The 57671-nt window shown below is 61.7% G+C and carries 40 protein-coding genes, 2 pseudogenes and 1 riboswitch (2 of these 43 only partly in view); of the genes and pseudogenes, 17 read left to right on the top strand and 25 right to left on the bottom strand.

The features are described 5' to 3' along the window. From GLL_RS05190 to GLL_RS05175, 4 genes are all read right to left on the bottom strand, one after another. Positions 1-876 carry the 5' portion of an acetate kinase gene (locus tag GLL_RS05190; protein ID WP_011141002.1) on the bottom strand. The gene continues 342 nt to the left of window position 1, outside the view, so the window shows 876 of its 1218 coding nt (coding positions 1-876); the start codon lies at positions 874-876; the stop codon falls past the left edge of the window. Between the two features lie 10 nt (positions 877-886). Beyond that, positions 887-1525, bottom strand: coding sequence for a histidine phosphatase family protein (locus tag GLL_RS05185; protein WP_011141001.1), 639 nt, complete (start codon positions 1523-1525; stop codon positions 887-889). 11 nt (positions 1526-1536) lie between these two features. Next, complete coding sequence (locus tag GLL_RS05180; protein WP_011141000.1) at positions 1537-4107, bottom strand: glycogen/starch/alpha-glucan phosphorylase; 2571 nt, start codon at positions 4105-4107, stop codon at positions 1537-1539. Positions 4108-4201: 94 nt separating this feature from the next. Then, complete coding sequence (locus GLL_RS05175) at positions 4202-6583, bottom strand: phosphoketolase family protein (RefSeq protein ID WP_011140999.1); 2382 nt, start codon at positions 6581-6583, stop codon at positions 4202-4204. A gap of 163 nt (positions 6584-6746) precedes the next feature. Between GLL_RS05175 and GLL_RS05170 the strand changes: the two genes are divergently transcribed. From GLL_RS05170 to GLL_RS05145, 6 genes are all read left to right on the top strand, one after another. After that, on the top strand, positions 6747-7160 hold the full coding sequence (locus GLL_RS05170) for a hypothetical protein (RefSeq protein WP_011140998.1): 414 nt from the start codon (positions 6747-6749) through the stop codon (positions 7158-7160). Between the two features lie 111 nt (positions 7161-7271). Further along, positions 7272-10238: an FG-GAP repeat domain-containing protein gene (locus tag GLL_RS05165; RefSeq protein ID WP_231848400.1), complete on the top strand. Its 2967-nt coding sequence runs from the start codon at positions 7272-7274 to the stop codon at positions 10236-10238. Between the two features lie 170 nt (positions 10239-10408). Further along, a complete protein-coding gene (locus GLL_RS05160; protein ID WP_231848398.1) occupies positions 10409-13279 on the top strand; it encodes an FG-GAP repeat domain-containing protein in 2871 nt (956 codons plus the stop codon). A gap of 241 nt (positions 13280-13520) precedes the next feature. Next, positions 13521-14126 (top strand): tyrosine-type recombinase/integrase, encoded by a 606-nt coding sequence (locus tag GLL_RS05155; protein WP_164928651.1) that lies wholly within the window; start codon positions 13521-13523, stop codon positions 14124-14126. Positions 14127-14429: 303 nt separating this feature from the next. Continuing rightward, positions 14430-15041 carry a histidine phosphatase family protein gene (locus GLL_RS05150; RefSeq protein WP_164928650.1) on the top strand — a complete coding sequence of 204 codons (612 nt, stop codon included), beginning with the start codon at positions 14430-14432 and terminating at the stop codon, positions 15039-15041. 118 nt (positions 15042-15159) lie between these two features. After that, entirely contained in the window at positions 15160-16014 is an 855-nt protein-coding gene (locus tag GLL_RS05145; RefSeq protein WP_164928649.1) for a flavin monoamine oxidase family protein, read from the top strand. A gap of 162 nt (positions 16015-16176) precedes the next feature. On the opposite strand, the gene GLL_RS05140 is transcribed toward GLL_RS05145, so the two are convergent. The 8 genes and pseudogenes from GLL_RS05140 to GLL_RS05100 all read right to left on the bottom strand — a co-directional run bounded on the left by GLL_RS05140 (position 16177) and on the right by GLL_RS05100 (position 28307). Beyond that, positions 16177-16863 (bottom strand): cyclin-dependent kinase inhibitor 3 family protein, encoded by a 687-nt coding sequence (locus GLL_RS05140; protein WP_164928648.1) that lies wholly within the window; start codon positions 16861-16863, stop codon positions 16177-16179. 624 nt (positions 16864-17487) lie between these two features. After that, positions 17488-19206 (bottom strand): bifunctional 3,4-dihydroxy-2-butanone-4-phosphate synthase/GTP cyclohydrolase II, encoded by a 1719-nt coding sequence (gene ribBA / locus GLL_RS05135; protein WP_011140990.1) that lies wholly within the window; start codon positions 19204-19206, stop codon positions 17488-17490. A gap of 103 nt (positions 19207-19309) precedes the next feature. Continuing rightward, positions 19310-20272, bottom strand: a complete 963-nt coding sequence (locus GLL_RS05130) for a 30S ribosomal protein S1 (RefSeq protein WP_011140989.1) — start codon at positions 20270-20272, stop codon at positions 19310-19312. A gap of 134 nt (positions 20273-20406) precedes the next feature. Further along, entirely contained in the window at positions 20407-21096 is a 690-nt protein-coding gene (locus tag GLL_RS05125; protein WP_011140988.1) for an esterase/lipase family protein, read from the bottom strand. A 162-nt stretch (positions 21097-21258) separates the two neighbouring features. Beyond that, positions 21259-21882 (bottom strand): annotated as a pseudogene (locus tag GLL_RS23130) (transposase). A gap of 131 nt (positions 21883-22013) precedes the next feature. After that, positions 22014-23606 (bottom strand): FG-GAP-like repeat-containing protein, encoded by a 1593-nt coding sequence (locus GLL_RS05110; RefSeq protein ID WP_164928646.1) that lies wholly within the window; start codon positions 23604-23606, stop codon positions 22014-22016. Positions 23607-23771: 165 nt separating this feature from the next. After that, positions 23772-24926, bottom strand: coding sequence for a substrate-binding domain-containing protein (locus tag GLL_RS05105; protein WP_011140985.1), 1155 nt, complete (start codon positions 24924-24926; stop codon positions 23772-23774). 12 nt (positions 24927-24938) lie between these two features. Beyond that, positions 24939-28307: a tubulin-like doman-containing protein gene (locus GLL_RS05100; protein WP_197530124.1), complete on the bottom strand. Its 3369-nt coding sequence runs from the start codon at positions 28305-28307 to the stop codon at positions 24939-24941. Positions 28308-28431: 124 nt separating this feature from the next. On the opposite strand from GLL_RS05100, the gene GLL_RS05095 reads away from it, so the two are divergent. Continuing rightward, positions 28432-29133, top strand: coding sequence for a HEAT repeat domain-containing protein (locus GLL_RS05095; RefSeq protein WP_011140983.1), 702 nt, complete (start codon positions 28432-28434; stop codon positions 29131-29133). Between the two features lie 452 nt (positions 29134-29585). Next, complete coding sequence (locus GLL_RS05090; RefSeq protein WP_011140982.1) at positions 29586-32000, top strand: glycosyltransferase; 2415 nt, start codon at positions 29586-29588, stop codon at positions 31998-32000. An 86-nt stretch (positions 32001-32086) separates the two neighbouring features. Here the strand turns inward: GLL_RS05090 and GLL_RS05085 are convergent, their stop codons facing one another. The 5 genes from GLL_RS05085 to GLL_RS05065 all read right to left on the bottom strand — a co-directional run bounded on the left by GLL_RS05085 (position 32087) and on the right by GLL_RS05065 (position 37026). After that, positions 32087-33037 carry a transglutaminase domain-containing protein gene (locus GLL_RS05085; protein WP_164928645.1) on the bottom strand — a complete coding sequence of 317 codons (951 nt, stop codon included), beginning with the start codon at positions 33035-33037 and terminating at the stop codon, positions 32087-32089. A gap of 543 nt (positions 33038-33580) precedes the next feature. After that, on the bottom strand, positions 33581-33961 hold the full coding sequence (locus GLL_RS05080) for a HEPN domain-containing protein (protein WP_011140980.1): 381 nt from the start codon (positions 33959-33961) through the stop codon (positions 33581-33583). Continuing rightward, a complete protein-coding gene (locus GLL_RS05075; protein ID WP_011140979.1) occupies positions 33958-34305 on the bottom strand; it encodes a nucleotidyltransferase family protein in 348 nt (115 codons plus the stop codon). The genes GLL_RS05080 and GLL_RS05075 overlap by 4 nt, the downstream gene beginning before the upstream one ends. A 466-nt stretch (positions 34306-34771) precedes the next feature. Beyond that, the gene (locus GLL_RS05070) at positions 34772-35338 is read right to left on the bottom strand and encodes a hypothetical protein (RefSeq protein ID WP_011140978.1); all 567 of its coding nucleotides are present in this window, start codon (positions 35336-35338) and stop codon (positions 34772-34774) included. Between the two features lie 41 nt (positions 35339-35379). Then, the gene (locus tag GLL_RS05065) at positions 35380-37026 is read right to left on the bottom strand and encodes a sensor histidine kinase (RefSeq protein ID WP_011140977.1); all 1647 of its coding nucleotides are present in this window, start codon (positions 37024-37026) and stop codon (positions 35380-35382) included. A gap of 67 nt (positions 37027-37093) precedes the next feature. Between GLL_RS05065 and GLL_RS05060 the strand changes: the two genes are divergently transcribed. Then, positions 37094-37981: a hypothetical protein gene (locus GLL_RS05060; RefSeq protein ID WP_011140976.1), complete on the top strand. Its 888-nt coding sequence runs from the start codon at positions 37094-37096 to the stop codon at positions 37979-37981. On the opposite strand, the gene GLL_RS05055 is transcribed toward GLL_RS05060, so the two are convergent. The 4 genes from GLL_RS05055 to pdxA are packed head-to-tail and all read right to left on the bottom strand — an operon-like array spanning position 37978 to position 41569. Next, positions 37978-38709 carry a peptidylprolyl isomerase gene (locus GLL_RS05055; protein WP_011140975.1) on the bottom strand — a complete coding sequence of 244 codons (732 nt, stop codon included), beginning with the start codon at positions 38707-38709 and terminating at the stop codon, positions 37978-37980. The genes GLL_RS05060 and GLL_RS05055 overlap by 4 nt on opposite strands. Positions 38710-38760: 51 nt before the next feature. Further along, the gene (locus tag GLL_RS05050) at positions 38761-39126 is read right to left on the bottom strand and encodes a YkgJ family cysteine cluster protein (RefSeq protein ID WP_011140974.1); all 366 of its coding nucleotides are present in this window, start codon (positions 39124-39126) and stop codon (positions 38761-38763) included. Between the two features lie 22 nt (positions 39127-39148). Continuing rightward, a complete protein-coding gene (locus GLL_RS22935) occupies positions 39149-40516 on the bottom strand; it encodes a L,D-transpeptidase family protein (RefSeq protein WP_197530123.1) in 1368 nt (455 codons plus the stop codon). A gap of 9 nt (positions 40517-40525) precedes the next feature. Then, positions 40526-41569, bottom strand: a complete 1044-nt coding sequence (pdxA, locus tag GLL_RS05040) for a 4-hydroxythreonine-4-phosphate dehydrogenase PdxA (RefSeq protein WP_011140972.1) — start codon at positions 41567-41569, stop codon at positions 40526-40528. Positions 41570-41707: 138 nt separating this feature from the next. Between pdxA and GLL_RS05035 the strand changes: the two genes are divergently transcribed. After that, entirely contained in the window at positions 41708-43078 is a 1371-nt protein-coding gene (locus GLL_RS05035; RefSeq protein WP_011140971.1) for a UDP-glucose dehydrogenase family protein, read from the top strand. Between the two features lie 33 nt (positions 43079-43111). Here GLL_RS05035 and GLL_RS23625 read toward each other — a convergent pair. The 3 genes and pseudogenes from GLL_RS23625 to GLL_RS05020 form a co-directional block, all read right to left on the bottom strand. Next, positions 43112-43216 (bottom strand): annotated as a pseudogene (locus GLL_RS23625) (hypothetical protein); the annotation flags it as partial. Positions 43217-44197: 981 nt separating this feature from the next. Beyond that, entirely contained in the window at positions 44198-44812 is a 615-nt protein-coding gene (locus tag GLL_RS05025) for a lipocalin family protein (protein ID WP_011140968.1), read from the bottom strand. 433 nt (positions 44813-45245) lie between these two features. Then, positions 45246-46979 (bottom strand): N-acetylmuramoyl-L-alanine amidase, encoded by a 1734-nt coding sequence (locus GLL_RS05020; RefSeq protein WP_011140967.1) that lies wholly within the window; start codon positions 46977-46979, stop codon positions 45246-45248. A 241-nt stretch (positions 46980-47220) separates the two neighbouring features. Between GLL_RS05020 and GLL_RS05015 the strand changes: the two genes are divergently transcribed. From GLL_RS05015 to GLL_RS05005, 3 genes are all read left to right on the top strand, one after another. Then, on the top strand, positions 47221-47475 hold the full coding sequence (locus GLL_RS05015; RefSeq protein WP_011140966.1) for an Asr1405/Asl0597 family protein: 255 nt from the start codon (positions 47221-47223) through the stop codon (positions 47473-47475). A gap of 220 nt (positions 47476-47695) precedes the next feature. After that, positions 47696-49318 (top strand): iron uptake porin, encoded by a 1623-nt coding sequence (locus tag GLL_RS05010; RefSeq protein WP_164928644.1) that lies wholly within the window; start codon positions 47696-47698, stop codon positions 49316-49318. A gap of 269 nt (positions 49319-49587) precedes the next feature. Beyond that, positions 49588-49875: a hypothetical protein gene (locus GLL_RS05005; RefSeq protein WP_011140964.1), complete on the top strand. Its 288-nt coding sequence runs from the start codon at positions 49588-49590 to the stop codon at positions 49873-49875. Here GLL_RS05005 and atzF read toward each other — a convergent pair. Next, complete coding sequence (gene atzF, locus GLL_RS05000) at positions 49852-51678, bottom strand: allophanate hydrolase (RefSeq protein WP_011140963.1); 1827 nt, start codon at positions 51676-51678, stop codon at positions 49852-49854. The two genes, GLL_RS05005 and atzF, sit on opposite strands and share 24 nt — an antisense overlap. A gap of 109 nt (positions 51679-51787) precedes the next feature. After that, positions 51788-51900, top strand: a riboswitch (guanidine-I (ykkC/yxkD leader). 63 nt (positions 51901-51963) lie between these two features. Between atzF and GLL_RS04995 the strand changes: the two genes are divergently transcribed. The 4 genes in view from GLL_RS04995 to GLL_RS04980 are tightly spaced (at most 57 nt apart) and all read left to right on the top strand, a layout consistent with a single transcriptional unit that may run on beyond the window. Next, a complete protein-coding gene (locus tag GLL_RS04995) occupies positions 51964-52680 on the top strand; it encodes an urea amidolyase associated protein UAAP1 (RefSeq protein WP_011140962.1) in 717 nt (238 codons plus the stop codon). A gap of 12 nt (positions 52681-52692) precedes the next feature. Further along, positions 52693-53352, top strand: a complete 660-nt coding sequence (locus tag GLL_RS04990; RefSeq protein WP_011140961.1) for an urea amidolyase associated protein UAAP2 — start codon at positions 52693-52695, stop codon at positions 53350-53352. A gap of 27 nt (positions 53353-53379) precedes the next feature. Continuing rightward, complete coding sequence (uca, locus tag GLL_RS04985) at positions 53380-56988, top strand: urea carboxylase (protein WP_011140960.1); 3609 nt, start codon at positions 53380-53382, stop codon at positions 56986-56988. A gap of 57 nt (positions 56989-57045) precedes the next feature. Then, on the top strand, positions 57046-57671 hold the 5' portion of the coding sequence (locus GLL_RS04980) for an aromatic ring-hydroxylating oxygenase subunit alpha (protein WP_011140959.1). The gene runs 448 nt beyond the window's last position; 626 of the gene's 1074 nt are visible here — the first part of the coding sequence; the start codon lies at positions 57046-57048; its stop codon lies beyond the right edge, outside the window.

Below are 57671 nucleotides of genomic sequence, written 5' to 3'. Positions count from 1 at the left end.
GCGCAGGTCGTTGGAAATCCCGGAGACGCCTTCCAACCCCGAAGCCTGGTTGAGGATGTGATCGAGCTTGTCCACGGTGTAGTCGGCCTGGCGCATCAGATGAATCAAAATGCCGGGGTCGACGGAGCCTGAGCGGCTGCCCATCATCAGTCCTTCCAGGGGCGTAAATCCCATGGTGGTATCGATGCTGAAGCCGCCCTGCACGGCGGCGAGCGAACAGCCGTTGCCCAGATGACAGGTGATCAGGCGCAACTGCGCCAGGTCGCGCCCGAGGATCTGGGCGGCGCGCTCGGCGCAGTAGCGGTGGCTGATGCCGTGGAAGCCGTAGCGACGGATGCCCTGATCGAGCCACTCGTAAGGACCGGGGTAGACGTAGGCAGCAGCGGGCAGGCGGCTGTGGAAGGCGGTGTCGAAAACGGCGATTTGGGGCACCTGCGGGCCGAGGAGCGCTTCGAGCGCTTCGATACCGGCGAGGTTGGCCGGGTTATGCACCGGCGCAAAGCGTGCGAGCTGATCGATGGCTGCCTTCACCTCGGGGGTGATCCGGGTGCTCTCGCGGTACGCTTCACCGCCGTGGACGACCCGATGTCCGACCATCTCGATTTCGCTTGGATCTGCGATCACCCGGGTCTCGCCGCTGTAGAGAGTTTCGAGCATCCGGGCGCTGTCTTCGGAGCGCGACCCGCCTTGCAGGGTTTTTTCGTGTCGATGGTGGACGGTTTTGATCTTCAGCTTTGCGCCATCTCCGCCGTGGGGCCAGTCGATCTGTGCTTCCCACAGCGGCTGCGGCGGCTCCTGGGGCAGCTGGGTGTGCGGCAGGTCGTACAGGCAGCTTTTCTGGCTGCTCGAACCGGCGTTGAGAACGAGTACTTTCACCTCACAGCCCTCAAGTTCCCGGTAGGGTGCGCAACTCCTGACCGAGGTGGGCGCGGTCGTTGAGCGATTCTAAAAGCGGTCCGTGCACGTCGAATTTGACCGTACTCAGCGAGGCCGCCAGGATGTTGATGCGGTCGCGGTAGCGGCCGAGGTCGATGCCCAACAGCGAGCAGAGCATAATGCGAATGGTCGCCTTGTGCGAAACCACAAGCACGTTGCCGTCCGCATACTTCGATTCGATCTCGGCGATCACCGGCATGGCGCGGCTGGCGATCGCCACTGAGGTCTCGCCGCCGGTGGGCGGGTTCCAGGCGGGTTCGGTCAGCCAGCGCCCGTAATCGTCGGCGTAGTGCGCTTTGACATCGTCGCTGGTCTTGCCTTCCCATGCGCCGTAGCGGATCTCTTTGAGGCCGTCGCGCAACTGCATCTCCAATCCCAGGGCTTCGCACAGGGGCCTGGCCGTCGCCACGGTGCGCCGCATCGGACTGACGTAGAGTGCATCCCAGGGGGTGGAGCGGTGGGCGGCGGCAAACGCCGCCGCCATCATCTCGCCCTCAGCGGTCAACTCGGGGTCGAGTTCGCCACAGTAGCCCCCCGTGCGGCTGTAGATCGTCTCACCGTGGCGCAGAAAATGGACCCGCAGGCTCATGCCCCTCTCCTTTAGGTGGCCGCCACCGGCTGCGGTTTGACCGCGAGACCGGCGGTCGCCTGGACGTACTCCTCCAGCACCACATCCACCGCAACCGCCCCCCAGATGTCCTCGCAGTACTCGCGAATCGCCCGGTCCGAGGAGAATTTGCCCATGCGGGCGGAGTTGAGAATCGACATGCGCGTCCAGTGCTCCTGATCCCGGTAGGCTTCGCCCACCCGGTCCTGGCATTCGACGTAGGACTGGTAATCGGCGAGCAACAGGTACTCGTCGCGGTTGAGCAGGTGGTCCACCAACGGCGCGAACAGGTGCGTTTCGCCCGAAGAGAGAACCCCCGATGCGAGCTGATCGATCACCTGGCGCAGGGCGGGATTGCCGTTGTAGTAATCCCGGGGGTTGTAGCCGCGCGCTTTGAGGGCGTAGACCTCCTCGGTGGTGAGGCCGAACAGGAAGAAGTTTTCTTCCCCGGCTTCCTCGCGAATCTCGACATTGGCGCCATCCAGGGTGCCGATGGTGAGCGCACCGTTCATGGAGAACTTCATGTTGCCCGTACCGGAGGCTTCTTTGCCGGCGGTGGAGATTTGCTCGGAAAGTTCAGCGGCCGGGTAGACCCGCTGGCCGAAAGTGACGTTGTAGTCGGGCAAAAACACGACTTTGAGCCGGCCGCCCACATCGGGGTCGTTGTTGACAACATCTGCCACCGAGTTGATCAATTTGATGATCAGTTTGGCCATGAAATAGCCCGGCGCCGCCTTGCCGCCGAAGATGAACGTGCGGGGGGTGATCTCAAGCTCGGGATTCTGCTTGAGGCGATTGTACAGAGTGATGATGTACAGCACGTTCAGGTGTTGGCGCTTGTACTCGTGGATGCGCTTGACCTGGATATCGAACAGCGAATGGGGATCGACCACCAGTCCCGTGCGTTTGCGGATGTATTCGGCGAGGTTCGTTTTGTTGTTGAGCTTGATTTGCCGCCAGCGCGATTGAAACTCTTTGTCGTTGGCAAAGCGCTCCAGTTCGCGCAGCTCACCCAGATTTTTGATCCAGCCGTCGCCGATGCTCTCGCTGATCAAGAAGGCCAGCTCCGGATTGCTCAGCATGATCCAGCGGCGCGGCGTGACGCCGTTGGTTTTGTTGGAAAATTTTTCGGGCGACAGTTCATAAAAATCGCGCAGCACGTCGCGCTTGAGTAACTCGCTGTGCAGGGCGGCCACGCCGTTGATGGCATGGCTGCCGGCGCTCGCCAGATGCGCCATGCGCACGAATTTTTCCGGTCCCTCCTGGATGAGCGACAGGCGCGCAAGGCGGCCGGTATCGCCCGGGAACTTCGCGCTCACCTCCTGAAGAAATCGCCGGTTGATCTCGAAGATAATTTCCAGGTGGCGGGGCAGCAGGCTGCCGAATAAACTCAACGGCCAGCGCTCCAGCGCCTCCGGCAGCAAGGTGTGGTTGGTGTAGGCGAACGTGTTTTGGGTAATCTGCCAGGCCGTATCCCAGTCGATGTTGTGCTCGTCGACCAATAGCCGCATCAACTCGGCGATACCGATCGACGGGTGGGTGTCGTTGAGCTGAATGGCGGCACTGTTGTGCAGATCTTCGAGTTTGCCGCCCACGTAGAGGTGTCGGCGAATAATGTCCTGCAGCGAGCAGGAGACAAAGAAAAACTGCTGCTCCAGACGCAATTCCCGCCCCTGTAGCGGCTCGTCGTTGGGGTAGAGCACCTTGGAGATGTTTTCGGAGTACATCTTGGCGTTGACCGCACCGTAGTAGTCGCCGAGGTTGAACGCCTGAAAATCGAAAGATTCGGGCGCTTCCGCCTTCCAGAGGCGCAGAGTGTTGGCGGCGTTGTTCTTGAATCCGAGGACGGGTGTATCGTAGGGGACGCCCACGATGGTCCGCTCCGGAATCCAGCGCACCCGGTAGCGGCCGGCTCCGTCCACAAAAGCCTCGGTGTGGCCACCGAGCTTGACTTCGACGGTGGCCTCCGGCCGGGCGATCTCCCAGGGATTGCCGTAGCGCAGCCACTTGTCGGTGATTTCTACCTGCCAGCCGTCTCGAATTTCTTGATCGAAAATGCCGAATTCATAGCGCAAACCGTAGCCGACAGCCGGAATCTCAAGGGCCGCCAGCGAGTCGAGATAGCAAGCCGCAAGCCGCCCGAGGCCGCCGTTACCCAGCCCCGGTTCTTCTTCTTGGGCAATCAGTTCCTCAAGATTGAGACCCGATTCCTGGATAGCCTGACGCACCTGGTCATAGATGCCGAGGCTGACCAGATTGTTGCCCAGGTGCGGTCCCATCAAAAATTCCGCCGACAAATAATAGACAACTTTGACTTCGGGTTTGAGCTGGGCTTTGATCGTGCTCAGCCACCGTTGCAACAACCGGTCGCGCACGGTGTAGGCGAGAGCCATATAGTAATCGTTCAGTGTCGCGATGTCGGCGTTTTTGCCCTGGATATAAAACAAATTATCGGCAAAGGCGCGCTTGAGCGTCTCGACGCTCAAACCGGTGCGATCGTCCTCGATCTGGACTGGCGCTGCCGCTGCAGCCGCGGTCTTTTTGTCCGACTTATCTTTTGCCATCGTGGGTTCTCGACGCAGTGGGTGTTCGGAGCAGTCAAAGATTCAGTCGTTGAAGCGGGGCATCTCCTGTCGATGCCCCGCTTCAACACTCGGGCTAGTACGGCCAGCACCAGTCGCGGATCTCGGGCATGTCGTCGCCATGCTCGTGGATGTACTGCTTGTGCTCGATGAGCTTGTCGTGGAGCATCTGCTTGACGTGGGCGGCGGTGTAGCGCAGCCGGGGCACCCGGTCGATCACGTCGTCCGCCAGGTTGAAGCGGTCGAGGTCGTTCATTACCACCATGTCGAAGGGCGTGGTGGTGGTGCCTTCTTCTTTGTAGCCGCGCACGTGGATGTTGTTGTGGTTGTTGCGCCGGTAGGTGAGCCGGTGGATGAGCCAGGGATAACCGTGGAAGGCAAACACCACCGGTTTGTCGGGGGTAAAGATCGAATCGAAATCTTTGTCCGACAGGCCGTGGGGGTGCTCGCTTTCCGGCTGCAGCTTCATCAAGTTGACGACGTTGATCACTCGGATCTTCAGATCGGGGAAGTTCTGACGCAGGATGTCCACTGCCGCGAGCGTCTCCAGGGTGGGGATGTCCCCGCAGCAGGCCATCACCACGTCCGGCTCCACGCCCTGGTCGTTGCTCGCCCAGTCCCAGATGCCGATGCCCTTGGTGCAGTGCTTGATGGCCGCGTCCATGTCGAGGTACTGCAAGGCGGGCTGTTTGCCCGCCACGACCACGTTCACGTAGTGGCGGCTTCTCAGGCAATGATCTGTGACAGACAAAAGTGTGTTGGCATCCGGCGGCAAGTACACCCGGATGACCTCCGCTCTTTTGTTGACCACGTGGTCGATAAAGCCCGGATCCTGGTGCGAAAAACCGTTGTGATCCTGTCGCCAGACGTGGGAGGTGAGCAGGTAGTTGAGCGAAGCGATCGGGCGGCGCCAGGGGATGTGCCGGGTGGTCTTCAGCCATTTGGCGTGCTGGTTGAACATCGAATCGACCAAGTGAATAAACGCTTCGTAGCACGAGAAAAATCCGTGCCGACCGGTGAGCAGGTACCCCTCCAGCCAGCCCTGGCAGGTGTGCTCGCTGAGGATTTCCATCACCCGGCCGTCCTGCGAGAGATGATCGTCGTAGGGGTGGATTGCGTCCATCCAGGTGCGGTTGGTGATCTCAAAAAGCGGTCCCCAACGGTTGGAAGCCGTTTCGTCGGGGCCGACGATCCGAAAGTTGCGCTGATCGAGGTTCGCCTTCATCACGTCGCGCAAGAAGATGCCCATCACCTTGGTCGCTTCTGCGAAGGTGGTGCCGGGTTTGGCCACATCCACCGCATAGGAGCGAAAATCGGGCATCTTCAGATCTTTGAGCAGGATGCCGCCGTTGGCGTGGGGATTGTCTCCCATGCGCCGGTGCCCCTTGGGGGCCAGGGCCTTGAGCTCGCCCAAAAAGGTACCGTTCTCGTCGAACAGCTCCTCCGGCTGGTAGCTGCGCATCCAGGTCTCGAGCAACTGCACGTGCTCGGGCTTGCCCGCCATCTCCGAAAAAGGCACCTGGTGCGAGCGCCAAAAATCCTCGGTCTTTTTGCCGTCCACTTCCTTGGGGCCGGTCCAGCCCTTGGGGGTGCGCAGGACGATCATCGGCCACCGGGGACGGGCGGTCGCGCCGCCGGTACGCGCCTCGTGCTGGATGGCCTTGATCTCGGCGATGCAGGTATCGAGTGTCGCTGCCATCAACTGGTGGGTCGGTTCGTACTCGGAGCCTTCGACGAAATAAGGCTTGTAGCCGTAGCCTTCAAAGAGCTTCTCCAGTTCCTCGTGGCTGATGCGCGCGAGCACCGTCGGGTTGGCAATCTTATAACCGTTGAGGTGCAAAATCGGCAATACCGCCCCGTCGCGCACGGGATTGAGAAACTTGTTGGAGTGCCAGGAGGTGGCGAGCGGACCGGTCTCGGCTTCGCCGTCGCCTACCACGCAGGCGACGATCAGATCGGGATTGTCGAAGACGGCGCCGTAGGCGTGGGAGACCGCGTAGCCCAACTCGCCCCCTTCGTGGATCGAGCCGGGGGTCTCCGGGGCGACGTGGCTCGGGATGCCGCCGGGAAAGGAGAACTGCTTGAAGAGGCGCTTCATCCCCTCGGCGTCCTCGGAGATGTTCGGGTAGTACTCGCTGTAGGTGCCTTCGAGATAAGTGTTTGCCACCAAACCGGGTCCGCCGTGCCCCGGTCCGGCGATGTAGATCATGTCGAGATCCTCGTCTTGGATCACGCGGTTGAGGTGGACATAAATGAAATTCAGCCCTGGGGTGGTGCCCCAGTGCCCCAAAAGCCGCGGCTTGACATGCTCGAGTTTAAGCGGCTCGCGCAACAGGGGATTGTCCATTAGATAAATCTGGCCCACCGACAGATAGTTGGCCGCCCGCCAGTAGGCGTGCATCTTTTGCAACTGCTCTGTGCTCAAGGTGCCGGTTTTTTCAATCTTGGCTACTACCATGGATCTCGCCTCGAATCCTGGATGGGGACGTGGGCTCATCGTCTCAAAACCCAGTTAAAGGATAGTTAAGGTATATGGACGCGACAAGGAAAAGAGTATTAAGCAATTGAAACAGGCCGGAATCCTCGACTTTGCACATAATGGCATAACTGCGTAATCAATCATGGTTGCAGGTTCCACCGACACCGGCGGCGTCTTGTTGCGCACGCTGTATGTACTGCGTCCCGGCTTGGCCCGCTTCGGCTGGGTGCATGCCCAGTGGGCTTGCGAAGGGCTGACCAGCGAGGCGGCCCGCCGCCACCACAACTACTGGCATATCCCCTGGACGCCGCGCGAGGGCGCCCAGAGTTTTATGGACACTCAAAACCGGCAGCTTGCCAGTTATCCGACGCTGCGCTTCGGCTGCGAGCGCTATTTGCTGCGTCTGGAGGCGCGTTGCCCGCAGGCATGGGCAGCGGAGTCGATCGAACAGTTTGTTGCGGGTCTGGTGGGCTGGGAGGCGGACCATTCGGATTATCGAGCGTTGGCGGCGCGGTTCGAGGCCGCCTGGCCGGACCGGGGGTGGTCTGAGCCCTGAGCCGGTTTTCAACAAAGCTTTTTGGCTTTGGGCTTAAGTTTTTTTTGCGCGCCGTCCATATAAACATGGGAGCCCTGTCTGCTGGTTGACGGGGAGGTGGGGAAAATGTCGATGTTGTACAAGTGTCAGCTGACAAATCGAGAATTATTGAGACTGAAGCGGCGGGGGGGGTGGCTCGCTCTGGCCGCTTCGATGCTGCTGGCCGTCCCGGTGGCCGCCCAGGTGGAGCTGGCCGCTCCGCGCACTTTTCTGGCCGAAGCGCCTTCGTTGGCGGTGGCGGTGGGGGATATCGACAAAGACGGGGATCTGGACGTGGTGACGGCCAACTTCACCTCCGACAGCGTCTCGGTGCTCAAAAACGACGGCAGCGGGAATTTTGGCGCGCCTGCCAACTTCCGGGCCGGTGAATCGGTCGAGGCGTTGGCTCTGGGGGACGTCGACGGCGACGGCGACCTCGACATCGTGACCAACAATACGTTTACCTCCTTCGCCGTCTCGGTGCTCAAGAACAACGGCAGCGGCGGTTTTGGAGCCCCGGTCACTGTTGCGGTCGGAGATGAACCGGAATCGGTGGCCCTGGGCGATCTGGATAAAGACGGGGATCTCGACATTGTCACCGCCAACAATTTCGATGACAGCGTCTCGGTGCTCATCAACAACGGCAGCGGCGGCTTTGGTTCGCGCGTCGACCTGACGGTGGGCAACAACCCTTACGTGGTGGCCCTGGGCGACGTCGATAACGACGGCGATCTAGACATCGTCACCGCCAACTCCATTCCCGGGAATGTCTCGGTGCTCAAAAACAACAGCAACGGTACTTTTGCCGTTGCCCTCAGCTTTGTCGCCTCCATTGCTGGAAACGACCCTTACGCTTTGGCGCTTGGCGATGTGGACGGCGACGGGGATCTCGACATTGTCACCGGCAACTTTATCAATTTTTTTGGGGTGCCCGACGATCCGCAGGTGCTGGTGCTCAAGAATACCGGCGGCGGCAATTTTGCCGCCCCGAGCGCCACGCTGACCAATGAAATCACTCCAGGCTCGCTGGCGCTCGGGGATGTGGACAAAGACGGCGACCTGGATGTGGTCGCGACAAGCTACGGCGATCGCGCCGTGGTGCTCAAGAACACCGGTAGCGGTGTGTTTGCGGCTCCGGTCATTTTACCGGCCGCGGATGGTCCGCGCTCGGTGGCTTTGGCGGATCTGGACAAAGACGGCGATCTCGACATCGTCACGGCCAACTCGGACTTCGTGGACGATTTTGACGGCAGCAATGTCTCAGTGATCAAGAACACCGGACCCGGAACGTTTGTCACTTTCGCGAACTTTGCCACGGACTACGGTCCACGTTCGGTGGCGGCAGGCGATCTTGACGGCGACGGCGACCGAGACTTGATCGTGGCCCATATCAACAACGACACCGTGACGGTGCTCAAGAATGCTGGAACTGGTACCTTTGTCGCCGCCGGCACTTTTGATGTCGGCACTGACCCCGAATCGGTGGCCCTGGGGGATGTGGACGGCGACGGCGATCTCGATGCGGTGACCGCCAACAGTACCTCCTACGACGTCTCGGTGCTCAAAAACGATGGCACAGGAGCTTTCGCGACCGCAGCCAACATCCTGGCAGGCGACGAGGCGCGCGGGGTGGCCCTGGGGGATATGGACAAAGACGGCGACCTCGACATTGTGGCTGCCAACCGCGACGAGGACAACATATCGCTGCTCGTCAACACCGGCGGCAATTTTACCCGGGCGGCCAATTTTCTCACCGGCCAGGGTCCGCTCTCGGTGGCCGTAGGAGATGTCGACAAAGACGGCGATCTCGATGTCGTCACCTCGAACTACGACAATGTCTCGGTGCTCAAAAATAGCGGTGCGGGCAGTTTCGCTGCTCCCGTCAACTTCGGGGCCGGGGCCGATTTCGTAGCCCTGGGCGATGTCGACAAAGACGGCGATCTCGATATTGTCACCGCCAGCGAATTTTACGGCGATGTCTCGGTCTTCAAAAACAACGGCAGTGGTGGATTTACGGCCTTTGGCTACTTCGGGGTCAGGGACTTTCCATATTCGCTGGCTTTGGGGGATATGGACAGGGACGGGGATCTCGACATCGTTACCGGCAACGACTATTCCGACAGCGTCTCGGTGCTCACCAACAATGGCACCGGTGGTTTCAGCACCCCCATCAACTTTGCCACTGGAGATGACCCCCGCTCGGTTGCGCTCGCAGACCTCGACGGCGACGGCGACCTGGATGTTGCCACCGCCAACCGCGACACTGACGACGCTTCGGTGCTGTTCAACATTACCAACCGGGCAGGAGACTTTACCGGCGACGCCCAATCGGATATCTTGTGGCGCAACACTGCAACTGGCCAAAATTCCATCTGGCAGATGAGCAGTACAACCTTCGTGCGTTCGCTGGCCGTCAACCCGGTCTCCGACCCCAACTGGCTGATCGGTGGCGCCAGCGATTTTACCGGCGACGGCAAAGTGGACATCCTCTGGCGCAACAAAGCCACCGGAGCCAACTCCATCTGGCAGATGAACGGCGCTGCTTTTGTAACTTCGACTACTCTGCCCGTGGTGGGAGATTTGAACTGGCAAATCGGCGGTACGGGCGACTTCAATGGCGACAATAAACCAGACATTTTATGGCGCAACGGTACCACCAGCCAAAACACCGTCTGGCAAATGAACGGTGCAACGTACGTCGCTTCTTTGCCGATTAGCCCGGTGGGTGACCGCAACTGGCAAATTGTTGGAGCGGGCGATTTTAGTCAAGACGGAAAAGTCGATATTCTCTGGCGTAACACGGCGGGTGGGCAAAATAGCGTTTGGCGGATGAACGGTACGGCTTTTATTTCCTCGGTCGCTCTGCCGTTGGTCAGCGACCTGAATTGGCAAGTAGGCGGCGTCGGGGACTACAACGGCGACGGCAAAGTGGACATTCTCTGGCGCAACGGTGCGACGGGCCAAAACATCGTGTGGATCATGAATGGGACGACTTTTGTGAGTTCGCTGTCGCTGACTTCCGTCAGTGATCTCAACTGGAAAATCAGCGGACCGCGCTAGGGAACATTCAAATAGTCGAGGTAAGCGAGATGATGACGCTCCGTCCGGTGTGTGGAATCGTCCAAAAAGACTGTGGGCAAACCCATGGTTCGCCAGCTAGAGTACTGCGCCAGCGGTGGCTTACCCTGGCTTTATCTGTGTGGCTGACGGCAGTCCCGGCAGCTGCACAGGTGGAACTGGCTGCTCCGCGTTCTTTTCTGGCCCAAGCGCCGACAGTGGCAGCAGCGGTGGGCGATATCGACAAGGACGGCGATCTCGATGTGGTCACAGCCAACTCCGTTGCCGACAGTATTTCGGTACTCAAAAACAACGGCACCGGAACTTTTGGTGCCCCGAGCAATTTTCCCGCCGGGGAAATCGTCGATGCGATTGCCCTGGGAGATATAGACAGTGACGGCGACCTCGATGCTGTGGTCACCAACACATTTGACTCCCCGCAAATTTCGGTGCTCAAAAACAACGGCAGCGGTGGATTCGGCTCTCCTACCGCCTTTTTGGTGGGAGATGAGCCTGTATCGGTAGACCTAGGAGATCTTGACAAAGACGGGGATCTCGATGTGGTCACTGCCAGTAGCTACGAAGATAAGGTCACGGTGCTCAAGAACAACGGCAGCGGCGGCTTTGGTTCGCGCGTCGATCTGGCTGTGGGCAGCAACCCCGAAGTGGTCAAGATTGGCGATATTGACAACGACGGCGACCTCGATATTGTCTGCGCCAATGAGGAGTCCGAAAATCTCTCTTTACTCAAAAACGATGGTCTCGCCGGCTTTGCTGCTGCGGTCAATGTGACTGCGGGGGTTGCCGGTAGTAATGCTCCCTACGCATTGGCGCTGGGAGATGTGGACGGGGACGGCGATCTCGATATCGTCACGGGCAATTTTATTGATTTATTCAGTGTCGATGACGACCCGCAGGTACTGGTGCTCAAGAACACCGGCGGCGGCAATTTCGCAGTTCCGGTCTCCATTCTTACCAATAACATTGCTCCTAATGCAGTCGGATTGGGAGATGTGGATCGCGACGGTGACCTCGATATTGTGACGGCAAGTTCCACGTTTGACAACATCGGTGTACTCGTCAACACCGGCGGTGGTAATTTCGCTGCGCCCCGCTTTCAACCGGCCGGCAGCGGGCCGAATTCGCTCGTCATGGCAGACATGGACCGCGACAGCGATCTCGACATTGTCACGGCCAATTACGATGACGTTTTCACCGAATTAGACGGCAGCAACGTCACAGTGGTCCACAACACCGGCAGCGGAACGTTTGTGTCCTTCTCGGCCTTTGCCGCAGGCGACGGTGCACGCTCGGTTGCGGCTGCGGACATCGACGGCGACGGCGATCGGGACTTGATCGTGTCCAATCTGGTCGGTGACACCGTTTCGGTGCTGAAAAATGTTGGTGGCGGCAGTTTTGCGGCGCCGGTTGATTTTGCTGTTGCCGAGGCCCCCATCGGTGTGGCAGTGGGAGACGTAAACGGCGACGGCAATCTCGATATTGTGACTGCAAGCAGCCTCTCCCAGGAAAATATCTCGGTGCTCATCAACACCGGCGGCGGCAATTTTGCAGCGGCCGTCTCGGTCACTGCCGCGACCGATGGCGCGCGAGGACTTGCCCTGGGCGATCTCGACAAGGACGGCGATCTCGATGTGGCGGTTGTCGATCAATTGAATGACATCGTCACGATCTTTATCAACAATGGCGGCAATTTTACCTTTGCGGGCGGTTTTGCTACCGGTGACAGTCCGGTTTCCCTTGCCCTGGGTGATGTTGATAAAGATGGCGACCTTGATGTCGTCACCGTCAATGATGAGAATGCAACATTGCTCAAAAACAACGGCACCGGCAGCTTCGCCGCTCCTGTCAATTTTGGCGGCGGAGCCGATTTTGTCGCCCTGGGCGATGTCGATCAAGACGGCGATCTCGATGCTGTCTTTGCCAGCGTCTTTTACAGCGACCTTTCGGTTTTCAAAAATAACGGCAGCGGCACCTTGGCCACCCCGGTTTATATTCCAGTTCCAGACTTTCCCTATGCCCTGTCACTTGGGGACATGGACAAAGATGGCGATCTCGATGTTGTTACTGCCAATTACGATTCTGCAAGCGTCTCGGTGCTTACGGGCAACGGCAGCGGCGGCTTCGGTGCTCCGGTGAATTTCGCCACCGGAGCCGACCCCAAGTCGGTTACTGTTGCGGACCTGGATGGGGACGGCAGACTCGATGTAGCTACAACCAACTTCTTTTCCGATAACGCCTCGGTGATTCTGAATATCACTAACCGGGCGGGAGACTTCACCGGCGACGGCCAATCGGACATCTTGTGGCGCAACTTCGCCACCGGCCAAAACACCGTCTGGCAGATGAGCAGCACCACTTTCCTCCGCTCGCTGGCCGTCAACCCCGTCTCCGACCCCAACTGGCAAATCGGCGGGGCCAGCGATTTTACCGGCGACGGCAGAGTCGATATTCTCTGGCGCAACAAGGCCACCGGTGCCAACTCCATCTGGCAGATGAACGGGGCGGCCTTCGTTTCTTCGCTCACCCTGCCTGCGGTGGGGGATGCGGCCTGGCAAATCGGCGGCACGGGCGATTTTAACGGCGACAGCAAACCGGACATCCTGTGGCGCAACGGCACCACCGGCCAAAACACCGTTTGGCAAATGAACGGTACGAGCTACGTTGCTTCTTTGCTGATTAGCCCGGTGTCGGACCGCAACTGGCAGATCGTCGCGGTGGCAGACTTCAGCAGAGACGGCAAAGTCGATATTCTCTGGCGCAATACGGCGGGCGGTCAAAACAGCCTCTGGCGGATGAACGGCACGGCTTTTATCGCTTCGGTGGCCCTGCCGTTGGTGGGCGACCTGAATTGGCAGGTGGGCGGAGTCGGGGACTACAACGGCGACGGCAAAGCGGACATCCTCTGGCGCAACGGGACAACCGGTCAAAACAGTGTGTGGATCATGAATGGGACGAGTTTTGTCGGTTCGATGTCGCTCACCTCGGTCGGTGACCCCAACTGGAAACTCAGTGGACCGCGCTGAGCCTTAGTGCAGGTTTCAGGTGTCTGGGGGAACCTGTGCTTCGTAATGCTCCTGGGTACCTCAAAGATAGACATCTAAATCGGCTAAGATCTATATCCTGAGCATCTTATAGCGTTTTGTAAGCTTCCGGAAATTACACATTCGGGAAATGAAGGCTGCGATCGGCTCAGGGCAAGGGTTTTACGAAGCGGCGCCAGATCTGATATCCTGAAATCGTCGATTTTGATAAAAAGAGGAAAGCTTGAAAATTAACCGCCACGGCCAAGCCCGGGTGCTCTCCGAAAAGGAAGTGCAGGCCGTCCTCAAAAAAGGTTTCATCGACGCCAAATACCAAGCCCTTTTTCAGGCGATGCTCTATACCGGCTGCCGGGTCAGTGAAGCCTGTTCGCTGCGCACCGCCGATGTCTACGAACTCGATGAAACCGGGTCGGTGCGCACCGTCGGCAAAAAAAGCCGCCCGCGCTACGTCGTGCAGGAGGTGATTACCTTTCGCCGCGCGAGCACCAAAGGCGGCATCTCGACGCGCTCGATTCCGGTGCATCCCGCTCTGCGCGCCTGTTTGGAGAGTTTTGCCCCCGGGGGGGTCTACGTTTTTGAGAGCACCTCCCCGGGTACTGCGATGCTGCGCCGCACGGTCGATTATGCCTTTCGCGCCGCCTTCAAGGCTTGCCGCATCCAGGGAGCGAGCACCCACAGCCTCAGGCGCACCGCCATCACCCGCCTGCACACGAGCGGCGTGGGCCTACGCACAATCCAACGCATTTCAGGCCACCGCTCCCTCGCCGCCCTGCAGCGCTATATCGAAGTAAGCGACGAGCAGGTCTCGGCGGCCATTCAGCTATTGTAGACGCGGTTTTCACATAATGTTTATACTGCTGCACTGCAGCCTCCCAGGTTTTTGAGGCCGAGGGCGGGTACCTGTTTCAGGTCGCCAGGGCAAATGGATAGGTTAAGAGCCATGGCTTGATCAAAGTGGCGGAGCGAGGCACGATAGAGCCGGAAACGACGGGCGTACGCGGCATTCCCAAGCTTGAATCGCTCCCACGGCGGAAGCGTCTTGTTTAGTCTCTACCTTCTGCCCGTCGCTCCGGTCAATTTCACATGCATCACAGGATTTGCCATGAAAGCCCCAAGAAGGCGTGCAGTGGCTATGCTCGGCAGTCTGCTGACCGCGGCTCTCCTTGCGCGCACCGGCGACGCGCAGACGACCGTGCCGCCAAAGGATAAAGCCATCGTTCTCTCGCTGCAAAAAGGCGGATACGTTCTATTCTGGCGCCATCCGAAGACCGATCCTGCCCAGGCCGATACCGACACCTTGAATCTGGATAACATCAAAGCCCAACGTCAATTGACCGCAGAGGGCCGCTCCCAGGCCAAGGCGACCGGCGAATCGATGCGGGCGCTGTCGATTCCGATTGGAAAAGTGATTTCCAGTAAATACAGCCGCGCCACAGAAGCGGCCCAACTGGCCGGTTTTGCCAATGCGGAGCTGTCACTGGACGTCTCGGAGCCTCAAAATGTACCACCCTTGGAAGCCCGCCGCCGGGCAGCTGAACTGCGCAAACTGCTTGCGACCAAGCCCGCCGCGGGCACCAACACGCTGATTGTTGGGCACCGTCCCAACCTGCAGGATGTTGCCGGTAAAGAATTTGCCGATGTGGCAGAAGGCGAGATCGTCGTGTTCGAACCCGCCGGCGGACAAGACTTCAAGCCCGTCGCCCGCATCCCGTTCGAATCCTGGGCGCAGTGGAGTGCGAAATAACCTGGGCAGGATGCAGAGAGATGATGCACATAATAATTTAACTGTGTGGCTTTTGTTGGCCGCGGCGATCCTTTTTGGGTGATTAGCAAGAGTCAGAAAATCTCCAGTTTGTGGTGCGTTGCTGGCATACTCGTGCGTGGGCGAATTTGGGCTTGAACCGGAGCGGCTGAGTGCCTTGAACGTGCTTTCGCTCTTTGGGATGGCAGACGAGGAAGAGGATGAGCGTTACCGCATCGCCCAGGGAAGCGACAGTGTGCCGCGGACCATCGCCGCGCGCCTGCGCAGGCCCATTACCTTCGGGTGCACCCTTGAGGCCCTCCGCGCCCACACCGACGGCAGCTACCGTCTGGTCGTTCACCAAAACGGGGGTGTACAGGAAATACAGGCAGACCGGGTGGTGCTGGCGTTGCCCTTCACAATGCTGCGCAGAGTCGAGCTGCAGGTGGAATTGCCCCCCCGCAAGCGCCGAGCGATCGCCGAACTGGGCTACGGCACCAACGTCAAGCTCATCGCCGGTTTTCAGCGGCGCCTGTGGCGCAAGCAAAAACACACCGGCCTGACGCTGGGCGACAGCTATTTGCTCAGTTGGGAAGCGAGCACCGGCCAGCCGGGCAGTGCGGGACTGCTGACCAACTACCTGGGGGGAGAAGCGGGCGCGGCATTGCTGGCAAAACCCCTCACTGTTCGGGCCGAGACGTTCGTAGAACATCTCGATCAGATCTTTGTCGGCCTGGCCGCGCAGTACACCGGCAAAGCCGCCCGCTACGGCTGGCCCCAGGCCCCGTTCATCCAGGCAAGCTACAGCTGTTACCTCCCAGGCCAGTACACCGAAATTGCCGGTTGCGAGGCGGAGGCGGTAGGCGGTATCCACTTCGCCGGGGAGCACACCAGCCTCAGCTCCCAAGGCTACATGAACGGCGCCTGTGAATCCGGCGAACGGGCTGCCCGCGAAGTGCTCACTGCGATACGGTAAGTCGGGAGTGCAATTCGTCGGATTTTGCACATAATTATTAATCCACGAAATCAATGGACCCAGGGCTTTTACAAAATGGGTATGGGTAAAGGAATTTTTCCCCGAACGCTAACTGGGCTCGCAGTTATTGCCCATTCGGTTTTATCAACGCGGAGACCGCCGTCAACCGGGTGCTGAGCGCCCGTAGCGTGGGCTGCTCACCCACTCACCGCGCGCGTCCGCGGCGTGGTGAAAGGGGGGGTGCAGGTGGGGCAACGCGCCGAAACCCATCAGCTCGGTGTAGGCGCGTGCAAACTTGTGCGCGAAGGCTTCTTGCTCGGCGGTCTCGATGCTGCCCGGGCGCGAGCGCCGAATGATCTCAAAGGCTTCGCTGTGGCTGTAACCGCGCGCCACCAAGCAGCAGGCGGCCACCAGTCCTGTGCGCCCCAGACCGCCTTTGCAGTGGATGACCACGGTTTTACCCTGGCCGTTAGCTATCAGGATGTCTTCGACGAGCATCAATGTGCTCGCAATCGAAGTCGGAATGCCGTAGTCGCGCACCGGAAACCAACGGCTGGTAAGTCCCCAGGCCCGCGCCCGCTCCAGCAAATCAGGAATCTTCAACTCGACCAGTTCGTGCGCCTGTACCAGCGTTACCAGCCAGTTGGAGCCGTAATGTCTGCGCAGGCGGTCGAGGTCCTTTTCAAGATCCCGCCGCCAGAGGGCGAACTTGCCCAGGCAGTGCTTACCGGGAGCAAAACACATCCCGGTGCGGCCGGCAAGCCCAAGGGCGCCCTCCGGCAAAAAATCGACGCGGATCGGGTCGGTATCGGAAGTGCGTGCCGGAGGATCAAGCTCTAAATCGACCATACCTTTGCCAGTTCTGCAACGCATTTTAAACCTGCCCCAAGAAGAAGGACCGTTGTTAACCCTGGGACGGATTCGCAGCAACTACAACTACAAGAAAGTAGTTGGCGTTTGCACCGAACATGAGTATGGAAGGCATTCTTTGCAGGCACGGCGCCCAGCTTCAAAACTGAAGCGCAAAGAAGCAGCACGCACATAATGATGATGATACGAATGCCCCGCTGGGCTCTGGAGATCTCCCATCCGGTAGAGGTACGCCCAGTTTCCGGGCAGGAGCATGGAGATTGTCTTATCGAGAAGAAGCCATGGCCAGTCACCTGCAGAAGTTGCAACTCGCGACTTTGTGCCCGCACTGCGGTCGTTCGACGGAGTGGCACTGTACCTTGACTTTGTTATGGGAATCTTGCCCAACGGACGGCTTGATTGAACTATTCGCCCTGCCGCTCGCCAAAACCGTCGCACCCGAGTCGGTAGGTGAACCCCGGCCGCAACGGCTGATGGGCTTTGCCGAATGCCCGGAGACTGCACGTCTCGCTTGAATAGTAGCTATTTTTTGTGATTGAGGCTGAGATTCAGCTATTCGTCATCGGTGTCCTACGGCGCATCTCAGGAAGATGGCCCGGCTGCTCAGGAGGTGGGTGGTTGGGTGGCGTCGGCTTTGAAGATGTAGACAGTCTCGGGGGAGAGCGGTCCTTTGATGGCATCCGGCAGGGATGCTAGATCTTCTTCGCGATGCTGAAGGCGTTCGCTGAGGTGATTGAGCGGATCAGCTCCGGAGCTGACCAAAAATTGCAGCACTTGCGGTGGGTTGTTCTGCACAAGTTCCTCCAAAGCGGCCAAGATCGCCCGGCGGCAAGCACTCGTCGGGTCGGTATACCAAGCGTTGGGGCTCTTGTTGCCCGCAGAAGGGAGCCCGATGTGCACCACGACGGCGTCCGGCCCAAAGACGGCGCTCGCCACCGGGCGGCGCTCCTCCTGGATGAGCAGATCCTGCTGACCAAACAGTTCGCGCAGCAGTTCGACTTGATTGGAGCGCTCCGGGTCGTAGGGCTGCATAGTCGCCCGACGCCAGAGCACCCCCAGCGTCAAAAGCCGCACCCCCGGCAGCAGGTGCCCGAGCTTCTGGGCTTTGGTGTTGAGGTAGGTGGAGTTGTAGTCGGTCTCTTCGATGATGAGGGGCACGCGGTCCACCACTTCGAGGTTATAGCCGCTCAGGCCCGCGATCTTGCGCGGATTGTTGGTGATCAATTTCATGCGGTGCACCCCCAGGTCGTTGAGGATCTGGGCGCCGACGCCATAGCTGCGCAGATCGGCGGCAAACCCCAGCCGCTCGTTCGCTTCGACCGTGTCGAGGCCCATATCTTGTAAGGCGTAAGCTTTGAGCTTGTTGATCAGCCCGATGCCGCGGCCCTCCTGGCGCAGATAGACGACCACACCCTGGCCGTGGTGGTCGATCATCTTGAGGGCAGCCTGCAACTGCTGGCGGCAGTCGCAGCGCAGCGAGCCGAAGGTGTCGCCGGTCAGGCATTCGGAGTGGACGCGCACCAGTACCGGCTCCTCGCTGCCGGCAAAAGGCGGCGCCCCGTCAAAAAGGCCCGAGCCCGCGGGTGGACGGCGCACCAGGGCGACGTGTTCCTTGCCGTCGAGGGTGTCGCGGTAGGCAAAAATCTCGAATTTGCCGAAGGCGGTAGGCAGCATCGCCACCGTCTCGCGCTTGATGAAGCGTTCGTTCTGCAGCCGGTAGGCGATAATTTCGGCGATGGTGACAATCTTGAGGTTGAAGGTGCGGGCGTACTGGAGCAGTTCCGGCAGGCGCGACATCGAACCGTCGGGGTTCTGGATTTCGCAGATCACCCCGGCCGGATACAGCCCCGCCATGCGCGCCAGATCGACCGCCGCCTCGGTGTGACCGGCGCGCTTCAGCACGCCTCCCTCGCGGGCGCGGATCGGAAAGATGTGGCCGGGGCGGGTCAGGTCGCCTGCACGGGTGCGCGAATCGATGGCCGCCTGGATGGTCTTGGCCCGGTCGGCGGCGGAGATGCCGGTGCTCACCCCCAGGTGGGGGCCGGCGTCGATGCTCACGGTAAAAGCCGTCTGGTTGCGGTCGGTGTTTTCGCTCACCATCAGCGGCAACTGCAACTGGTCGAGCCGCTCGGCGGTCATCGCCAGGCAAATGAGGCCCCGGGCGTGGGTGGCCATGAAGTTGATCATTTCGGGGGAGGCGAACTGGGCGGCACAGATGAGATCGCCTTCGTTCTCGCGGTTCTCGTCGTCGACGACCACCACCGCCCGGCCGGCGCGCAATTCGTCCAGGATCTCGGGAACGGAGTGAAAACCAGTGGCCACGCTCTTCTCTCCTAGTAGATCACTTCATTGATACCAAAAACGCTCCCGCGAACGGGAGCGTTGGGACGAACATGGCGCGTTCCGGCCGACAGAAGCGCACGGATCAGTCGATGGCGGCGACCACCGCTTCGTCAAACTCCTCGACTGGTTCGCTGCCGGCCGCCTCCGCCGCCATGCGGGCGCGGTATTTTTCGGCCATCACTTCGGCATTGTCGAAGACCGCCTGCTTGTCCTGGGTCATGGCTCCAGGGGTTTCCTCCAGCTGCTTGGTCGAAAGCGAAATGCGACCGCGCTCGGCGTCGAGGTCGATCACCATCACCTTCACCTCGTCCCCGACGTTGAACACCGAGTGCGGCGTCTCGATGTGGTCGTGGGAAATCTCGCTGATGTGCAACAGACCCGACACCCCGCCGATGTCGATGAAGGCGCCGTAGGGCTTGATCCCCCGCACCCGACCGATCACCACCTGACCTGCTTCCAGCTTGTTCATGCGGCGTTCCACCAGAGCCCGGCGGTGCGAGAGCACCAGGCGGTTGCGCTCCTCGTCCACTTCGAGGAACTTCAAAGGCAGCTCTTCGCCGATCAGCTCTTCTTTCGGTTCGCGCGTGGACAAGTGCGAACCCGGGATGAACCCGCGCAGGCCCTCGATGCGCACCAACGCCCCGCCGCGGTTGACCGCGAAGATCTTCGCACGCACGGTCTGGTCTTCGGTCTGGAGCTTGCGCACCCGCTCCCAGGCCTTCATGTACTCGATGCGGCGGATGGAGAGGGTAAGCTGGCCCTCTTCGTTCTCGTCGGAGAGGATGAAAAAGTCGAGGGTGTCCCCTTCTCCCAGCACCTCGGTCGGGTCGTCGACGCGGTTGATGGACATCTCCTGCAAAGGCAGGTAAGCGGCGGTCTTGGCGCCGATGTCGATGAGCGCCCCCCGGGGCTCCAGACTGAACACCGTGCCTTTGACGATGTCGCCGGGATTAAAGCGGTAGTCGTACTGGGAGAGCAACCGTTCGAAGTCTTCGCGGGTAAAGCCGATGTCCGTTGCAGTGGGGGCTGGGGTGCCAAGTTCCATCAAAATCGACGTTCCTCCGGGATCTGTAAGATGCGCAGCGACAAAGAAAAAGCCGGTTTGTCAAAACCGACAATACCTACCCAGTGTAGACAACCGGACGCCACAAAGCAAGCGGGCTTTTGATCCGCCCGGCTTCAGATAAGATACGGCATCCAGGCGCGCAGCGGCTCCGCCGATCCGTACCAGTAGCGCCCGCCCCTTGGAGAGTGAAAGACCCCCTCCAGGGTCAAATTGGTGGCCCCTTCGAGGTGAGCGGCCTCCACCGGGGTAATCCCGTCGCCCCAGCAATCGCCCCGACCGATGGTCAGTTCGTAGCTTTGGTAGGTGAAATTCTGCCAGAACGAGCCGCGCTCGCCGTAGACGGCTTTGCCCGCCACGCACACGTAGCGCACCGCGTCGCCGTAGAACGCCCCCGGGTAGGTGGAATTGACAAAACCCATATTCTTGACGGTGTATTTTTCTTTGCTCAAGTGGGGTGTGCCCAGGGTGATCAGGCTTGCCACCCGGTCTCGATAGTTCCAGGTGCGCCGCCCGTACTCCTTGTCACCCAACAGCAGCCGGGCGATCCAGCCTCCCGCCGAGTGGCCCACCAGATTGACCCGGCCGGCGGCATGGCGTTCCAGAGCCCGGTCGATACTTTCTTTGAGCAGCTTCAGCACCGGCGTCATCGGCCGATCCCCGAGGGTGGGGAGCCACCCGTACCACTGAATGGGCACCACCGAAGCCGGAAAACCCGCCTTCTCGATGTCGCGGGCCAGTTGGGCGTACTCCCCGGCGGAACCGAAATAGCCGGGCAAAATGATTGTCGGGAGATTGGTTTCCATCGCTTGCGGCGCACTTCTTAATCATTATGGAACGCAGACGGCCGGTGCTCACCCCTGCCAAAATACCCCGGGCGGTTGGGTATTGTTCATGCTCAGCATCTTGTCGATGTGGCGCAGTTGGTGTTTGTGGGCGACGATCTGCTGGAGGGGGCTCTCCTGAGTTTAAGGTGAGGCGCAACCTTTCTTGGCAAAGCAAGCGAGCAACCGTAATCGCAGATTCCTGAAATTCGTGAAGCCGTAGCCCTGACGCTTAATTAGCTTAATACGGTTGTTGATCCCCTCCATCACTCCGCTACTTGAACGGCTTAAGAAGTAGTTGCATATCCCCTCGAAGTGCTCCGTTATTGTTTGCACTACCCGCCCATATACCTTCCAAACTTTTAACAGCCACACTTCCAATCGCTGCTGACCTTCCTCCATCGTTCGGCTTGTCTCTTAAATCGAACGGAACTCTTCTTTGTATGCATAGGCTTTGCGCAGCCGCCAGCTGCTCTTCAGGCGTGTTTCTAACTCCTCCTGCTCTTCGATACTTAAATCCACCCCGTTTTTGAGTAGGCAGGCTTGCTCTTTGCACTTTCTAAAGCCGCACTGTTTAGCAATCTTCTTCACCGCCTCGACCACCATCCGCGTCCCATGGAAACGGTCGTAGACGATCACGGCTTTGGAAAATACTTGCTGCACCACTTTTGTGAAGCCGCCCCACATATCAATGCTGACTTCCCTCACGGCTTGACGAACCTCAAAAGGCTTAGGTACTGTCGCAAAAACGGCACGCTCGACCTGTATCTTGAACCCGGGTCGAGAATCCTCGGCCTACAGGCCCATTCTCCTCACACCTGGCACCTGCTCTAACTGAGAGGGTTGTTCATGGCGGCAATTCATGGACAAACGCACTCCTATCCGTCAACTTTCCCTATTCAAGGGAGTTGCCCGGCGGCTTCCAAGTCCGCCAGTTCGACCGGTTGGCTGTTGCGCTTGCCAAACACGACGTAGCTGCGGCCGGCTGCGTACCGTCCGTCCGGGGAGGCACTGGAAACCCCGACAATCACATCATCCAGGCCGTCGCCGTTGACGTCCTCTGCCCCGCTGAAAGAGTTGTTGCTACCGTTGATGACAAAGCCGTCGCGGCCGGTGCCACTTTCCAGTGTGGACAATTCAACCGGTTGGGTACTGCGCTTACCAAAGACCACATAGCTGCGACCGTACGGGTAGGCAAAGGGAGCATAGACGAGCACATCGTCCAATCCGTCGCCGTTGACGTCCCCCGCTCCGCCCACAGATCGGCCGGCGCTATCGTAGTCATTGCTGCCGTTGATGACAAAGCCGTCCCGACCGGTGCCTCTTCCGATGTCTGTCAGTTCGACCGGTTGGCTGTTGCGCTTGCCGAACACTACGTAGCTTTGGCCAGAAAAGTAGCCATCAGGCGGGGTGGCAACGGGAGCCCCGACGATCACATCGTCCAATCCGTCGCCGTTGACGTCCCCCGCTCCGCCCACAGATTCGCCGGATTCAGCAAAGTAAATGCCATTGATGACAAAGCCCGTCCGGCTGTTGCCGCTTTCGAGCGCCGACAACTCCACAGGTCTGCCGTTGCGCTTGCCGAACACCACGTAGCTGTGTTCGGTATTGTACCGACCGTCCGGGTCGGTCCCGACGATCAGGTCATCGAGTCCGTCGCCGTTGACGTCCCCCGCCCCGCTGACAGCAACGCCGGAGAGAAAGTTTTCAATGCTGCCGTTAATCACAAAGCCGTTGCGACTCGTGCCGCTTTCGAGGGTGGCCAACTCGACCGGTTGGCCGCCCCGCTTGCCGAAGACCACGTAGCTGCGGCCAGCTGCGTACCGACTGTCCGGGTCGGCACCGGGAGCCCCGACAATCACATCATCCAGCCCGTCGCCGTTGACGTCCCCCACTCCGCTGACAGCAATGCCGGCGCTATCGTAGTCATTGCTGCCGTTAATCACAAAGCCGTTGCGACTCGTGCCGCTTTCGAGGGTGGCCAACTCGACCGGTTGGCCGCCCCGCTTGCCGAAGACCACGTAGCTGCGGCCAGCTGCGTACCGACTGTCCGGGTCGGCACCGGGAGCCCCGACAATCACATCATCCAGCCCGTCGCCGTTGACGTCTCCCGCCCCGTCGACAGAATACCCGGAGCCATCGTAGTTATTGCTGCCGTTGATGACAAAGCCGTCCCGGCTCGTGCCATTTTCAAGGGTGGACAATTCGGCTGGTTGGCCGCCCCGCTTGCCGAAGACCACGTAGCTGCGACCGGCTGCGTACCGTCCGTCCGGGGAGGCACTGGAAGCCCCGACAATCACATCATCCAGCCCGTCGCCGTTGACGTCCCCCGCCCCGCTGACAGAAGTGCCGGAGCGATCGTAGTTGTTGCTGCCGTTGATGACAAAACCCAGGCCCCCACCCACCGGGGTCTCCACCGCCCTCAGCAGTGCCTGCGCCCCTACTGGCGCCAGGGAAACCACGCACCACCACACCCCCAACGAGAAGCTCAACCACCCCCGCCAACGGCGCGGCGCACACCGGGGAACCTTTCGATCACGAGTCCACAGCGACAGTACCGTTGTTTCCATTTCTTATTTCTCGCTTTCGTTGGCAAGGTCACGCCTTACAGTAGCCGACGCCAGGAGAAAAAGCAGTATTTCGAAGATCGATCAGCTCTAACGGATAGCCACGAATCCGGACTTCTCCACCAATTGCTGGCCCTCGCCGGAAAGCAGCAGGTTGGCGTAGGCAGCCCCGGCCTGCTCATCGAGCCTGCCGTCGCGGCGGATGACCACGAATAAGCGCCGGGTGACCGGGTAGGTGCCGTCGCGAAAGGCGGTGCGGTTGACCTGGCTGTCTTCGGCGAAAGGCGCCACGTACTCGCGGGAGTTGGAGCGCGCCAGGGGAACGGGCCGCACCGAGCGCTGGCCGATCACTTCAGAAGCGGTGGCGTAGCCGACGCCGCCGGGGGTGGCGGCGACTTTGCGCAGTGCGTCGGTGGTGTCGCGCGTCTCGCGCACGACTTTGCCGAGCCCGGCGCCGCCCAGCACTTCTTCGTTGAAATAGTCGACTGTGCCCCCCGCCTGCAAATTGCGGCTAAAGGGAACCACCGGCCGGTCCGGTCCGCCCACCTGCTTCCAGTTGGTGATCTTGCCGGTAAAAAGGCCCACGATCTGATCGACCGAGAGCCCAGCTACCGAGTTGGCCGGATTGACGAAAAAGGCGAGCCCGTCGATAGCCACCGGTACCTGCTCCAGGGCAATGCCCCGCTCTTTGGCCGCGGCGTACTCTTTGGATTTGACCGCCCGCGAGGACTGGGCAAAGCTCATCTCGCCCGCGATCAGCATGGCGATGCCGGTGCCGGAGCCGGGTTTGCCGCTCACGGGCTCCGCGTAGCGCAATTTGAAATTGGGATGAGCCTGGGCAATTGCACCCAGGACCGTGCGGGAGCGCAAGGGGGCAAAAGTGGTCGAGCCGCCGTAGTTGAACAGCCCGCTCGGGACATTCTCGACTTCGGCCATCGTGGCGAAAAGCTTCACAAAAGGCGATTTGACCTGCTCCAGGCCGGGGGTGGTGGCCGGTTGGGCGGGCGCAGTGGAAGCGGGCGGCGCCGGGGTGGAAGCCACCGGGGCCGGGGCCTCGCCGGGGCGATTTTGCCAGAAGTAGTACCCGGCCCCGCCCAACAGCAGCACCGCCAGGGCGATCCAGGCGATGGGGGGGATGCCGCCGCCTTTGAGGCGCTGGCCGCAAATTTCGCAGTTGGTGGCGGTGTTGGGGTTGCGGTCGTGGCCGCACTTGGGGCAGGTGACGTAGGTGAGGTCGCGAACCATGGCAGGAGCCTCCTAGCTTTGACCCAGCTCTTCTTTGACGTTGGCTTCGATGATGTGGACCTGATCGTTGGTGAGCCCCAATTCTTCTTGCAATTCCAACAGTTGCGCCTGCTCCTCCGGGTCGATGGCCGCGTCGTTTTCGAGAAACGCCCGGAACATCAGGCCGTATTCGAGCACCGCTCCTTTATTTTGGGGTTTGGGCGTCAGCAGCTCGATCAGTTGCTGCGACTGCTCGGGGCTGACACTGTAGCGCACCCGGAAGCGCTCCAGCAGCGTCTTCTCAGTGGCGCTCAGCTCGCCGTCCTTGACGCAGCTCTCGACCAGCTTGCGGTATTTGTCGAGGTTGCTCTCGCGGGCGGGATCGCCCGGCTGTAGGATCGCCGCCGGGGGCGGGGCGGGGGTGGCTCTGGCGGGGCCGTTTGCCGCCGCGCCGGGGCGGGGCGTGCCCTCGATGTAGAGATTGTGGGTCTTGATAAAGTCTTCGATCGCCTCGGCGGCCTCCCGGTAGGCGGGGTTGTCCTCGCCCCCTTCAATCTCGGCGCGGTGAACCGCCAGCCACTGCATCAGGCGGGTATAAAATTCCTGCTTGGCCGGGCGGGTGGTGGGCGAGCCGCCCTGGCGGGCCAGCTCGTCGGCCAGGATGTCCTTGAGGCGGCGGTTGGCGTCGTTGAGCAGAAATTCGGTCGCACTTTGCCAGTCGTTGCCAAGCACCTCGGTTTTTTCGAGCCCCGACTGACGGTCAAAAAAGCGCAGACGGGCTTCCTGGTAACCGGTGAGCTTGTTTTCGACCAAATCGATCAGGTCCAGGGCGCGGCCGAGGATGGCGTTGCGGCGCACCTGCACTTCGTCCTCGGTCGAAGGCATCAAATCGCCGAAGCGGTCCTCGTCGCTGTCGGTATGCAGCGGGTTGCGCTCGACGGCTTTGACCGCCCGGTAGACGCTGCGCATGCGGGCCATGCCCTCGATGAGCCTAAGCGGAAAGGCCCCCGCCTCCTGCACAAAGAAGATCCGGTGCGACTCGCCCAAAGGCCGGATGTCCTTGTCGGTGATCGTGCTCGTTTTGCGGATGAAGGGCAAAAGCGTCGCCGCCGCCGGATCGTCGGGTTTGTTGCCCCCCTGGATGCCCACCAGGGTCTGGCGCTTCTCGGGTTTGTCGTCCCAGCCGAGGCGGGCCTGCTCCTGGGAAAAGCGCAAAAAGGGCTCCGATTTTTCGAAGGTCGTCTTGATCTGCGCCTCCTGCTGCTCGACGGTCGGGTAAGTTTCCAGAAACTTGCGCGCGGCGGAGACGCGGGCGCGCGAGCGGCCCACGAATTCATCCAGGCTCGCATCGAGTAGACGGCTGAACAGATCCCGGGCACGGAAGGTGTCGAAGGTGTGCAGGTCAAACAGCATCGCGTCGCTCGCGGTGAGCACCTTCTCGGAGATCAGCCCGCAGACGGCCTGCTCGCGTTCTCCCAGGGTGTTCTGGTAAATCATGCCGACGTCTTTTTCGTCGTAGAGCAGGATGCCGTTGACCGTGAGCGTGCGCGTCTCGCGCAGATAAGTATTCTCTTTGTCTGCAAACTGCGCTTCGAGGCTCTCCATCAACCGGTCGAAGCGGGTGAGATCGCTCAATAGCCGCTCAGTCTCTTCCCGGAGCGCCTCGACGAGCTGCACCCCGAGGGTGCGGCTTTTGACTTCGATCTTGGAGACGTAGACCGTCTCCAGGGCAAGCATGATCGCGTTGAAGGTCTCGTCGATGCGGCGCTTGCGATCGAGCAGCAGAAACTGGCGGGCCTGGTCGTCGATCTGCTTGGTGAGTGTCTGCAGGGCGTTGGCGGCGGAGCGCTCCTGGGGGATCGAGTTCTTCTGGCGATCCTGGTCGAAGCGGCTTTTGTAATCGGCCAAGACTTCCAGCAGCACCTCCAGAAACTGGCGGGCGAACTTCGGTCCCCGAAAGCGGTCTTCGATCATCTTGGCGACCGTGGCGCGTAGCTCGGTGCACTTCTGGACACTCAGCCGCTCCAGGTTGTCGAACATTTTTTGGTAGAAGTCGCTCCAGCGGCGCGGGTCGGTGTCGCCGTCGCTAAAGTGCACAGCGTACTTCTCCTGCTCGACCAAGACAAAGCGCTGCAGATTTTCAAAGGGAATTTGCAGGTCGTTGCGGCGCTTGCGCAGGCTTGCCGCCCAGTCGGCCACTTCTTTGGTGTAGGGCTTGGCGTTGTCGCCCATGGCGATCGAATCGAGCAATTGGTGCTGGTTGTCCGATTCGGCGAGCACCAGGCCGGGCAGAATCTCGGTGCGAATCAAGTCGCGCATGGCGGTGGGCGACGGGGTCGGATTCATCCACCAGCGCACCACCCGGCCTGCCAATCGCGAGGCGCAGGCGTTGATCACCCGCTCGATCGGAAACTGGATGCTCGACAGTCCAAAGGTAATAAAGCTCTGGGGATGACCGAGCGGGTCGGGGCCGGCCCAGTGCTTGCGGATATTGTCGCGCACGAGCTTTTTGAACTGGCTGAAACCCGAGGAGAAATCGAGAAAAATATTTTGCGACACCATCTCCAGCACCGCCTCCAGACTGGCGAAGGTGACTTTGTTGTTGGAGTTGCCCACCAGATAGCAAAAGTTAAAGGGCACGTCGCGGCCCGATTGATCGCTGATGCGGTCGGAGGCGGCGGTGCTGTACTGGGCTTCAAAGCGCGTGTCGGTACGGCTGTAGTAATCGAGTTCCATCAACGCCGCGTAGGCATTGGCGATCACCCGGTCGCCCAGGCCGGAGAAAGCCCCCGGCAACACCAGATAGGCCGACGACTGGGGCAGATCCGAGGGCGGCACCCAGTCGCGCAGGTTGTAGGCCAGATCCAGGAGCATTCCCGAGCCGGTCCCCCCCGAGAGCGAGCCCACCACGAAGATGTTGATGCCCTGGTCGAGTTGCACCTTCCAGGTATCGAGCATAAATTTTTCGTGTCCGCGCAGGCGACCGCGCGCCGCCGCGAAAGCACCTTTGACCTGCTGGTAGTTGACTGCAAAGGCAAAGCGGCCCAAGGCGCGAATCTGACCCGCTCCGGCCAGAATCGAATCGGTGCCTTTGAGCTGGCTTGGGAACCATTCCGCCAGGTACGGGTAGGAGCCGATGCGGCTGAGGATCGCCTTGGCATCTTCGACCTTCGTCCAAACCTGCTCCACCGGCCGCAGGGAGATATCCTGTTTGAGCACCGTCTGCGGCTCGGAGACTTTAGCGTTCTGCTCGGTGTCGAGGTGCAAAAACGACACGATCGGCAGCGCGTCGAGGGTGCCGTAGGACTCGACGATCATCCGCCGAATTTTAATCAGAATCTCTTTGCCTGTGCCCCCGAGACCGACCACCACCGTCGGAGTCATGCCGGTGTATTCAGCCATCGCCATCCCCGTAACCTTCCTTCAAAACTAGCTGATCGGCCGACGCTTCTGCAGTAGGAGAGATTGCCCCCTGGGTTCGGCACTGCTAGATTAAGAGATGTAACATATTGGGGCCTTTGCGGCGATGACATCCTCTCTAGAAGAAGTAAAAGCCCAAATGGCCAGTGCCGACCCCGGCAAGCGCATGGCCGCCCTGGTTGCCCTGCGTTTTTTCTCGGACGAAGAAGCGGTGCCGCTGCTGTTCCAGGCGGCTCTCGACCCGATTCCGCTGGTGCGCGTCTACGCCGCCATCGGTTTGGGTAAGAAGAAGGGCGAAGGCAACTTCGACTTGCTCATCGACTTGCTCAACAACGACAAAGACGCCTCGGTACGGGCGGAGGCGGCGGGCTCCCTGGGCTCGCTCGGGGACATACGGGCGGTGGAATACCTGTTGCGGGCTTATTACGAAGACATCGACTGGATCGTCCGTTACAGCGCGGTGGTCTCGCTGGGGCAGTTGCGCGACGAGCGAGGCTACCCGGTACTGCGCGACGCGATCGCAAGCGACACCGACATGATCCGCGATGCCGCCATCAGTGCACTGGGCGAACTGGGCAACGCCCGCGCCCTCGACGTGCTGTTGCCATTGGTGCCCAATCCGGACCCCGAAGTGCGCCGCCGCATTGCTCAGGCGCTGGGTCTGATTGCCCTGCAGGCACGCGAGACCAATATCCAGGAGCCGAGCCGCGCACCTCTCGCCTATCTGGCCAAAGACGACGACGAGAAAGTCGCCGAGTTCGCCCGTTACTATCTTGAACAACTGGACGGTAATACCCCCCACGAGTAGAAAACCAGGGCCGCCGGTCACAACCGCTGCGATTGACTGGTGCCATCTACACGCCATTTTTTAGCCCTCTACCGGAGCTGTAAACAAGGGGAATTCTGTGCGGCTCCCATTTCTTTTTGCTAGCCAATTGATTTGTTCGGGGACTCGGACGGGTGTGGCGGTGTATGCTGTAGTGCAAAAGGCAAGTTCCGGCGTTGGGGTGTCCCCTTGCTCGAGTTTCAGGCACTGCGGCGTTAACTGTTCCCGTTTGACGGAATACATCTTTCGGTAGACTGATAGGAAGTGTCGATCCTTCACACGAAGGTCTCCCCTGCGCAAGGGGGATAAGCCATATCCCTTGTGTAGATGAATTTATTTAACAGGTTTTTAACAACTTCCCTATGATCATAACTGGGGGCAGTGCTCTTCCTGCCGTGCGATTTTTATAACCGACAATAGGGGAATGGCAATCGATGTCATCTAGCCTCTTCGATGTTCTTACTACTGGAGTGATCTACTTCTCGTCGGCCTTCCTCCTGGCCGCACTGCTGACGGTCTACGAGAAGGTATTTGCCGCCAAAGGCGGACTGAGAGGAGCGGTTGCTTTGGCCCTGGGCAACGGCCCAGCGGCGCTGGTGGCCGGGTATCTTTCTCCCCACGGTTGGGAAGTCCTGGTGCCGCTGGGGGTAGCCGCCACCGGCCAGCTTCTGGTTCACCGCTGGATGACCCACTTCAGCGCTTCCGGCCGTCTGTTGCTGGTTAACAATTTCTTGCTTGCCCTCACGGTTCTCGCGTGGGGTGTGAACTTCATTGTCAATCTCGAAATCAGCCTCCTCACCAGGATGCTGATGCTGGCGGGCTATCCGCTGCTTGTCTTGATGCTGCCCATCGGCGTCATCGCTTCGCTGGAGCAGTGGGAGGTACTGACCCGCAAGCGCTGGCTCAGGCCGCGCACCGTCAAGCCGATCGGCGAGCGGGAGCACTATCCGAAGGTGTGTCTCCAGGTGCCCTGCTACGCCGAACCGCCGGAGGTGGTGACGGCCACCCTCGACCGGCTCGCCGCCTTGCGCTACCCCAACTTCGAAGTGATGGTGATCGACAACAACACCAAAGATCCAAACCTCTGGAAGCCCGTGGAAGCTTACTGTGAGCAGCTTGGGGAGCGCTTTCGCTTCTTCCACGTCGATCCGCTTGCCGGGGCGAAGGCAGGGGCGCTCAACTGGGCCATGGAGCGGGTCGCAGGCGATGTCGAAATCATCGGCGTTATCGACGCCGACTACCACGCGGAGCCCGATTTTCTCAGTTCGCTGCTCGCTCACTTCGACGAGCCGCGCATGGGCTTTGTGCAGACGCCCCACGACTACCGCGGCTGGGAAAATAGCCTTTACCAGCGCATGTGCTATTGGGAGTACAAGACGTTTTTTGCAACGACGATGCCCAGCCTCAACGAAAAAGATGCCGGGCTCACCGTCGGGACGATGTGTCTGATTCGCCGCCGGGCGCTCGATGAGGCGGGCGGTTGGTCGGAATGGTGCCAGACCGAAGATTCGGAGCTGGCCATTCGCATCCATGCCTTGGGCTACACCTCGGTATTCGTACCCCAAACCTTTGGCCGCGGGCTGATTCCCGAGACGTTTGCCGGTTACAAGAAGCAGCGCTTCCGCTGGACCTTCGGGCCGGTGCAGGAGTTCAAGCAGCATCTGCGGCTCTTTTTGCCCAAGCCCTGGGCTGCGCCCTCCGAGTTGCGGCCTATCCAGAAGCTGCACCACATGAACCACGGCCTCGGTCCCTTCACCACCGGCCTGTCGTTTTTGATGATGCCCGTCAACCTGGCGGTGCTCGTCTCGATGCTGGTGCAAGGGGAGAGTGTCGCCGCACCCCGCAGCCTCTGGATTGCCGCCGTTTGCGCGACGGTCGCAGGCTGGCTGCTCACCTGGCTCATTCACCGCGTCGAGATGGGTTGTTCGCTGCGCGACACGATCGGCGCCATCCTCGCCAAGCAGGCGCTCTACCATACGATGATCACCGCAAGCGTCATGGGGCTGTTCGTGGGCCGCATTGCGTGGCGCCGCACCGACAAGTTCAAGTCGCTGCCCAGCGGCCTGGTCGCCCTCGCCTCCGCCCGCACCGAATTGCTCTTGGGGATTGTCTGTCTGGGCCTGGGGCTCGCCATCTGCGTGGCCCAGCCGCCCTCGAGCCTGCTGCTGCTTCTGGGAATCGGGCTGTTGTTCCAGAGCCTGAACTATCTGCCCGCGCCGCTGCTGGCGTTGCGCGCCGAGTACGAATTGCAGGCGGCCCAAAGCGATAAGCTGCCCTCCCCCCAGGCTGCCATCCGCAAGCTGCCTGTTCCGGCCCGCCAGGCGGCGGTCGGTGCCGCCCTCGCCGGTGGCGTCGCGGTGATCGCCGGCGCCTGGCTTGCGCAGCCGCAACCCGGTGCTCCGCCGGTCGGGGCCAAGTCTGCCGCCCCCGCCGGTCGCCCCATGGTGGTCAAAACCTCGCCCGCGAAATTCGACGACGAGCGCGTTCCTGGCAAGCAGCCGACCGTGACCACCCGCCAGGCATACTTAGAGGTCTCCTCGGGTGCGGTGAGCGCCGCAACGGTGCCGAGCGCCGCGGCGAGCGAGTCGCCTGCGAACGGGCGAACCGATCGGCGCCTCTCCTTGCCCACTTCCGCCTCGCGCGCAACGGCCATGGTGGGCAATCCCCCCACCCCCAACGAGCCGACCGACCTCGATTTCCATTACGCTCTCGCCCCAAGCGGGACCGAAGCGGGCATTATAGAACCAACCTCGATCCAGTTGCTGGCCGTCAGCACTCCGATCATTCCCGACTGCTACGAACGGGAGTCCAAGAAGCGCGATTATCGCTGCCGCAATCGCAAAAACTAAGTAGGTCCGGCGGAGCCAATCGAACGCCAGGCCAGGAAGGAAGACAACAAAACCTGGGCCTGAAACTCGGCGGCAGCACCTTGTGTTCATTCAATTTCACCAACTTGGGTGTCAGGTGCATTCCTGGCACCCTCGCTTTTTTGGTGGGGCAGAGCGATGTCGATCTGACCTACCCACAGATAGGTACCCTCTCGGCGGTCGCTTGAAAACAGCTGCAGCCTGTGCCGACCGGGGCTACTCAGATCGCAACGGATCTCAAGCACTGTGCCGGTGGGGCTGGTGCACCCCCCGACTGTCGGAGCGACAGGACGGGCAAGCACAAAGCGGTCTTGGGGATTGGCCAGTTGCAGCTGCACACCGATACTTGTGTGGCGAACCGCCTCCAGCTTCAGACCTTCGCCTGCGAAGCGGGCGGGAAGCAGCGGTTGCTCGACGAAGTCGCGCTCGCTCAGGGGCTCACCCAGCAGGTGCCAGGCGGGGTCGGCCGGCAGGTGCTCAAAGGCGAAAACCGGCGCCGGGGTAAACAGATAATCGGTGCCGTACCCGCCCACAAAGCGTCCGTCCCGGCGGCTGCCGCCATTCCAGGCGGCGTCGATGAGATACCACCGTCCCTGGATGCGGGCTGCATTCCAGGCATGGAGGGCCGTGCCGGGAAAGGTGCTCAAAGTGCGCACTTGACCGGTAAGGGTCACAATCTCTTCGCCGACGGACCGGCCAAGGGCGGTGAGCAGTTGGGCGTAGCCGGTGCAAAGCGCCCGGAGCGACGCGAAGACCGCCTGGGCATCCTGGGCGGGCCAGCGGCCCAGTGCAAGCGCCTCCTCGTCGTAGCGCATCCGGCGGATCACGTAATCGTGCAGCGCCTTGATGCGCTGGAATGGATCGCTCTCGCGCTCAGCCAGGTGGCGGGCCACCGCCGTGATGCTGCTTTCGTGTTCGGCAGGCATTTGCTCGACCGCCGGGTGCATCGCGGCGGGCAGCGGCCAGAGCACAGCCGCTCCACCGGAACCGGCGGCCGTCACCTCCGCTTTTACAGGCAAACAGCCAACCACAAGGGTTCCTAAGGCTACGTGCAACCACAAAACGACTGCGCGAAAGGTCAAGCCCGGCACTTTCGGATCACCACCCCGTAGGATAAAGGCACTCAACCCGCCATTCACGATGCACTCTTCCTTTGCCGACATGGCTCCTTGCCCGAACATCCGGAGTTGTGGCCCGATCTGCACCACTGTCCGAATCGGTGCGATTGCGCAGGGGCTTGCACCATTGTCGCGCCGCCTATACCGCATGGCCATCGAGAAGCGGATTTACCAAGGTAGATCGTGGGGCGTTACTCCTGGATGTGGCGGTGCTTGCTGCGCAACAGGCCGTGCCAGCGAATTCGGGTAAAGCAGCAGGGTTCAAATCGGACACATACTCCTATCTGCTTTTTACTTGGGCTTTCCATGCCCGCCTACGTTTCAAGCGGCTTGGTAAACTTTAAAAACAATCAGTGCGAGCGCTCTTTGTGGAATGACCTGTGCCCTGTTCGACGCCAAAGCGGTGGTCTCCAAGCACGTTGAATCTTTACTTGTCTGCGGCAGTTACTGTGCAAGGAATTCCATCGCAATCTGCATGAATCGTGCTGACTGTGCGATGAGTACCTGAGCATCCTGTTGCGAGCAGTGGCTGTTGGCACCTCCATAGTCACCAAGAATGCGCAACCGCTCAGCGTCTATTAGCTGACGGTGAATCTCAATGGGTAACCGTCCCGCAGCAGCGAGGTGCTGACCAAACAATGAAATCGTGCCGCTATGACTCTTGCTGGACAAATTTAATGCGAGGAGGCTGGCTCGGGCACAGTAGAACATAGCGTAGTAAGAACGAGACACAGATACATCGAAGAGAGCTTCGTCTGCCAATATTCGGGCAGCTTGCAGGCTCTGTTCGGCACGATCCATTAAATCTTGTTGCTCTGGCGTCAAATGGGTATACCTTCGCGCCGAACACTACTTAAGAAGCTCCATTCTCCTTTTTGGTAGTCTGACTCGCTTGCACTCAACAAGCCAATCACATGTCCATATTGTAACGATAAACGCCCAACAAGTTCGCTGGTGCGCCATATTTCCTCAACGGGATTCACATCACCAGTTAGTACAGCTAGAATATCGATGTCTGACTCTGCATGGGCTTCACTACGCGCGTAAGAACCGAACAAAATTAATTGCTTAAGTCTAGAACCATACAAAACTTCTAGTTCAGTGCGCAAATGTCTTAATAGGTTCTGCAAAGTCGCTTGTGAAAGTGGCTTCAATACAACATCTCTCATTTCTTTTCCTGCGAGACTATGGTTTAAATTATGCTTATTCGTGGAAGGCTATTCCTGCAATCGATTCAAAGTGACAGGAGGCGCAGTGTCTTGATCAGGCAACAAAGCTAACTTGATGGTATCGTTATCTACTATCGTTAGATAACAATCAGTATACTGACCTTCGGAGAACAGCATAGTTTCGCTTGGTAAAAGTTGCCTATGCAGGCGAATTCTAATACTTGCTGTCACTATCCTGCTAATGGCAGAGTCGTAAGTACCGGTGATAACGACTGCACCGTCTCCACCAAAGACGTTTCCATCACGCAGCCTCAAAACCCCGCTGTAACACTCACCCGAAGGCAATTTTAGAAAGTAAGAGTAGTCACCGCTGCGAACATCTGCCGGAAGCATCTACTTTACCCTTGAAAATTGATGTTGTGCAACAGTTGGTGTATCTGAATGGTATCTAAGAATTAAGAGACAGTCAACGCGGGCGCTGACGGTACTTCTGCTCGATACAGCGCTGGTAATCAACCCAGTTGGTGCTCTTGAGTTGGGAGTTGCAACCTGCGTAGGGATCAGCAAAGGTGATGGTCCGGGTAGAGTAATCCGCTCGGGGAGACGCTTTGCGCTCGACTTCTACCCCTTGGACACTACGGGCGGGTTTTGCCGGTTTGGCTTTGGCGCTCTTCTGGGGTTTCTCCCGTGCCGCCGTCTTTATAGAGCGGTTTTTTGTCGATTTAGCGACCCGCTCGGAGCGGGAAACTTTCGCTTGTTTGGCGAGCCGTTCTGGTTTTTTGCGGGCCGCTTTGGCAATTTTTTCTGGCCGTTCCGATTTTTTGCGGGCTACCTTGACCGACTTATCGGGCCGTTTCGATTTATTGGCCTGCTTGGTACTTTTGGCTTTTGCCGTCTTGCCGCGCTCGACGCGCTCGCTGCGGGAAGTATCGTTGCTCTTGCGCTTCGGCTGGGCGGGACTGTCGACTGCCGTCAAACCCAGACCGACGCACAGAGCGATCAACACCAGACACAAGCGCACGACCGAACGCACGGCAACCCCCGACAATTGCAAGCCAGGATAGCACCTGGGTGCTAAGCGCGCTGAGCGGTCGCTACGATTTCGGTAATCACGCGGGTGCCCTGGCCGGGGGCGGTGTGCAGGGTGCTGTGGGCCTGGGCACCAACGATCTCGACGCGGCGCAAATAGCGCTCCAGGGAGAAGATGCCCGAGTGGGGGCGGCGATCTTGTGCCGATTGGACGTCGAAGCCGGGACCGTTGTCGCTCACTTCGAGGGTGTAGCGCACCAGATGCTTCTGGCGGGTGCAGTTGAAGACGACATCGACGTGCACCGGGGTGCTGTCTAGGCAGGCGTACTTGATGACGTTCCAGGTCAGTTCCGAGAGCACCTGATAGAACGTGGCGGCGATGCGCCGGTCGCGGGCGCTCTCGGCCAGGTTCAAAGCCCAGTTGCCCCAGGTGGCGGCGTCCACGGGCTGGCCCTCCCACAGCCAGTGGAAGTGGCTGTCCACCCCTCGGCGGATGAGGCGGTCGCAGATGGGCTCGATGGCGTCGGCAAAGGCCTGGCCCCGGGCAAATTTGTCCTCGGTGCCGTTGCGCAAGACCCGCAGTTCGTTTTCGACCTCCTGGCAGCGCTCCATCGCCTCCGCCAACCGCCAGGCGTAATGCCCCGCCTCCGGATCGTCGGAAGCTTCAAGATCGTGGATGATTTCGCGCAGGAGACCCTGGGCCGCCATGATGCTTTGCTGGGCGGTATTGTGCAGTTCGCTGCTAAATTCGGCCCGGTGCTGCGACTCCCAGGCGGCGAGCGCCCGCCGGGCGCGCAACTGGTAGGCGCGATTGAGAATCTGGACAAACAACCCCGGCACCGCCGCACCGCAAACCACCGCCACAATCACCGGCTCAGAAGGCGAGAGCGTCACCAGGGCCGCGAGCAGCAGCGCCAACAGTGCCGCTCCCAAAACCAGCGGCAGCACCCGGCCAATCGACAGGGGCCGTTCCTGATCGAGAATGCGCGTCCAGGCCATCTGGTTTTGAAGCGCGTGCACGAAACTGAGGGCAAGCCACAAACTCAACACCAACAGCGCCGCTATCTGCGGCTCCTGAACCAGCGGATAGGCCACCAGCGCATCCAGCCAGTGATCCGGAGCAAAAGGGGCGCGCGCCAGCTGCAGCAGCGTCTCCCCCCAACCGGGGCGCATCATCACCGGAAAGTCGACTTTGCCGCGCAGAGGGTCGAGGGCCTTCGTCTGCTCCTGCAGCCGGCGCTGCAGTTCGAGACTGGTCGGGGTGGGTTCGGCCCGGGTGTCGAGCAGACCCTGGGCGATGCCGTAGGCCGAGCGGGCCTGGTCCGGTTTGCCGGCCTTGACGAGCGCTTCGGCGTAACTCGACCAGCCCATCACCTCGCGCTCGAGCAGTCCCCAGTGCCGGGCGAGGGGAATTTGCACCCGCGCGTGGTACTGTCCCTGGGGAAGGGCCAACTGCAAGATCCACAAAACGGCGGCGCTCAGAAAAATGCCCAGACCGATTCCCCTGACGGCCAGGAGGACCTGACGCAAAAAAGCCTGGGGATCGCGCTGTGGGCGTGGGGCGACCGGGGCCGGCGGCCGGGGCGGCCGGGGCGGCGCACGCAAGGGCCGCGGGGGCGCCTGCCGCCGCAAAAGTTTGGCTGTGCGCCGCACGGCTTTGCGCAGTTGCCGCTGGGTCCAGGTGGTCTGCATGCCCTTTAACTTAGCAAAAGCGCCCCGAACGGTTCGCTAAGCTATCACAAGAAGGGATCCCCAAGCGATGCTGCTGCAGTTGCGCGTGCTCAAAAACGACGAATTTGCCGAGGAAGAAATCTTCCGCTTCCAGGGCAACATCATCCGCGTCAGCTGGGACAGCGACGGCAGGCTGGTGGCCGGGCGCACCCACCGACCGCTCTTGGTTTTCTATCAGCACGAGAACGGCTGCCGGGTGCGCTGCGTGCCCGCTGAAACCATCAAGCTCAACGGCCTGCCCCTCGATCGCGAACAGCGCCTCGCCCTGGGCGATCAGCTCGAGCGCGCCGACGGCCTGACGGCGGTGGTGAGCAATCTAAGTTTGCCAGACGAAAACCAGCCGGGTGTCTTCTTGTTCGCCAACAACCCGGGGGTGCAGGGCTGGCCGTGGACCCGCTATCTGGCGGTGGCGGCCTTCGCCGGGCTCGGGCTCGCCGCGATCCTGGCCGGCACCCTGGGCATCGCCTGGAGCTTGCCCGATGCCCGTCTGCAACTGAGCCGCAACCTGGACGGCACCGCGCCGGTTTCTTCACCTACCGGCGACGGCAACGTGCGCGGGGTGGCCCTCGGGCTCAAAGAAACCCTGTGGCAGGTGAGCGAGTCGCGGGCCGTTTCCCCCGACGAACTGCTTGCCGAACTGGCCTCCGCCCGGCGCATCGCCCAGCAACTCTCGCGGCTGCACTCCGACGACAAGCTCGCCGTCACGGTGGCCGCCGCCGTCAACAGCTTCTACCAGCTCTCGGCGGGGATTGTCGCTTCGGACCCCGAATTTTACCAGGCCGCAGTCGAATCGGCGCGCCGCTGCCTGGGGGTGGCGAACGCCAACCCGTCGGAGGAACTGGTGGTCTTCTACCGCTCCCTCGCCCAGATCAGCCTGCGCGAAGCGCAGCGCCGCTTGCAGACGGCCTCGCGCTAACCGGGGGCCGAGCCGCCGACCGGGTCGCCGCCCCCGGAGACGACGGTGGCCGAGAGAATCTTGTCGCCCACCTGAATTTTATCGACCACATCCTGGCCTTCGAGCACCTTGCCGAAGACGGCGTATTCGCCGTCGAGCTGCCGGGTTTCCGCTAGGGTGATATAAAACTGCGACGAGGCCGAGTTGGGATTTTGCGACCGGGCCATGGCCAGAGCCCCCCGGCTATGGACGAGTACCGGCGGCTGGGTGCGGGGGTTGCGCCCGCTGAGGCTAAATGTCTGGCCATAAAGAATCTCGCCCGGCCGGCCGTCGCCAGTAGTGGCGCGAATCTCCAAAGGCAGCGAACGCGGCTGGCGCGTGGCCGGGTCGATAAAGCCGCCGGTACCATTGCCGAGCGGATCGCCGCCCTGGATGACAAACCCCGACACCACCCGGTGAAACGCAAGGTTGTTGTAGAACCCGCGCTTGACTAGGTCGACGAAGTTGCCGGCGGAGAGCGGAGCGTTATCGCCGTCGACCTCGAGGAGGATGCGGCCTTTGGAGGTGTTCAGATCGACGGTGGCCTTGCCCGCGAGGGAGGGCAAATCGGCCCGGGCGCCGCTGGGATTGTTCACCGTGGGATTCTCCTGTGGGGCGGCCGGTGGTGCTCCGGCCTGGGTGCAGGCGGTCGTAGCCAGGACGAAGGCGACGCCCGCAAGCACGCCGGCCAACCGTCGTATCCGTTGCATGGAAGCAGATTCCTCGAACGTTTTTGCCGCCCAGAGATTGTACCGTGAGTGTCAGGCGCCGGGGACCGCTCCGCCTACTTCTTGCTCGAAGCGTCGGCGCTCGGGGCTCTGTGCTCCCCAGACCGAATCGATGTGCTCGCGGCAGCAGTGGACGGCCCAGGCGGAAAGATCCGCCGGATCTTCGCCATAAAGATCGCGCAATACTTCCGGGGTCACCCGGCAAAATGCCGGGCGCGTCTGGTAGATGCCGCAGGTGCGTCTGGATTTGTCGAAGTGAACGCACCAGCCGTCGTCGCCCACCAGCGAGTGATAGAGCCGCAGCAACCCAGGACTGAGGTACTCCGCCAGAAACGGCCGCTCCTCGGGAGCCAAGTAGCAGCAGGCGCCGCAATTTTGCACACAATGCCAGCCTTGCATGGTAGATACTTCCTGAAGCTTTTTACGAGGCCGCCCGGGCAGGCGTCTTCGCCAGCACCGTCACCGGCACGCCCATCGCGGCCCATTTCCACAGCCAGCCGGCATCCTCGGAGACGCCGGAGCGCTTGTTGAAGCGGCGGGTGGCCATATTCACGCAGCCGTGGCTGACGCGGGTGCCGAAGGCGTTGTGCCACCAGGCACCGTGAAAGGCGTAACCCTCGTGAAAAAACTGGGCATAAGGGACATTCTCGACCACGTAGTGGCCGGGCTCGCCCGGGTCGGCGCGGCTGCGCATCGTCTTGATGGCGTAGCGGTCGTAGATGTAGAAATTGCCGGTGACCGTCGGGGTGCCCGCTTTGCCGGTGCTCACCCGGAAAGTGCGCACCACCCGGCCATTTTCGACCGCCGCCACTTTCTGGGTGTCGAGGTAGATGTAGATGTGCCGGTCGGTGCCGGTGGTGAAGCTGAAGTCAAACGGCTTCTCCAGATAACCGCCGCCCACGGCCGCAAGACCGTCCGCACCGACGCTCACCCGAATGGTGCTCACAGACGGCCAGCCGCCCGCGGGCGTGAAGCGCAGCCGCCGACTGCCCACCCAGCGCCACTTGCCTGCGATCGCCTCGCCTTTGTCGGTTTGCACGGCGATGTGGCTGCTCGCTTGCTCGCGCTCCAGCAGAGGCTCGCTGAAGGTAAACTGCAGCGGCAACGCCGGCCCGAGGTTGTCGAGGCCGCGGGCGTTGGCCTTGACCGTCAACGGCGGCGGCGCCACCAGGTCGAGTTTCAGGGGCGGCAAAGGCACACCGGTGGTCGTGGACCAGGCGAGCTGCACCGGGTAGCGCTTGCCCTGGGTGGGGTTGCTCGCCGCGAGGCGAAAGGAGCGGCGGTCGGCGGCGGGCTCGACAGCAACGGCCAGATCGCCAAGCACGCTCAATTCGCCCACCGGTCGGTCGAACTGGAGCGTCACCGAGCGATCGGGCTTAAACGTCCGCTCGGTGGAACCGGACAGTCTGGGGATGGCGACGGTCTCGAAGTGCATCACTTCGCTGACCGCCTGCTGCGTCCACTCGCGCTCGACGCGCGCAGTGATCGTGTAGCGGGTCCCAAAGGCCAGGGGCGGCTTGAGGGTAAGACGCCGCCCGTCGCTTTCGCCCGCCGCCGAGCGGCCGAGATTGTCCCGCACCTGCACCTCGCTCAGGCGGCTGCCGAGGCCGATAGTCTCGATGACGACCGGCTCGCGCGGATCGACCTCGGTGGCACCGTCGGTGGGAACCATACCCACCCCCAACGGAATCACCTGCCACCAGGCAAAAAATCCGAGACCCGCCGCCACAGCGGCGGCGAACCAGCGGGTGGACGGTTCCCAGCGGAAAACTTGTTTAACCTCGCTCAATGGACTACCTCACAACGCAGCAGGAGCAGCAAGGGAACGGGTGGCCCGCCGGTTCGCCAGTTCGGCCGCCAGGGCGATGGCTGCGACCATGCTCTGGGGACGGGCCACTCCGCGGCCGGCGATATCGAAGGCGGTGCCGTGATCGGGGGAAGTGCGGACGATGGATAGACCGATGGTCGTGTTGACGGCTTGATCGAAGGCGAGCATTTTGACCGGGATGAGGCCCTGGTCGTGGTAGAGGGCCAGATAGGCGTCGCAGGCGCCGTGGTGGGCGGTCCCGGCCCAGGCGCGCGCCGCTTCTATCCACAGCGTATCGGGCGGCACCGGGCCAAGCAACCGGTCTCCCGGCCAATCGGCAATCAGCGGCGCCAGCCAGTCGCGTTCCTCGCTGCCGAGCTGGCCGTTTTCGCCGCTGTGGGGGTTGAGACCCGCCACGGCAACTCGCGGGTCGCCCAGGCCGAAGTCGTGCCCAAGACTGTCGAACAACAGTTCGAGCTTGGAGCGCACCAATTCGGGGGTAAGGGTCGTAGGAACTGCAGCGAGGGGAATGTGGGTGGTGGCGAGCAGCACCCGGAGGGGCCAGCCGTTGACAGGGGAGCGCGCCACGAAGAGCATTCCGTAGCGTTCGGCGCCGCAGGCACGGGCGAGGACTTCGGTCTGCCCCGGATAGCGGTGTCCGGCCAGGTGCCAGGCGGACTTGTGGATGGGAGCGGTGACCACCCCGGCGCAGCGGCCTACCTGCGTCGCTTCGATAGCCGCCTGCAGATAGGCAAAGCTCAAAGCCCCGGCGTGGGCACAGAGCTTACCGGTCTCAATCGGCTGCGAGGACGGCAGATCGACGATCTCAAGGTCGTCGGGGTTGACGAGCGGATCCGGGCTCAAGGCGCGCAAGTACAAATAGGCTTGCTCCAGCAGACGGCGGCTGCCGCAGACCAGCGGCCGGTAAAGCCCGCGCAGGGTGTCGTCGGCCAGGGCCTTGAGCACCACCTCGGGGCCTATCCCCGCCGGATCGCCTATGGTAATTGCCAGAAAAGGAGGAGGCGTCTGCTGCATCGTGTCGCTCTGCTCGCTTGCGCTCGTGCGCAATTGTCGAGTGTCGCCTGTTTGAGACTTTTCCTTTTAGCGTACTCTAATGTGAAGTGCCGCAGTGACCTTCCGGGGGCGCCGAATGCTGATTGAGGAAAACATTGCATGAAAGTGGGAGTGATTGGCACAGGGTACGTCGGTCTGGTTACCGGCGCCTGTCTGGCCCGGGTCGGCCATCGGGTGTGTTGCATGGACAACGATACCGCCAAGGTTGACCGCCTCAAGCGGGGAATCATGCCCATCTATGAGCCTGGGCTGGAGGAACTGGTCCGTCAGGGTGTCGAGGAGGGGCTGCTGGAATTTACGGACGCTCTGGCTGCGGTTGTCGAGCATGCCGAAGTACTGTTCATCACCGTGGGTACCCCTTCACGCCCGGACGGATCGCCGGATCTTTCCGCTGTCCGGGCCGTGGCCCGTGGCATCGGTCAGCATCTAGACGGACGCTACCGCGTCATTGTCAACAAATCGACCGTGCCGGTCGGTTCGGGCAACTGGGTACGGATGCTGGTCGAGGACGGCGCCCGCAAAACCGTGCCGGCCCTCACCGACGGCGGCGGTGCAGGTGCGCAGGCGGGTGAGCCCGACTTCAACGTCGTAAGCAACCCCGAGTTCCTGCGCGAAGGCAGCGCCGTTTGGGACACCTTTCATCCCGACCGCATCGTCATTGGTGCTGAATCTGAGCGCGCCGAGCAGGTGATGCGCGAGCTGTACCGCCATTGGGTGAGCCCCGATGAGCCCGAGCGCGAGCCTGTGCCGCTGGTGGTGACCGATCTGGCCTCCGCCGAGATGATCAAGTACGCTGCAAATGCTTTTCTGGCCACCAAGATTTCGTTCATCAACGAGATCGCCAATATCTGCGAACGGGTCGGCGCCGATGTCTCGCGGGTGGCCCAGGCGATTGGTCTCGACAAGCGCATCGGCAACCAGTTTCTCAACGCCGGTGCCGGGTGGGGCGGCTCGTGCTTTCCCAAAGACGTCTCGGCCCTGGTAAGCACCGGTCAGGAATACGGCTACGAGTGCGCCCTGCTCAAGGCGACGCTGTCGGTCAACGACACCCAAAGAAAACGGATCATCGAGAAGCTGCAGCGGGAACTGCGCATCCTCAAGGGCCGGACGATCGCCATCTGGGGCCTGGCCTTCAAGCCGCACACCGACGACATCCGCAGCGCCCCGGCCCTGGAAGTGGCCAACCAGTTACTCAATTTGGGCTGCCGGGTGGTGGCCCACGACCCGGTGGTGACGGCCGCTCAAGCCCACAGCCAGGTGCCGGATCTCCAGATAGCCGACAGTGCCCTCGGCGCTCTCGATCAAGCCGACGCCCTGGTAGTGATGACCGAATGGCCCGAGTACCCGCAACTCGACTTGGGTGAAGTCGGCCGCCGCTTGCGCGGGCGCGTGATTATCGACGGCCGAAACTGCCTCAAGCGCGAGATGGTCCAGGAACTGGGCCTGGTCTACGTCGGCATCGGTCGCTGAGGTGGGCCGGGTGTCCAGGGTGCCCTAGCAGCGCCGCCGATCGGGGCTTGCTCCCGGCCCGCCAACGGGTCCGCGGGGATTCTCCCAGTTGGTTCCGGGGCCACCCACGGCTCCCGGCGGGTTGCCGTCGCGGTCGCGCGCCGCATAATACCCGCGCCGGTCAGGGCTGCTACCCGGCCCGCCCGTCGGCCCAGGCGGGTTTTCCCAATTGGTGCCGCGCCCGCCTACCCGGCCCGGCGGATTGCCGTCGCGATCCGCCGGCAGACACCAACGGCCGTCGGGACTGGCTCCCGGCCCGCCCGCGGGTCCGCGGGGGTTCTCCCAGTTGGTCCCCGGTCCGCCCCCCCGACCCGGCGGATTGTTGTCGCGGTCCGCGGCCGAGGCTGCACCGATTGTCAGACCGAAAGCCAGGGCGCAGGCGGTGCCGCCAACGGCAGCCGCCCGGATCAAACGGCGTACTGTGTTCAGCATTGAAAAGGCTCCTTTGTTCGAAAGATATCTACCTTCTTTCGATGCTAAGTGCTTGCCTGAGGTTCAAACATCGCCCCGAAGATATATACGCGAAGCGCCAGAATTTCTTTCGCCCGCACCACCGGCAAACGGCGCGCTAAGCCGTTGACAAACCGCCGGCAATCAGTAGACCTCTTGCATGAATGGCGAGTATGGGTTGTGCCGCCCAAAGCTGGGGAGTGCACGAATCGACCGCCTGCCGCTGTCCACAAAGTCGAGCACCAGCGGCTGCGATCGGGATGCTTTCGGTTGCCATCGCGCCAAGCCACTCAAGCGAACGTGCACCCCGAAGTGGTGGTCGTGGACGTCAACAAAGTCCCGATAGAACAACCCAAAAAAAGCAAAGACTGCTTCGGATGCCGGCCGGTCCCCATCGCAATCGGCGTCGCCGCTTCGGTTTGCGCGTGAGCCGGCCGGCGGGCCTCTACAATTTTGAGCTTGCGCTTCCGGCTTTGGCGTGATTCATGTAGGAGGTCCAATGAAGTAGCAGCCATCGCAACTAAGCGCGAGGCTTTGCGCGCGGGCTGAGCCTGCCTGCACGGCCAGGGTGCTGCCTGTATGTAAGAGGCACAGCACCCGGCTTATTTTGCGTGAAGGCTTGTGGCGGGCTTAGAGTCCGCCTGGCAAGGATTGCGATTTATATGTGCAACTGGTTGGTTGGGGGGTGCTGTTTAAAGCGTCGACAGGAAAATGTTGCGCTTGCAATCTCTTCACAATTCCTTGGTACGCAAGGACATCCTGGTAGGTTTCCAGGGCAGGTTTTCTGGAAATGATAAAGATAAAGTCTCGATTCGGGCCTCCGATGGCAGCAAAAGCATAGTCTCCCGCCGAATTGTTAGGATCTTCCACTAGATCTATGATCCAGTAATCCTCAGCCACGGGAGAGCCTTCAAACGTAATCAGCAATTTTCCCGGGGCATTGGGATCGGCAACGACTGCAACGCCGTCGATAGTAACAAGATTGCCCCGGGGCCGAAAGCGGTTACAAGTATTGAATACGCTGATCGACGATTCGGAGAGCACGGAATAATTTGCCGTCACGCAAGTGCAACCAATCTGGAAGATATTGGGTGTTCTGGCAAGCTCGTACCAGCGCCCATCGTACCGGTTAAAATCCACTTCCGCCACCGTCTCAATTGGTTGCGAATCGTTTGCCCAAACGGCGGATGCGCAGCCAATCAGACCGAGTACTGCCGCAAGCGGCACGGCTGTTAAGCGAAGCATAACCAAACTCCTTAATACTCTGTAAAAAGTACGAACAACATGAACAACAACGTTCGGCGAATGATGGCGCAATTCCCTTCAAACTGATCGTGAAAGGTCGCCAGGGACTCGGCGAAAATTGCCGCCAAAGCCCTAAACTGCTCTAATTAATTGCACTATTGAATCCTAGGCTTTTGTACCATGCATTGATGCATCTGGCAAGGCGCTCCTCGCGGCCGGAGATTGCGCAATCGATAAATAGTTGTGGGCGGCGGTCGACACGGCCACCAGTCCTCCCCAGCCGCCCGAGCGCAGGAGGCCGACCACCCGCACCACCGCTTGAATCGTACTCATTAGAGCTCTTGCATGAACCGGATTGCGGAATGAGCTTCCAATGGTTTGAGCTGTTTATCTTGGCATTCGCGCAAGCGGTCTAGTCATCGACCGGTCCGGCCTAACGGGCGTAGTCCTGCAATCCCTGGGCAATGGCGTCGGCGATCAGTTCCTGATACTCAGGCTGCTGCAACTGGGCGCGCTCCTCGGGATTGGTCAAAAACCCCACCTCCAGCAACACCGCAGGCACGGCGTTGTGGCGGGTTACATAGAGACCGCGCACCCGCACGCCGCGATCGGGCTTGCCGGTGCGCTCGACCAGACGGCGGTGCAGCACGTAGGCGAGGCGGGCGCTTCGGGAGTGAGTATAGTAAGTCTCGATGCCCTGGATATCGCTGCGGCTGGGCATCGTGTTGACGTGGACGCTCACGAAGATGTCGCCCTGGGTCGCCTTGGTGATGTCGACGCGCTCACCCAGCGAGATGAACGTGTCGTCGGAGCGCGCCAGGATCGTGTAGTAGCCGGCGGCGCGCAGCTTGTTGTTGAGGCGGCGGACGATGGCCAGGTTGAGATCTTTTTCGCGCACCCCCTCGCGCATGGCGCCGGGGTCTTTGCCGCCGTGCCCGGCGTCGAGGACGATGCGCCGGCCGCTGCCGTTGGGAAGCGGGTCATAGCTATCGGGAACGGGTGTCGTCGGTGTGGTGCTGCGCCGGTACAGAGGCACCAGCACCCGGCGCCGTTCGCCGTCGAGCGGCCTCGGATCGCCCACCCGCGTGCCGGGTAACACCCGCACCAGTGCCACCACCGTGCGATCGTCGACCTGGCGGATGTTGAGGTTGTCGATGGGGCTTGCCGCGTCGATGAGCGGTCCGGAGAAGTTGGCCGGTAGCTGCGCGGGGCTGAAGACAATCCGAAATTCGTTGGGATTCTCCCAGTTGGTCTCCAGCCGCGGCGGCAGGTCGCTGTTAAACACCAGGCCTTCAGGAGTCAATTGGGCCGATTGCAAGGACACTTTTTCGCCGGTGGGAGCCGTGGCGGCGGGCGCGGAACCGGCCGGGCGGATGAGCACCCCGCCCAAATCGGCGCTGTAGCGCGCTTCCCAGGCATTGGCCGCCCCTGCCCCCAGATCGAGCACCACCCTCACCAGCGGCGGGTCGTCCTGGAATTGACCGGTGCGTAGGCGGGTGACGCCCTGCTGGTTGACGGCCAGATTGCGCTCGGCAAAATTCTTGGCCAGTTCGGCCTCTTCGATGTCGACGACGACGCGCGGCGGTTGCTCCTCCAGCAGCCGGGCGTCGGAGCGCACGTAGCCGCCCGTTTTGACCAAAAATCCTTCGGGGCGCACCTCGATCCCGCCTACCAGGACCCGGCGACCGACCGCAGGCGGCATCGTCAGCGGCGGCGCGACCACCGGTGGAGCGGCCGGGGCGCTTGGCGGCGGCGGCACGTTCGGCAGCAGTTGCACCAGCCATTGGTCGGGGGCCACCTGGCGCACGCGCACCTGCTCAGGCTGCAGCTGCGGGCCATCCTCGGCCAGTTCCATCACCATGCGCGCCGTCTGCGGGTCGAATTGCCCGGCGCGCACGAAGCGCACCGGACCGCTGCTCACCGGCGCGTCCGAGGGTGCGAACACATCGGCCCCCGGCAAATCGACAACAACCCGTCGGGGTTTTTCGACAATCTGAATGCGCGGCTGCACGCTGCCGCGGGTAAAAAATGAAAGCTGCTGAGCCTGGGAGTCGAATTGCCAGCCGGTCAGTTGCGGCATCGCCAGGGCGGTGGAGCAGCAGACAAGACAGGACGCCCAGGCGAGCACGCTGCTTGCAGACCACAGTACAACCCGTTTGTTCCTCACACGCCGTGCCAAAATTTTCAATTACTATAGCAACCTTTGGTGCGTTTTCTGTTGCGATCGAGCGTATTTTTCGGCACCAACCACTTAATAAACCCTCCTTCCTTGCTCCTGTTCGGCTATCCCCACCAAAATTTGGAGGTTCCCACCGGTTGACATCCCCCCGGGCTGACCTTACATTGTGGATAGTTGAGAATAAATAGCAGCAAGAGCCAACCGCCTCCTGAGGAAAGCGTCGCCAGATATGGAATTTACGAAAGCGCCGGAGTGTGCCCAACTCGTCTCTGTGCATCCCTGGGAACGGACGATGGTCCAGCAACGCCTCGAAGATCTTGGCATTCGCACGCAAGTTTCAGCCCAGGGGCAATTGCTGGCCCTGATCGAACCGGGAGAAGCGGGTGTCCAGCAGGCCCGTCAGATTCAATCGGTGCTGTTTCGCTTTCGCGGTCGGCGCGGCGATATGATCGACTGGCTGGAGAGTTGCTGGGTTTGCTGTTAGTCCGAAGATTTCCCACATCTCCCCCATAGCCTCCGGATTGCACCCCGAGATCATTGTCCGCAGCACCTATGCATGATAGATAGGTGCAATTGCAGGATTCGGCAGGTGAAGCGGGGGTGCCGTGCGGCGGTGGATACTGGCAGGAACGGCGGCTTGGATAGTGGCGGCGCCGAACGTTGCGCCCGCTCAGGGTGAAGATTTCTGGTCCGGACCGACTCAAATGGTGGCTGTTGACGCCGTGTCGGGCCTGGAGAATGTGGAGCCCGAAAGTTGGGCTCGCCGGGCTTTGAGTACCCTGGCCCGAGGCAAGTTGCTGCAGGGGGTGCCCGGGCGTCTGCTGCAAGGGGAAAGGCCCCTCAACCGTCTGGAGTTTGCCGCGGCCCTGGCCGCTGCCCTCGATGCCTTGGACACTCTGATCGTTGGCGGCGAAGAGCATTTGACCCATACGGATCTGGCAGTGCTCGAACGGTTGCAGGCGGATTTCGAGCCGGAATTGGCACTGCTGCGCGTCCGGACCGCAGCACTGGAGGCAAAAGCCGGCAATCTGGAAGCGAACCTGTTTTCGCCCACCGCCAAGCTCGACGGATCGGTGGTGCTTGCCCTCAACGGCGGGGGTGGGGGAGCGGGCAGCCGTCTCTTTACGGGGTTTCCAGACACTTCTCCCGCCTTCGGCGATGCCCTCGGGGCATCGCCGGTACCGGCAACCGCCGCCAATGTCACCTTCCTGGCCCGTAGCTCGCTGAACTTGCAAGCCAGCATCACCGGCGGCGACTTGCTGTTTTTGCGCCTGCGGGGGGTCGCGGGCTACGACATCGGTGCGCTCCTGCCGGGCATCGCAGGTGGCCTCGGTCCGCTGTTCTACGCGGGCGGACCAAACGGCACCTCCTACGATCAATCGACGAGCGCCGTGGCTACCGACGGCCGGGCGACGGTCTCCATCGACGAGCTGTACTACACCACCGATATCGACGACAATGCCAAATTTCGCTTCCTCGCGGCCGGCCGTGTCAACATCGGCCAGCTCATCGACACCAACAGCTTTGCCAATAACGAGGAGGTGGATTTCTCGAACGGCTCATTTTTGAACAACCAGCTCATTACCCTGTCCGCCTCGTCCTTCTTCGGGCCGGGTTTTGGTCTGGCCTGGCAGATCAACGACGCGATGCGCCTGCGGGCTATCTACACCGCCGGCAATGGCGGTGCCGTCTCCGGAGATGCCCGCAACCGGCTCAACGCCTTCGGCGCCCCGGTGGGCGGCTTTGGGGCGGGCGGCCTTTTCGGCGGCCAAACAGCCTCGGTGATCGAATTGCGCATCGACCCGGGTCCGGCGGCCTCGATCAAGCTGCAGTACGCCCGCGTCGTTGAACAGGGGGCGGTGCTCGCCACGGTCATGCCGGAGGCAATCCGCAACAGCACCAACGACGCTTACGGCATCAACGCCGAGTGGGCGATCACCCCCCACTTCGCCCTGTTTGGGCGCTACGGCATTGCGTCCACCCAGGTAAACGCCTTCGACGGGTACGCTTTCTCGGGGGTGCGCTCCAATACCTGGCACGTCGGTTTCGCGCTACCGAATCTGTTTGCCCCCGGCAACAACCTGAGCGTCGCTTACGGCCAGCCCGTCCGCGTTTTTGCCGGCACCGCCACGGGTCTGACCGCCGCCGGCCTGACCACCTCTCTAGTCCCGAGCGGCACAGAGGGCAATATCGAAATTTTCTACCGCCTGCGGCTCAACGATCGGGTGAGCCTCACCCCGGATCTGCAATTTATTGTCCAGCCCGTGCATTCGCGCAACTCCAATGGGCTTGCCGTCGGTACTTTGCGGGCTGTCTTCGAATTTTAAGGACACCGGCGTGCGAAGCGTTCGGACCAGGCCAGGGGTGCGGTGGTCGCCACCGTCGCCGCGGGTGCCGAAAGGTCCACCGTTGAGCGCGTCGACACCGCTGCGGGCTGCCGCATGAATCACCGAAACCGATGCCAGTAGGATGTATTGCCCTAGGTAGAAGAAATGGGAAGATCGTGCGAAAGTATTGCAACAGGTAAACCGGCGGGGGCTGCGAACGCAGGCCCTTTACCGGCTGGACGGCGAAGCACGGCTGCGGGGGTTGCGCAGTGAACTTGGGGTTTTACAACGTCGATGGACGGATCTGGGGATTCGCAGAGCCCCACGACATCATGCCTGTACCCCTGCCTCTAGCGATGACCAGCGCCGGGCTGATCGTCAATTTTTTTGGGGAATCGGCAGAAATTTGGGAGCGCAAGGGTTGGGGACGACCCGTGTACCTGCCTTACCGGCCCATCGGCGGCGGCGGTCTGGTGGTCATTGACGTGCTGCCCGTCGAATGCCACCCGCCGGGTTTTGTCCCGGCGCTGCCCTTACCCGTGCGCGATCCCGGCTGAAGAGCCATTGGCGGCCAGATAGGCCCGCCAACCGCCGAAGCCGGTAATGTCCGGCGCACCTGCCACGGCGTAGCTTTCGCACAGAAAACCCTTCACCTGTTCCCCGTCTTCAAGCAGCAGCGTGCCGATCCCAAGTGGCGGCGGGATATTGGCCACGAAACGGCCGAACCCTTCGGCGGAAAGCTTCCAGACTTCCAGTTCGATAGCCGCACCGTTGCCGTCGTCGGTGCGCACCAACCCGGGCTTCGGAACTTTTTCACCCACGAGGGCAAACAGCCGATAGTGCGCAGCCGTCCGGCAGGCGCGCACCAGCGCACCGCCCAGATCGGTGAGTTGGTGATTGAGGGGCTGGCCGCTCAGGTGGGCGCCTACCACCGCGAGCTGGATCCCGCGATCCGCTGGGTCTGCCATCGGTTCGGGGACGGGCACCGGGTGGCCGGTTGCGCCGAGTGTCGCCCCCGGCCAGGGATGGAAGACACCCCCCAGCCGACAGAGCAGGGTTTCTTGCCAGGCGGGGGCGACGAAGGTGATCCCCGTGGGCAGACCGGCTTTGCCGGGGCCGCTCGGAACGGCGAGCGCACACAGATCCAGCAGGTTGACGAAGTTGGTGTAGAGGCCCAGGTTGGCGTTGAGGGCGATGGGATCGCGCTCCACCTCGGCGACGGTATAGATCGTGCCGGTGGTAGGAAGGGCCAGGACGTCCATCTGCTGCCACTGCCCTTCGCTCAGGCGGCGCAACCCGGCAAGCCGGTAAGCGGCTTTGTAGGCGCTCACCGCGTCGTAGCGCGCCCCGCCCGCGATGATCTCGTACACCACCGGATGGACGGATTCCGGTTCGCGCTCCAGAAAATCGCCCACCGCCGCGAGGCGTTCGGCCACCCACGGCCCGCCGTAAAGCATCCGGGCAGTGTCGGCAAACGGCCCGAAATCGATGGTGATCAGTTCGCAGCCCAGGGCTTCCAGTCGAGCGAGGGCCGCGCGGTAGCGACCCTGCGCCGCGCGGTCGCCGAAAAATTCGAGATAGTCGGTCTCGGGCACGCCGACGCGCAGGCGGTCAAAAGACGGAGTCTCGACAGCGGGCGCCCGGCGCGAAAACGGATCGTCCGGGTCGAAGCCCGCCGCCACCGACAACACCGCCCCGGCATCTTCGCAAGTCAGGGCGAAGATCGACACGCAATCGAGGCTGCGCACCGCCGGCACCAGACCGCGGGTACTCAAAAGACCCCGGGTGGGCTTGAGCCCGACGGTGTTGGTAAAGGCGGCCGGAACCCGCCCCGACCCGGCGGTGTCGGTGCCCAGGGCAAAGCTCACCAGCCCCGCCGCCACCGCCACCGCCGAACCCGCACTGGAACCGCCGGGCAGGTAGCGGCGGTCGAACGGGTTGCGGCAGACGCCGTAGGGCGTGCGGGTGCCCACCAGACCGGTGGCGAACTGATCGAGGTTGGTCTTGCCGACCGGGATCGCCCCGGCGGCCATCAACCGCTCGACGACCGGAGCCGTCTTTTCAGGCCCGTAGGCGAAACCGGGACAGCCGGCGGTGGTGGGCACCCCGGCCAGATCGAGGTTGTCCTTGACGGCAAAAGGTACCCCGTAGAGCGGCAGGCCCGCCGGGTCGCGGCCTGCCAGGGTGTGGGCTCCCTCCAGCACCCGCTCCATCGGCAGCAGGTGAATCCAGACGGCCGGATCCGCGTAGCGGGAAATGCGCTCGTAGACCTCGGCCACCACCCCTGCGGGCGTGGCCTCCCCCGACCGGTAGCGCGCCGCCAGCGCCCGCAGGTCAAGACTCCAGGACGGCGAAGGCATCGGCAACTTTCCAAACGCAAGTGCAGCCTATCTTGCCCGGCCGGACCCATCGGCAAGCGTAGCCGCCGATACACCGCCCGGCCTGTGCTCCTGATAAGAGTGTCCAGTAAAAACTGGCTTCTAGGGTTCCGGTCCCGCTCCTGTGGTGGGACGGCTGGTCCGAGAGAAGCAGCCGGTCCGACAGCAGGGCCGGTCACACGGCGGGAGAAAAGCCCGGGAGAGCACCGCAGCAAGCTTTGCTGCCGGAGTCTCCTGGGCTTTGTGGTTCATAAGGAGGAGTAACCGATGGTGGTGACGGCGGACGATGGGATCGACCCGGGACTGATCACCTGGGCGGAGACCGTGCCCGGGGGCGCCTACTGGTCGCGGAAGATCAAGCGGGGCGCCACGCTGCGGATTGTCGATCTCGAAGGTGGGCAGGGGGTTTCGCTGTTGTGCTACAACGCCGACAATCCGATCGAGCGCTATAACGCGGCCGACACGGTCAAGATCCAGTTCGGCATCTTTCTGGGAGTCGGCAAGGTGCTCTACTCCGACATGGGGCGGGTGCTCTTTTCGATCACCGGCGAGACGACCGGCGGCGCCTTCGACACCCTGGGCGGAGCGAGCAATCCGGCCGGCAGCACCCAGAAGTACGGCGAGGGCGACTGGCGCGATACGCGCTCGAATTTTATCAACGCGCTTGCCAAACACGACCTGGGCAAAAAGGACATCATGCCCAACCTCAACCTGTTTGCGCGGGTGGCGGTGGAGGAGGACGGCGGGCTGACTTTCCAGGAGCGTTCCAAAGCGGGCAGCACCGTCGATCTGCGCGCCGAGATGAACGTATTGGTGGTGATCTCGAACACGCCCCACGTCCTGCACCCGAGCCCGACATACCAGCCGACGCCCGTCCGGGTGGTGGTCTGGAACTCGCCCCCTCCCACCTCGGGCGATCCGTGCCGCACGGGCTGCCCCGAGGCGGTTCGCGGCTTTGAGAATACCGACGCGCTGTTTGTCTAAAGGAGGTTGGTCATGGTAGCGACAGCTTTGCAGGGGATCGATTCCCAACGGGTAGTCTACGACGAGGTGCTCGCGGCGCGCAGGCCCTGGTCCCACGTCGTCGAGCGGGGGCAGGTTCTGCGCATCGTCGATCTGGGGGGCAACCAGGCGGTCGATTTTTTGGTCTACAACGCCGACGATTACTCGGAGCGCTACAGCGCCCCCGACACGATCCGCCTACAGGGGAACATCTTCCTCACCACCGGCAGCCGCCTCTATTCCAACGACGGCGGGGTGCTGATGACGATCGTGGGCGATAGTGTCGGCCGCCACGACACCTCCGGCGGCGCCTGCAGCTGCGAGAGCAACTCGGTGCGCTTCGGGCTGGACAAAAAATATCAGCACGCCTGTGTCGAAAATTTCCTCGCGGCCCTCAGCCGCTACGGTATGGGCAAACGCGACCTGGTGAGCAACATCAACTTTTTTATGAACGTGCCGGTGAGCCGCGACGGCACACTCGAAATCGTGGACGGCATCTCCGAACCCGGCAGCACGGTCGATCTGCGCGCCGAGATGAACGCGCTGGTGGTGATCTCCAACTGTCCCCAGATGAACAACCCCTGCAACGGCTACAATCCGACCCCCATCCGGCTGGTCATCTGGGCTCCGCCCCCGCCTGACCCCTGCCGCTAAACTTACCTACCCGACGACGACGTTCGCATGTTCGACAAAGTCTTGATTGCCAACCGGGGCGAAATCGCCTGCCGCATCCTGCGCACCCTCGACCGGCTGGGGATCGCCTCGGTGGCGGTGTACTCCGAGGCGGACGCCTACGCCCCCCACGTCCGGGGAGCGGGTGAAGCGGTCCTGATTGGCCCCGCCCCGGCGGCCCAGAGCTATTTGCGCTACGAGCGGATTTTAGAAGCGGCCGTCGCCACCGGTGCCCAGGCGATCCACCCGGGCTACGGTTTTTTGAGCGAGAACGCCGAATTTGCCGAGGCGTGCGAACGCGAGAATATTGTCTTTATTGGACCTACCCCCTTGCAGATGGGTCGCTTCGGGCGCAAGCACACCGCCCGCGCTCTGGCGGCCGAAAACGGTGTGCCCCTGTTGCCGGGGACGGGCTTGCTCATCGATCTTGCCGAAGCGCACCGGCAGGCGGCGGCGATTGGCTACCCGGTGATGCTCAAGAGCACGGCGGGTGGGGGCGGGATCGGCCTGGCACTCTGTCGGGGAGAAGCGAAACTCACCGAATCGTTCCAGGCCGTGCAGCGGCTCAGCGAAAACAATTTCCGCGACGGCGGCGTGTACCTCGAAAAATACGTCGAGCGCGCCCGGCACCTGGAGGTGCAGATCTTCGGCGACGGCGAGGGTAGGGTGATCGCCCTGGGCGAGCGCGACTGCTCGATCCAGCGGCGCAACCAGAAGCTGCTTGAGGAGACCCCGGCCCCCGGTATTTGCGAGACGCTGCGCGAACGGCTTTGTGAAGCGGCGGTGTGCCTGGGGCGGGCGGTCGGCTATCGCTCGGCGGGGACGGTGGAATTTATCTACGACGCCGAGGCGGCGGATTTTTATTTTCTGGAGGTGAACACCCGTCTGCAGGTGGAGCACGGCGTCACCGAGGCGGTGGCGGGGATCGACCTGGTCGAATGGATGGTGCGCCTGGCGGCCGGGGAGCGCGACTTTCTCGAGCAGTACCGCCACCGGCCCCGGGGGCATGCCGTCGAGGTGCGGCTCTACGCCGAGGATGCGGGCCGCAATTTTCAGCCCAGCACCGGCACGCTCACCGAAGCGGTCTTTGCGGCGGTGCGCTGCGACGGCTGGGTGGAGCGGGGCACGGAGGTGACGCCCTACTACGACCCCTTGCTCGCCAAGCTCATCGTCCGGGGTGAATCGCGACCCGAGGCGATCGCCCGTCTGCAGGCCGCGCTTGCGGACACCCGCATCGCCGGGGTGGAGACCAACCTGGACTACCTGCGCCAGATCCTTGCGGACGCCGATTTTTTGGCGGGCAACCTGAGTACCCGCTTCTCGCAAACTTTTCACTACGCGCCGCTGACCGTCGAGGTGCTGGAGCCCGGTACCTACAGCACCATCCAGGACTACCCGGGGCGCACCGGCTACTGGGATATCGGCGTGCCGCCCTCCGGCCCGATGGACCCGCTCGCCTTCCGCCTTGCCAACCGCCTGGTGGGCAACCCCCCCGAGACGGCCGGGCTCGAATGCACTGCCCTCGGCCCGACCTTGCGTTTCCACACCGACGCGGTGATCTGCCTGTGCGGTGCCGCGATGGACGCCCGGATCGACAGCAAACCCGTTTCCTACTGGTGCGCCGTGCCGGTGGCGGCAGGCAGCACCCTGCGCCTGGGGGCCGTCACCGGCCCCGGCTACCGCACCTACCTGGCGGTCCGGGGTGGTTTCGACGTGCCCGAGTATCTGGACAGCAAGGCGACTTTTACCCTGGGACAATTCGGCGGCCACTGCGGTCGGACGCTGCGCACCGGCGATGTGCTCCGGCTGGTGCGGCATGATCTTGCAGACCTCCCGCTGCCGCTCGCTCCCGCTCTCATCCCCGAATACCGCTCCGATTGGGAAATTGGTGTACTCTACGGTCCCCACGGAGCGCCGGACTTTTTTACCGACCGGGACATCGAGACATTTTTTGCCACCGCTTGGGAAGTTCACTACAACTCAGCGCGCACCGGCGTGCGGCTCATCGGTCCCAAACCGCTATGGGCGCGCTCCGACGGCGGCGAAGCGGGATTGCACCCGTCGAATATTCATGACAATGCCTATGCGGTGGGCACGGTCGATTTCACCGGCGACATGCCAGTCATCCTCGGTCCCGACGGCCCGAGCCTGGGAGGCTTCGTCTGCCCGGCTACTGTCGCCCGGGCGGAACTGTGGAAAATCGGCCAACTCAAACCGGGAGACACCGTCCGCTTCCGGCGGCTGGGTTTTGCCGAAGCCCTGCGCCGCGAACAAGCACAAGATTTCACAATCGATCGACTCTCCCTTCCGAAACCGGCTGCGCCCTCGCTTGCCGAAGCCGGCGACCCGGCGGTGCTGCACACCATCGCGGCCACTGCGGAGCAAATCGCCGTCGTCTACCGCCAGTCGGGGGACAAGTACCTGCTTATCGAGTACGGCCCGCCGGTGCTCGATCTCAATTTGCGCTTCCGGGTGCACGCGCTGATGGAGTGGCTGCAGGCCAACGCCTTGCCGGGCATGCTCGAACTCACCCCCGGCATCCGCTCGCTGCAGGTGCACTTCGACGGCCGCATCCTGCCGCGCGAAAGGTTGCTGGAGGTTCTGACCGCCGCAGAGTCGCAACTGCCCCCGATCGAGGCGATGGAGGTGCCCACCCGTATCCTGCACCTGCCTTTGTCCTGGGAAGACGAATCGACGCTGCTCGCCATCCGCAAGTACATGCAGTCGGTGCGCAAGGACGCTCCCTGGTGTCCGAGCAACATCGAATTTATCCGCCGCATCAACGGGCTTGAAAGTATTGACGAGGTGAAGCGCATCGTCTTCGAGGCGAGCTACCTGGTATTGGGCCTGGGCGATGTCTACCTTGGAGCGCCCGTCGCTACCCCAATCGATCCGCGCCACCGGCTGGTCACCACCAAGTACAACCCGGCGCGCACCTGGACACCCGAAAACGCCGTGGGCATCGGCGGCGCGTATCTCTGCATCTACGGCATGGAGGGACCGGGGGGCTACCAGTTCGTGGGCCGTACCGTCCAGGTCTGGAACCGCTACCGGCAGACCGCCGATTTTACCCGGCCCTGGCTGCTGCGCTTTTTTGATCAGATCCGCTTCTATCCGGTTTCCGGGCCGGAACTGTTGCGCCTGCGCGAGGATTTTCGCCACGGCCGCGCGAAGCTCGAGGTGAGCGAAGCGATCTTCAGCCTGAAACAATACAACGACTTTTTAGCCGAGATCGCCCCGGAGGCCGCAGCCTTTAAAGCGCAGCAGCAGACGGCCTTTGCCGAGGAGCGCGAGCGGTGGCGCGAGGCGGGCGAATTTGCCGCCGTCGCCGAAGATCCGGCTATTGCGCCGTCTGCGGCCGAGGAGTACGCACTGCCCGCCGGAGCCTGCGCGGTGAGCGCCCAGCTCTCGGCGAATGTCTGGCAGATTGCCGTCCAACCGGGAGAGCCGGTCGCCGCCGGTGATCCCCTGGTGATCTTGGAGTCGATGAAGATGGAGGTTGTCCTGACCGCTCCCATCTCCGGTACAGTCCTCGCGGTGCTGTGCGCCGAAGGGTGTCTGGTCGCCGCCGGCCAGACGCTTGTGGTCGTGCAACCTTCCGAGTCCGCGCCGCCATAGCACCCGGACATCCAAAATTTGTATTTTCTATACTCCACTTCTACAGAGGAAAAACCGATGACCGCCATCCAACCGCCCCGCCCAAGGACTTACGAACTGCCCGGAAACTATTACACCGATCTCGACGTTTACCGGCGCGAGCTGCAGACCATCTGGCGCTCCACCTGGCAGTGGGTGGGCCGCCTCGAAGACTTGACAAACCCCGGCGACTATCTGGCGACGGTCCTGGGCGAAGAACCGATCTTCGTGGTGCGGGGGGGCGACGGCGAACTTCTGGCGATGCACAACGTCTGCCCGCACCGGGGGGCGCGGCTGCTCCCCCAAAAGCAAGGCAGCTGCAAGTTCCTGCAGTGCCCCTACCACGCCTGGACGTTCGATCTGAGCGGCAAATTGCTCGCGGTGGCCCAGCCGGGTTGGTTTCCGGAGCTGGACAAATCGGCCGTGCGGCTTGCCGGGGCGCAGGTGGACAGTTGGGGCGGTTTCGTGTTCGTCAACCCCGACCCGGAGGGTGAGTGTCTCGCCGAATACCTGGCGGGAGTGCCCGATTATCTGAACCAGTACGGCCAAAGATGGGAGGATCTGCGCCAGATCGCCCACTTCACCCGCGAGGAGCCGATCAACTGGAAGTTTCAGATCGAAAACTTTGTCGAAGACTACCACTTCGCCACCGTCCACGCCGAGAC

The organism is Gloeobacter violaceus PCC 7421 (genome assembly GCF_000011385.1).
Classification (GTDB): domain Bacteria; phylum Cyanobacteriota; class Cyanobacteriia; order Gloeobacterales; family Gloeobacteraceae; genus Gloeobacter; species Gloeobacter violaceus.
Note: the sequence above shows the minus strand (reverse complement) of the source record. Positions and strands in the feature narration are given on the sequence as shown.

What these genes read in the sequence shown, in the direction of transcription:
- GLL_RS05185 (WP_011141001.1), bottom strand. Translation starts at nt 1,525, where the DNA reads ATGAGCCTGCGGGTCCATTTTCTGCGCCACGGTGAGACGATCTACAGC.
- GLL_RS05180 (WP_011141000.1), bottom strand. Translation starts at nt 4,107, where the DNA reads ATGGCAAAAGATAAGTCGGACAAAAAGACCGCGGCTGCAGCGGCAGCG.
- GLL_RS05175 (WP_011140999.1), bottom strand. Translation starts at nt 6,583, where the DNA reads ATGGTAGTAGCCAAGATTGAAAAAACCGGCACCTTGAGCACAGAGCAG.
- GLL_RS05170 (WP_011140998.1), top strand. Translation starts at nt 6,747, where the DNA reads ATGGTTGCAGGTTCCACCGACACCGGCGGCGTCTTGTTGCGCACGCTG.
- GLL_RS05165 (WP_231848400.1), top strand. Translation starts at nt 7,272, where the DNA reads ATGTTGTACAAGTGTCAGCTGACAAATCGAGAATTATTGAGACTGAAG.
- GLL_RS05150 (WP_164928650.1), top strand. Translation starts at nt 14,430, where the DNA reads ATGCTCGGCAGTCTGCTGACCGCGGCTCTCCTTGCGCGCACCGGCGAC.
- GLL_RS05140 (WP_164928648.1), bottom strand. Translation starts at nt 16,863, where the DNA reads ATGGTCGATTTAGAGCTTGATCCTCCGGCACGCACTTCCGATACCGAC.
- GLL_RS05130 (WP_011140989.1), bottom strand. Translation starts at nt 20,272, where the DNA reads ATGGAACTTGGCACCCCAGCCCCCACTGCAACGGACATCGGCTTTACC.
- GLL_RS05125 (WP_011140988.1), bottom strand. Translation starts at nt 21,096, where the DNA reads ATGGAAACCAATCTCCCGACAATCATTTTGCCCGGCTATTTCGGTTCC.
- GLL_RS05105 (WP_011140985.1), bottom strand. Translation starts at nt 24,926, where the DNA reads ATGGTTCGCGACCTCACCTACGTCACCTGCCCCAAGTGCGGCCACGAC.
- GLL_RS05100 (WP_197530124.1), bottom strand. Translation starts at nt 28,307, where the DNA reads ATGGCTGAATACACCGGCATGACTCCGACGGTGGTGGTCGGTCTCGGG.
- GLL_RS05095 (WP_011140983.1), top strand. Translation starts at nt 28,432, where the DNA reads ATGACATCCTCTCTAGAAGAAGTAAAAGCCCAAATGGCCAGTGCCGAC.
- GLL_RS05090 (WP_011140982.1), top strand. Translation starts at nt 29,586, where the DNA reads ATGTCATCTAGCCTCTTCGATGTTCTTACTACTGGAGTGATCTACTTC.
- GLL_RS05075 (WP_011140979.1), bottom strand. Translation starts at nt 34,305, where the DNA reads ATGAGAGATGTTGTATTGAAGCCACTTTCACAAGCGACTTTGCAGAAC.
- GLL_RS05065 (WP_011140977.1), bottom strand. Translation starts at nt 37,026, where the DNA reads ATGCAGACCACCTGGACCCAGCGGCAACTGCGCAAAGCCGTGCGGCGC.
- GLL_RS05060 (WP_011140976.1), top strand. Translation starts at nt 37,094, where the DNA reads ATGCTGCTGCAGTTGCGCGTGCTCAAAAACGACGAATTTGCCGAGGAA.
- GLL_RS05055 (WP_011140975.1), bottom strand. Translation starts at nt 38,709, where the DNA reads ATGCAACGGATACGACGGTTGGCCGGCGTGCTTGCGGGCGTCGCCTTC.
- GLL_RS05050 (WP_011140974.1), bottom strand. Translation starts at nt 39,126, where the DNA reads ATGCAAGGCTGGCATTGTGTGCAAAATTGCGGCGCCTGCTGCTACTTG.
- pdxA (WP_011140972.1), bottom strand. Translation starts at nt 41,569, where the DNA reads ATGCAGCAGACGCCTCCTCCTTTTCTGGCAATTACCATAGGCGATCCG.
- GLL_RS05035 (WP_011140971.1), top strand. Translation starts at nt 41,708, where the DNA reads ATGAAAGTGGGAGTGATTGGCACAGGGTACGTCGGTCTGGTTACCGGC.
- GLL_RS05025 (WP_011140968.1), bottom strand. Translation starts at nt 44,812, where the DNA reads ATGCTTCGCTTAACAGCCGTGCCGCTTGCGGCAGTACTCGGTCTGATT.
- GLL_RS05015 (WP_011140966.1), top strand. Translation starts at nt 47,221, where the DNA reads ATGGAATTTACGAAAGCGCCGGAGTGTGCCCAACTCGTCTCTGTGCAT.
- GLL_RS05010 (WP_164928644.1), top strand. Translation starts at nt 47,696, where the DNA reads ATGGTGGCTGTTGACGCCGTGTCGGGCCTGGAGAATGTGGAGCCCGAA.
- atzF (WP_011140963.1), bottom strand. Translation starts at nt 51,678, where the DNA reads ATGCCTTCGCCGTCCTGGAGTCTTGACCTGCGGGCGCTGGCGGCGCGC.
- GLL_RS04995 (WP_011140962.1), top strand. Translation starts at nt 51,964, where the DNA reads ATGGTGGTGACGGCGGACGATGGGATCGACCCGGGACTGATCACCTGG.
- GLL_RS04990 (WP_011140961.1), top strand. Translation starts at nt 52,693, where the DNA reads ATGGTAGCGACAGCTTTGCAGGGGATCGATTCCCAACGGGTAGTCTAC.
- uca (WP_011140960.1), top strand. Translation starts at nt 53,380, where the DNA reads ATGTTCGACAAAGTCTTGATTGCCAACCGGGGCGAAATCGCCTGCCGC.